The organism is Runella sp. MFBS21, assembly GCF_029433105.1.
In the GTDB taxonomy this organism is placed as follows: domain Bacteria; phylum Bacteroidota; class Bacteroidia; order Cytophagales; family Spirosomataceae; genus Runella.
On record NZ_JARNTW010000009.1, the window covers coordinates 115,343 to 173,013 of the forward strand.

Consider the following 57,671-nt stretch of genomic DNA (forward strand, 5'->3'; position numbering starts at 1 on the left):
AGCGCCCAGCGGTATGAGGTTCAAAATGCACATCCGCATGACCGTATAATTGGGCAAAATATTGCCGCCAAGTAAGGCCTTTTAAGGCCGCGACGATTGTTTGGTCTCGATAATACCCCGATCTAAAATCCCCTTTTTGGAACACTTTTGCCATTGCCACCTGGGCCAATTCTTTTCCATCTCCAAAAATTCCAAACTTAGCCCGTCCCCCCATTACATCTTTTCTGCCCAACAAACTGGCTTGTCGGCTTTCACATACTAAACGAAAGTCGTCTAGAATACTTTGGCGCGTCAGCGCAATAAAGTCGGTTGTAAGTTCGTTCTCTATCACGTTTCTTGATGAAAAATTAAGTTGTTATTCCTTATGGAAGTATAAATAAAACTAAAGAATCTTCAATTTGTTGTTTTGGCAAGTAAATATACGGCAAAACCTGCGAGGTTTCAAAATTCGAGTTTTTTCTGTTACTTTGTCATAAATATTTCATTAAAAACAACGTTTGGCAAAACTTTTGCTCTTACAATCATTGTTAGATAAGCAACCAACTTTTACAAAACTAAATTTTACAAAAACCATGAAAAAGTTTCTTTCACTTTTCGTAGCAATTTTAGTATTTAGTGCAGTTAGCTACGCGCAAAAAGGAGTAGTAAAGTTTGCCAAGAATGAGCATGATTTCGGAAAGATTGAACAAGGCAAACCGGTAACTCATATTTTTGAATTTACTAATACTGGTACTGATCCTATCGTGTTAGGAAATGTATCGGCCTCATGCGGCTGTACTACTCCTGAATGGACTCGCGAACCTGTGATGCCTGGCAAAAAAGGTAATGTCAAAGCTACTTTCAACGCTGGTGTTATGGGACCTTTTAATAAAACAGTGACAATCCCAAGCAATGGTGAAAATGGCACCGTATACCTCACTCTTAAAGGTGAAGTGATTGCTAACAAAGCTGCCGAAGCCCAAACAGCAGCTAAGAAAGGCGGTAAATAAACCACTGCTATGAACCTAAAAGCGGGATAGCTTTTGTTTTTAATCTTGCTTAGGAAATATTATTTATATAAAACCCAAAAAGGCTATGACTTGCAGTCATAGCCTTTTTTATTAGATTTGCGTTTGAGAAGAGGGTATGAAGTGGAGAGTCTGTGTATTGCTTTGCTTTCATATTCAATGCGCCAAGTCTCTTACATTATCACCCACAACGATGTTTAAAACCGTAATCATTTTAGCTTTAGTAGCTGTTTTTTCTTGTAACAACACCACTAATCAACAGCAATCTTCTGCCTTTCAAAAGTCCCACGTAGATTGTGTAACAGAGGCTTCGCTATCTTCAGAGCAAATCACTAAAGCACGAAATAGGATTGATGCAGATACCAAGTCGGCACGTCTTGATTCATTTTTTCAACGAAAATTTAAGCTAGAAAGGTTTAATGGAAACGTACTGATAGCACAGCAAGGTGTAGTACTGTATCGTAATTCGTGCGGATATGCTCAAGTAGAGAAAAAAGATACATTGTGTTCAGATTCTAAATTTCAATTGGCTTCTTTGTCAAAGACATTTACGGCTGTTGCGATTCTAAAACTTTATGAAGCGGGTAAGTTGAGCTTAGAAGATTCGATTCAGAAGTTTATTCCCCAATTCCCTTACTCGGGGATTCAGATCAAAACCCTACTTTCGCATCGCAGTGGATTACCTAATTATGCTTATGTACTAGCTGATAGCGTAAGAAAACGCAATCCATATCCTTCAAACGACGACATTGTGAGGTGGTATTGTGCTGTTAAGCCTAAGCTTTACAATATTCCCAATCGATATTTTAGCTATAGCAATACCAACTATGCTTTGTTGGCTACTATTGTCGAAAAGGTATCAGGGCAAACATTTGAGGATTTTTTAAAACAAAATTTGTTTAAGCCACTCGGCATGAAAAACACATGGCTTGCGACGAGCCAAAATGACTCGCTCAATATGTTTCGGACGGCTGGGTATCAGTATAATCGCCGTTTAGCCAAAGATAACTATGATGATGTAGTGGGCGACAAAGGGGTGTATTCTACCATGGATGATATATTACGCTGGTATACAGGGCTTAGTGGAGGGTGTGTGCTTAAGCCGCAGACGATGAAAGAGGCTTTTACCCCTCGTAGCTTTGAGCGACATGGAATCAAAAACTACGGTTATGGGTTTCGGATGCACGTAGATGAAGCAACTCGACAGCCAAAGTATATCTATCATACAGGCTGGTGGAAAGGCTACAACACCTTGATGTGGTTCAGTCCTAAAGACAAATTTGTGATTATCCTTTTGAGTAATCGTTATAACCGTAGCATCTATCAAATCAAACCTATCCTTGAGATTTTGGAAGGAAAAAGCAATGTAGAAGAAGGGATAGAAGATGAGTTGTTTTAGGGGCTTTATTATTTTACCAAAAACTGCACTCTACGATTACGTTGGCGGTTTTCTTCCGAATCGTTGGAGGCGAGAGGCTTACTGGCACCTTCTCCTCGGTGTTTGATGCGATTTTCTGGTACCTGTAGGTTTGTTAGAAAACTAGCTATTACTTTGGCTCTTTGTTCGGAAAGTGCTTGGTTGAGACGTGGGTCACCTACATTGTCGGTATGGCCAACGATTTCAATTTGGATAGCTGGATTTTGAAGCATGATATTAGCCAGTCTTGTAAGTTGTCTGTGTGACTCGGAGCGCAAGATGTAGCTACTTTGGTCAAAATACACATTGTCTTCTATCGTTACGGATTGTCCTGCTTTGATATTATCAAAGATTCTTTCATTGATGACAGCTCTAGCAGCACTTGTGGTAGTGTGGTTGAGAGAAAGAAGATAAAGATTGGTCAAAAACTCACCTCTCTGTGCCCAAGCCGAAGTTTCAATACTGAGGGTATTTTCTTCATAATTGGGATGATAGGCTTCGATTACGTAGGTTTTGCTAAGCGCTAATTTTACTTCTAAAACTCCCTTATAAAATTTTGCCGGAATTGCCCTACGGGTAGATTCCTCAAACACTTTTACCTTTAGCTGGGCAAGAGGACGTTGGGTCTGAGAATCAAAATACTTAAGCGTAAACAACTTGACAATATTAGGTACAGCATGGCCTGCCTTTAATTTTGCTTGAAAAGAAAAGACTTGCCCTATACGCATTTCTTCTGCATCAATTATACCTTTTTTGGAAGAATATCCAGCGGCAATGGCTTCGATTTGATAAATGTCTGGCTCGGTTATTTTGAATTTAATGGGCATAGCCGATGCCAAGGCAGTGATTTCGGAGGTTTGGTGAGTTGAGTTAGCTGTGATTCTAAACTTAGCGGAGATAGGCGTAGCAGAGGTAGAATCTATGGCTGAGAGACTTAAAAAATTTTCGGTAATGGGAGCTAGCTTCACCACTAGCTCGTTGTTTTCTTCTAAAGAAGGATGTGACTTTTCAAGTGCCCTTTGGTAAGGCATAAAGCCATCGGAGGTTACTTCTACTACATAATGATGCGCTGGATTGAGTGGAACAGAGGCACGCCCGTCGGGGGTATTTTTTAGAGAAACAATGGCGCGTTTGTCGCTTTTATCAACAATCCTAATTGTAGCTGCAATAGGTTTATTGGTGTTTTCGGCCAAAGTACTTACTTGAAGATAAACATCTGATTTTGATAGCCTGATAATGTGGGAGCTTCTCTCAGAAGATTGTTGAGTATCAATGTTAAGTTTTGTGGCATATTTTCGATAGCCATTGGCTATGACTGTAAGATGATAGGGGTGTGATTGTACCACTACAGTGGGCATAAACAAACGCTGCTCAGAGGTAGTGCTTCCAGAGTAGCTTTCTTTGATTTCGTCGGTTAGTTTAAAATCAGCAGGGATAGCTTGTCCAGTAAGAGCATCTACCGCTTGGAAGCTCAACTCTTGTTTGGGAATGGTTGTCAGAGCGATTTCGGTGGCGTGTCCTCCTTCTACTTTTAGCGTACCTCGGTAGGTTTCATAATCAGCCGCTTTGACTTCTATATCGTATACTACTGTAGGCTTGAGTTCGGCACGCCAGCTACCATTGATTGTAGGGTGCTTAGAAATAGCAACGGCTTGGCCAGTACGTGGGTCTTTTAAGGTCAGCACTACATTGGTCAAGACTGTTTTTTGGGTTTTATCAATCACCAAAATCGTATGACCTGTGGTTGTATTTTGGGAAACGGTAGAGACTTCACTTTTTAGAGGCTCTAGTTCGATCAGAAAAGGTGTGAGGGTATTGGATTGAGAAGGTTCGAATACGTGTGCTTGACGGTAGGTTTTGTATTCTTGAAAAGCTACTACTACTTGATATGGGAGATTGGGCTGTACCTGTACTACATACAAATCATTGACGACTTGCCCCGTCAGCTCGGTAGTGCTATTGGAAGGAAGTACTGATATAATCGGTACTAGTATCTTTTTGGTCTGCTTATCTCTGACTTCTATGCCTACACGAAATGGGGTTTGGCTAAATCCAAGAAGGCAGTTAACAAAAAAAAAGAAGGAAATAAAAGAAATAACTTTCATTGATAAATATAAATTGAGGGGCAAAGTTAGTCTACTTTACCTAAAAAAGAACCACCCCCGTCCAACTAACTAAGTCGAAGGATGAGGGTGGTATTAGGAGTAATGATTGGTTACATTACTTGTCTTCTTTGTTATCTTTAGATTTTTCTACTTTTTTAGAGACCAAAGCTCCATCTTTGAGGCGTTTAGAAACTTCGATGAATGGACCCGAAATAATCTCCTCGCCTTCTTTAAGGCCAGAAATAACTTCGATGTTTTCGAAATCACTGATACCTGTTTTTACTTCACGACTTACTGCCTTGCCTTTGTCATTTATGAAAACGAGCTCTTTGGCTTTATCCTCCTTTTTGGTTTTTTGATTTTCTTGGGTAGAAGAATTAGAGGCTTCGCCGTTGTTGGGAGTCTCAGTAGTTTCTTTTCCTCTCGTGGTAACGGCTGCAATAGGTACCGACAGCACATTTAGCTTACGCTCGGTGATGATTTCTACTGAGGCAGTCATACCGGGTTTGAAGGGGTATGATTTTTTGCCTTTTTTTAGCAACAAGTCGCGATAAGATGAGTTCAAAATTTTGATTTTTACTTCAAATTCAGTGACAGCATCGGTAGAGTTAGAGGCAGCAGCAGATGCACTCGTGGTAGCCATTCCGTTGGCAGTATTGGCGATTTCGGTCACTGAGCCTACAAATTTTCGATCTGCATAGGAGTCTACCTCAATCTCTACAGTATCTCCAAGGTTGACCCTTACGATGTCATTTTCGTTAACATTGACTCTGACTTCCATGTTGTTGAGATTGGCAATACGCATCATTTCGGTTCCAGCCATTTGGGATGTACCTACCACGCGGTCACCAAGCTCCACATTAAGTTTTGAAATAGTACCACTTTGGGGAGCATAGATGGTCGTTTTTCGAAGGTTTTCTGTGGCATCTCTTAGCGCTGCTTCTGAACTTTGTACATTGAATTTAGAGGCTTCTACCGAGGCTTTTCCTGCTTCTACGTTTTGCTGTGCAACTTTATAATCTGCTTCCACTCTTTGAAAATCCGCTTCTGACACCACTTTATCAGCCAGTAGCTTCTGATTGCGGTCGTAATCTGTTTTGGCACGAATCAATTGAGCGTTTGATTGGGCAAGACTTGCTTTGGCGCGTTCCACCTCAGCTTTGCTTGAGTTGACAGAAGCTTGGGCTCTTGCCACTAGGGCATCGTAGTTGTCGGGACGTATTTTGGCTAGCAATTGTCCTTTTACTACTGAGTCTCCTTCTTCTACGTATAAGCCAATAATTTCTCCTGATACGTCAGGGCTGATTTTGACTTCTACCTCAGGCTGTACGCGCCCTGAGGCACTGACACGCTCAATAATGTTTGTTTTTTTGACTTTAGCAAACTCTACTTCTGTAGGTTTGACTTTTCCTATCCAACCAGCTTGCTTGGCAATCAACAACCCTGCAATCAATACCACTACGATGCTGCCTAGTATCCACCATAAACGAGAAGAAGATTTCTTAGCCATATGAGTTAATAAAAAATGTGAATGACAAATTGAGTAAATAGTTGAATATAGCCTGACTTTGTTATTAAATCAGTACGCCATAAAAAGGGTGCTTATTATTCTAATGAAAGCGGCTTACTTTGATAAAAGTCAAGGATTTTGGTCCGAAATATGTAATCGTACTTGGCTTGAATGAGGCTAGCCCTAGCGCGGTCTACGTTGTTTTTGGCAATATTATAGTCAGCGGCATTGAGGGCGCCCGCATTGAGGCGTGCTTCGGCAGCTTTAAAAGAAAGCTCAAGGGTTCCTACTTGCCGAGCTGTAGCTTCATAGCGCTTGGCGGCATTGAGCATGTTGTAGTATGCCTGCTCAATAGTCTGTCGAACTTGATTCCTGACGATTTGTGATTGAAATTCCGCATTTTTTTGCTGGATTTGTGCCCCTGCTATCCGGTAGCGTACCTGATAGCCATTAAAAATAGGAACTCTCAATGACAATGAAAGAGAGGCGTTTCGATTAAAACCTAATTGATCAAAATAACCAAAACTTTGAATAGCACCACTAGGAACAGTAGTCCGGACGATGACCGGCAAAGTAACTCCTCCATAAGTGATGTATTGAGTTGTAGAAGGTATGTCACGTACTTGCGAAGCACCTCCATCTCCTACAAAACGTTGTCTGGGAGCGGCACTAGAAAAAGAAGAACTCAGCCCTCCTCCCAACGACAAAGAAGGTAATTTAGCACCTTTGGCAATATCAATTCCAGTTTTGGCACTTTCAATACGGAGATTTGCTGCTTCCATATCAGGTAGATACTTGATAGCGGCATTGTACACTTGCTCTAAGGTAGCATCATAAGGGGCTGATGTAGAAGGAAGTGGTAAATTGATGGGTTCTACTTCAATCACCTCACTACCATAGAGATTCATAAGTTGTTTGAGGGCAAGCTTTGATAACTCTATATTGTTTTGTGCATTTACAATAGAAAGTTCATCATTAGCAAGTTGAGATTGTATATCATAAAGGTTGATTTCGGGAAGGGATCCGGCTTTTACCAACTTCTCGGTACGTTCGAGCTGGAGGCGAGTAGTTTCTAACTGACGACGTGCAAATTCGAGCTGTTCTTGGTTGTTAAGAACTGAAAGATAATTTGTTGCAACATTCAAAATCAGTGTATTACGGCTCGATTCCAGTTCTTTTTGACTGGCTTGTAAGTTATACTGATTTTGTTTAATGGTATTTTTTTGTTGATATCCATTAAAAAGGTTGACGCCCGTGCTTAAGTTGAAGTTCGAAAAATTCACTGTTTGTTCCACGAATTGGTTCGTGAAAGGATCAATGTTACGTCCTGATTGTAACCCTTGCCCCCCGCTAAAGTTGAGCGTGGGGTACCGTTGCCATTTTGATTGGTCAAGGATGTTTTGATTATTCTGGATTTGAAGTTGACTTTGTTGCAGTTGCAAATTGTTTTGCAATGCAATCGTCACACATTGTTGAAGTGAATATTTTTGCTGAGCTTGGCTGTATAGGCTTAAACCAAGCGAGATGGCGAGTAACCAATTTTTCATCGCTGTCCTTTTGATTTTATCTTCAAGGTTACAAAACTAAATTTGCTACCTCTAAGAAAATTGGATAAACGGTGAAATAAGTTTATCAACGCTTCAAATTCAGCAATTTAAAACAATAATAATCAAGGCGCAGTTTTTTTGAATTCGATATCTCCAGCATTGGCAAGGGTGACAACGACACGGTCAATATCGCCCGTAGCATTGATTCTAAAATCAAATTTAGCTTGGTCAAAAGCACCTGTACCTTCAAAAACATCGTAGTGATAATGTTGTAGAGTAAAAGGTAAATTGTGAAATACGCCGATAAACTCTTCGTCACCGCGAGTTTCCAATACAAATGACCCATAAGCAGGATGTTCATACTTGCCCCGATAACTACTCAACTTCTGAGAAGGCTTAGTATCTGATTTGCGTTTGCTGGCATTTTCATCTTTGGTTTTTTGTTGTTTGGCTTTGGCTTCTGCTTGGGCTGTTTTGAGGCGGCTCGCCCAATCAATCACTGGAAGGTTGAGCCATTTATCAGCTATATAGTTGCAGATTGAGTTGACAAAATAATAGTCTACAGCACCCGTGTTTGTAAGTACTACTACGCCAAAATTTTGATTCGGGAAAAAGGTCATTTGCGAACGGAATCCTTCAATGGAACCATTGTGGCTCAATCTTAAAAAACCGCGATAAGTATTGATATTCCAGCCCATACCGTAGCTGGCATAGCCCAACTCACTAAAGGTGATTTCGGCAGGAGATACGATTATGTGGGGCGTATGGGTTTCTTTCAGGTTTGTTTCCGAGATAATTTGTTGATTTCCAAACTTCCCTTTCCCCAGTTGCATTAGGAGCCAATGAGACATATCAACTACATTGGATTTGATAGAGCCAGCAGGACCGATGGCATCTATATTACTTCCAAATCCCTGCTCCAGCCATTGGCCGTTGTTGTCTCGATACGAAAGAGAATAATCACTACTCTGAAAAAGTTCGGGATAAGCAAGTACAGTTTGTTTCATTTCAAGGGGAGAAAGGATTTTTTCTCTTAAAAAATTCTCCCAGCTTTTTCCTGAAATTCTTTCAATTAAGACCCCTGCCGTCATATACATCAAATTGTTGTATTGATATTGGGCATATACTGGTTTTGAAAGAGGCAAGTATTTGAGCCGCTGATACAGGCTTTGGCGGTCGAGGTTTGCATAGAGCCAAGTCCAATCGTGGCGTGGTAGGCCTGTGCGGTGTGATACCAAGTCGCGGGCAGTGATTATTCGAGTAGCGTATTCGTCATGAAGTTGAAAATCAGGTAAATAATCTTTGACAGGTTTGTTCCAATCTAATTTTCCTTCGTCTGCTAATATACCTAAAGCTGTCGCCGTAAATGATTTAGTACATGAAGCAATTGGGAAGAGCGTTTGAGCCGTAACGGGGAGGTTATTTTTTAAATCTTTAAATCCATATCCTTTGGTATAAAGGATTTTGCCGTCTTTGACAATCCCCACCGCTGCTCCTGGGACGCGCCATTCGATGAGCATTTGATTTACAAAATTATCGAACCCAACAAGCGGGTCAGTAGGAGGAGAGGCGACTTTTTTTTGGGCGTAACCAAAACTGATAATACAAATCAGTAAAATAGTTTGAACAAGCGGGCGCATACGGAGAGAGGGGGTGTTAGACCAACAAATATAGTTTTAAAGCATATAGTTTGATGTAACCTTGCTCCGAAAGTTCTTATTTTAGTGCATTATCGCTGTTTTTTTGATATTAGTAGACATTTTATCAATCAACCAATAAAAACGAATGGTAAGGAAGAGCGCCGAAAAGGTAAGGCCAGCAGATAAGGCAATCCATACTCCTTCTACATCCATTTTAAAAGTAAAAGCTAAGAGATAACTCAAAGGTAAAGCAATAACCCAATAGGCCACTAATGTAATACCTGTAGGAACATTGACATCAGTTAAGCCCCTTAATGTGCCTAAGCCTGTAGCTTGAATCCCGTCGGATAATTGGAAAAAGCCTGCATAAATCATCAAAGTAGAGGCAATGCTTGTGACGGCGAGGTTGTCTTTGAGATAAAGTGAAACCAAAAAATCATTGGCTGTCAAGAAAGTAATACAGCATACTCCCATAAATGCTGCCACAATCACAAATGCTGCTGTGCCTGCCTGCTTTACTTTGGAGAGGTTGTTTTGTCCCCATGCTTGGCCCACTCTGATAGCACCTGCGGCGGCAATGCCTGTAGCCATCATATAGGTGGTAGAGGCCAAATTAATGGCAATTTGGTGAGCGGCTAGTTGACTTTCGCCCAGCCATCCAATCAACACTACGGCAAGTGAAAAGGCTGCTACTTCAAAGAAAAATTGAAAACCTACTGGAATCGTAAGCTTGAAAATTCTTTTTATTAAGGGAGTAATATTTTGATTAGGAAAATGGAGGTAGATTTTGAAGTACTTACTTCTAAAAATATATCCTAAGATAACAATCGCCATATAAAGCCGTGAAAACAGAGTGCCTAAGGCTGCCCCATTAAGCCCCATTTTAGGAAAAATCCATACTCCTTTAATTAGTACCCAATTGATGAGGGCATTGAAAAACAACGCTGAAACGGTCACAAACATGGCTACTTTGGTATAAGAAAGCCCATCTGCTAGTTGCCGAGCGGCAACAAAAACTAACAACGGTAGAATAGAAATACTTAGGATGTAAATAAATGGTTTAGCGAGGCGTGTCACTTCGGGAGTTTGCCCAAAAAAGTCTAAACTTAACCCCAATCCTATTCCCACTATGCCAAGCAAAATACCCAGCATTATGCCTACGTTCATGCCTGCCCTGAATAAATTCCCAATTTCTTGCGTATTGTTTTGTCCTTTGGCTTGTGAAATAAGGCTTGATACAATTCCTAATCCCCCAAACCCAATACTAGAAACCAAAAAAGTAAGCGAAGTGGCTAACCCTGACGCTCCTAGAGGAACCGCCCCTAGAAAACGCCCTACCATCAGGTTGTCGGTAACTCCCATTAAAATGACTCCAAGCTGAGCAATAATAATAGGAATACTAAGCTTGACGGTTGCTAAAATTTCGCGACGCATGAACTACTGTTTTTGGAATGACTTACACAGGGGCAACCTAAGTTTTAGAAAAATAGTTTGACTACGGAATAATTTGTCATGGGAGGAAGCCAATAAAATAATAAAAGCGGTCAATCGACCGCTTTTATTAATGGAAGAAATCTTTCATCTTCTCAAAAAAACCTTTCTCATTTTTACCCGGCTTGGGTTGAAAATTAGGTGAGTTTCGAAGTTTTTCAAGCAAGGCTCGCTCGTCGTTATTGAGTTGCTTTGGTGTCCAGATATTAATATGTATCAATTGATCGCCTCTGCCGTAGCCGTTGAGTTCTTTGATTCCTTTTCCTTTAAGTCTTAATATTTTACCACCTTGTACACCCGCTTCAATAGGCACTCGCGCTTTACCGTCGAGGGTAGGAACTTCTACACTGGTACCCAGGGCCGCATCTACAAAATTAAGATGGAGGTCATACACTAGATTGTTGCCGTCGCGTTTGAGGTTTTCGTCCTCTTCTTCTTCTACCACAATCAGCAAGTCGCCTGCTACACCACCGCGAGGGGGCACATTGCCTTTGCCACTCATAGAGAGCTGCATGCCGTCGGCTACGCCACCGGGGATTTTGATGCTGATTACATCTTCTTCCAACACACGTCCTTCGCCTGCGCAGACTTCACAGCGCTCAGATACAATTTTACCTTCGCCATTACAAGTAGGACAGGTGCTAGTTGAGACCATTTGGCCGAGCATGGTACTTACTACTTTACGTACTTGCCCGTTACCATTACAAGTATGACAAGTTTTGAGGGAGGCTCCATTTTTAGAGCCATTTCCTCCGCAAGTGTTACAGCTTACGTATCTTTTTACTTTGATTTTCTTTTCTGCACCTTCGGCTACTTCGCGGAGGTCAAGTTTGAGTTTGATTCTCAAATCGGTACCTCGTCTGACGCGCCTTCCACCTCCACCGCCATTGCCAAAAATATCTCCAAAAGGCGAAGAATCACCAAATATGTCGCCAAATTGAGAGAAAATATCGTTGATGTCAAATCCTTGACCACCGCCAAAACCACCATTACCACCCATGCCAGCATGGCCAAATTGGTCGTAACGTTTGCGTTTTTCGGCATCGCTCAATACGCCATAGGCTTCGGCTGCTTCTTTAAATTTTTCTTCAGCCGAAGGGTCATCAGGGTTTTTGTCGGGGTGATATTTGATGGCTAGCTTACGATAAGCTTTCTTTATCTCATCGTCCGATGCTGATTTGCCGACGCCAAGGACTTCATAATAATCTCTTTTCTGTGCCATTGTTTTGTGGGTTAATCATCATAAATACTTTCTCAAGCATTCATAACATATCACAAAGTTAACTTCCTACTACGACTTTAGCGTAGCGGATTACTTTTTCATTTAAAAAATATCCTTTTTCGACTTCGTCAATTACTTTTCCTTTCAGGTCTTCACTTGGAGCTGGGAATTGGGTAATTGACTCATGCAAATCAGCATCAAATACTTCACCTTTAGAGGTCATGGGTTTGAGGCCTTTGCTTTCAAGCGTTTTTGAAAACTTATTGAAAATCAGACCCACGCCTTCTTTGAGAGGAGCGATGTCGGTAGTAGTTTCAAATGAGGCCATAGCACGTTCGAAATCATCCACTACGGGCAAAACAGCCTTCATCAGATCTTCATTAGCACTTGAAATTAATTCTAATTTCTCTTTGGCAGTGCGGCGACGGAAGTTTTCGAAGTCGGCGTACAAACGCAAATATTTATTTTTTAACTCTGTAATTTCTGCTTCTAATTTTTCTGTAACCTTTTCTTCGCCTTCTTGGGCTATCTCAGGAGCAGCATTAGCTGCCAATTCGTCTTCTATGGGTGTGTCTTCTTGAATGTGTTGGTTATCGGTTGTCATGACAAATCAATTCACAATGAAACATTTTTTCTTCTACAAAGTTCGTCAATTATTTTGCCAGTACCACCACAACTGACAGATTGGCAGAAACTCCCTTTTGAAGAAGTGGTAAAGAAGCCTTTTTGACGAAATTTTTATGAAAGAGATTGTAACTTTTTTGTGAATGTCCGTCTAATATAAATAGTGATAAATATGATTTTTAATGGTTTTTTTATGATGAAAAAAAATATACCTTCCCCTCGTCGCATCTATTCCAAACCAACCCTTCTGAAAATAGGGAAAGTTGCAAATCTTACAAAAAAGACTGGCAGTCAATTTGATATGTTGACTAGTACTAATTCTTTTACCCCCTGATTTTATGGCTTATAGTTGGATCAAAACAAATGGGTTTACACTTTAATATCCTGAAAATATATGAAAAAAATATACCTTTTTGTGCTATTCTTAGGTGTCTTATTTAAAGCTGCCTCCCAAGGTGGCGGGATTTTGCAGACCTTTGATGGAGCAGCAGCATTGCCGACAGGATGGAGCACTACAGCAACGTCTAATGCCCTAGTAGAAAATGCGTCTAATAGCAATGGGTATACTATTCCTACTACAAACCCTACGGTGAGTGCTTCTGGTACCAACAACTTATCAATGAGAAACTGCGGTAGCGCGACAGTGTCGATTACCACGGTAGCTTTTGACCTAACGGGCAAGAGCAATGTCATAGTGGGATTTGGTCGGCGGCGTACAAGTACTTTCGCCCCCACAGTATCGTTTTCGGTTAGTGTAGATGGCGGGACTACTTTTAGCACGTTAAACAGTGATGTGTCATCAGCGGCCAATACTACATGGGCTTTTTTGGGGCCGATTTCGGTTCCTACTGCGGCCAATCAAGCAAGTGTGATTTTTAGGTTTGATTATGTATCTACAAGCTCAACTTCCTGCACAGGAAGCTCGGCCAATTTTCGAATCGATGATTTTATTGTGGGTTGGAATGATGTATTTCCTGTAAAACTGACGTTTTTCAAAGCAGAAGCACGTAGCACAGGTGTAGAATTGTCATGGCAAACTTCGGAAGAAATAAGCAATCAACGTTTTGAGATTGAGCGTAGTCTTGATGCTAAATCCTTTGAAAAAATAGGCGCGATAGAAGGAAAAGGTACGATATCAATTGCCCAGAATTATTCTTTTTTGGATAGCAGTCCCCTACAAGGATTGAATTATTATCGATTAAAACAAGTGGATTTTGATGGCAAATACAGCTACAGTGTTATCAGAGATATACGCGCCAAAGGTGAAGAGTCTAGTTTTCGAGTATATCCCAATCCTGCCACGAATGAACTGAAAATAGAGGTGCCACAGCAGGAAGAAATAAGCTATGGAGAACTTCTCGACTTGACGGGCAGGATAGTGAAGCGTTATGGAGCAGGCTCAGACAAAGTCTCTATAGGTGACATCAGGCCGGGCGTCTATATCCTGAAGATTAAAACTCAAACGGGAGCTAGGTATCAGCAACGAATCATAAAAATAAATTAATGCATATTTGCGCATTTGACTCATGTCTGGAATCTGTGGTATTATTTATTTTGAGAAACAACCGCAGCCGCATGATCTCCTCAGCATGGTACTTTCTATGAAGCATCGCGCGAAAGATGGAGTTTTTGAAAAAACAACCGAAAATGCAGCAGTCGCTTATCTAAAACTTAATGTATCTGACTTATCAAAAATACAAACGGGACCTCTTGAAACGACAGAAGGGATACTGGTAGTGGCAGATGCTCGGCTTGATAATCGCGATACTTTGCTCAAAACCTTTTTTGAAGGAGACCTTCAAAAATTACGTGATTCAGTCAGCAATACAGCGCTCATTTTGGCTGCTTACGAATTTTGGGGAGAAGATTTACTTTTTCATTTGATTGGCGATTTTGCCTTTGTGATTTGGGACAAATCTCGGCAAAAAATCATTTGTGGACGAGACCACGTAGCTGCGCGTCCTTTGTATTATCATTATTTGGAGGGTGAATATTTTGCGTTTGCGTCTGAAGTTAAAGCCTTATTGACGTTGCCTAACGTTCAAATCAGGCCTTCATTCGAAAAAATACACGAATATGTCTCGTGGAAAGCGCATCGTCAACCTTATCAACCTACTTCTTTTTATGAAGGGATTAGTGCAGTACAGCCTGCGCATGTGTTGAGGGTTGAGGCTGAAAAATGTGATTCACGGCAGTGCTGGGATTTGGATTTGAAACGTTTTGAAAATTTGAGGGGTGATCAAGAATATTTTGATGTCTTTAGAGCTACTTTTTTTGAGGCTGTAAGATGCCGTATAGACAGTTACGGGCTATTAGCCGCGCATTTGAGTGGAGGGTTAGACTCTTCTTCTATTTGTACAGTGGTAAATTTGGTGTTTGGTCAACCGCTCTTGACGCAGTACTTCGATATCGGAGGGAATGCGGATGAAAAAGAATTTGTGGATGAAATGTTAGCAAATCACGATTATCATCATCAAAATATCCTTCCTACCATAGATTGGAACGAAGCAAGTCGGAATTTGTCTAATATACTAGGACATCCCAATTACTTCTTAGTACTACCAAGTTATATCGTTACATCATCTGAAGCCTTGGCTGCCTGTCAATGCACGCTTTTACTTACAGGACATGATGGTGATAGCGTAGTAGGATACGGACATGACTATCCTCTTTCTTTGTTGGAAACTCATCAAAAAAAAGAGTTTGTAGAGCTCATGCGAGAGTATGCCTTGGTAGCAGATTTTGGGTCACAAATCAAGGAGTGGAATGAGTGGTCTTTTCTTCAAAAGTATCGATTCCTTGTAAAGATTTATTTCAAACAGCATATCAAGAAAAAATGGTATAAGAAGCATTACGGACTAGCAATCTTGGAAATATTGCGTTGGAGTTTTACTTTGAAATTTGTTCCATTAGATGTTAATGCGCGTATCTTAAAGAAGAAAAATAGTTTTTCGCCAAATTCTGGCCCAAAAGAAATCAACACATCGTATGGTTTTTCTGAGGTTGAAAATCAATTAGTGGGGGATATTTTGCATGAAGCAATGCTTCAAAGCATTGAAGAATTTGAGCAAATTGGGGCTTGGTATGGCTATGAAGTAGTACATCCGTTTTATGACAAACGGCTGATAGAATTATGTTTAGCTATTCCTAATCGTCTCAAGTTTGACCGGGGCTATCGAAGAGGGCCACTCAGACATGCCATGGAAGATTTTTTGCCCGACAAAGTGAGACTACGTACCAGTAAAGTGACAATGAATGAGTCAGTAGAGAATCAATTAAACGCAGTAAGAACGGAAGTGGTGGAATTGCTCATAAAAGCTCAAAAGGGATTGCCTTCATTTTTTGACGAAGCACAAAGTCAGACCTTAACCCCTTATTTTGAAAAGGCAATTCAAGTGTTTTCAAATCCTGAATGTACGGGACTTGCACGATTTGTGCGAGAAGTAAACCTTGCCCAATGGTTGTTGTCTATCTAAAACCTCCTTGGTCGTAGAAAGTACGGCGGCGCGAAAGCTTCAAATCGCGCAAAAGGGCCGATTTGGCACGGATTTCAAAACTATAATTATTTGACCTAAATCCTGAACCTGCATACGGTGTCCAGTTAAATGACATTTCCCAGCAGTGTAGATCGCGCGTGATACCGATATTAGTAATAGAAGGCGCTTTGGCTACAATATCCAAACCTGTATCAAATACAAATTTCCATTTGGGCGTAAGACTAAAATCACCATTCATACGCAGAGTTTGGATTGTAGTTCCTGCTGATAGCCCTTGGCGCGAATAGTTGAAACTATAACTCATGCTCAATGTCCACGGGATATTGAAATCGATATAAGCATCAGGATTGGCATTGATCATTCGTTGTTGCTCTTCGGTATTGGGCGTATTTGCTTTTTTAGGTTTATCGGCTCCTTTAGGGGCAAACCTTTTGGAGAGAGCTACGTTGACATTGCTCAGGCGTGCCAAACCTTGATTTTGTGTGAAAGACCAACGATTGATTTTACGCCCTGTAGTACCATAAAGTTCATCTTTTACGTAAGCATAGGGATCAAAGTTGGCAGAAAGGTTGAAGTTCAAATCTTTAAAAATGCGAGCATTGGTATTGAAACTAATATCCGACATTTTTAAAGAGTCTGCCATCAGATTATAAGAGCCATTAAAGCTAAAGTTGTCGAGGATGTTTATTTTTTCAAATTGCTTACCACTTGAGTCGGATTTAGGGCGTACTTTGGCTTCAAAGAGGTTGTTGAGACTCCACGTAATGCCTGCGGCTGAAGTACCAGAAGTGGTAAGATTTCCTCCAATAGTTCGGTACCTATTAAGATACCTTACATCGCCGCGTTCGTTTACGGTAAGACGTTGGAGTAGGTTAGATTGGTCGGGCACATAGCTAAAGCTTGCTGAAGGAATGAGGGTATGACGAATTGCCTCCAGACGTTTACCTCCTACCCGAAACATCCCATAGATGCGAGTGTTCATACTTGCACTAAACGAGACATTATTGGCAAAATAAAAACCATTCAGGGTATCTACCCGAACTTGGTTATTACCTACATATTCATAATTGAATTTTTTGGTAAACGTTTCACCCGAAAGTGAAATACCTGGGGTAATATTGATGTATTTGAAAAGCTTGATGTTGGGTAAAGAAATAGGAAGTGAAAAGCGACCAGTGAATTGTGAGTTTTTAATAAATTCAGGAAGGTTTTGGGCATTAAGAGCATAGGTAGTAGGAGCCCCCGATTCGGGAGTAACTACGGTAGGAGCATTGGCTAGGGTAAACCCTAAACGAGAACTAGAAGTATCGGCATACACAATGGTATTGTTGGCAGTAATACCCCCACTAAAATCCAGACCCAATCGAAAACTCTCATACCAAGCACCCGTACCGCCTTTGAGGGCAAAGGGGGCAAGTTGGTTAATTCCAAAGTTGAAATCAATTCCCGCATCTATCGAACCAGGGTCTGTTTGCTTACCAGTAGAATCGACTTTAGAGCGGTCAGGAAAACGTTGATTCACGCGTACGCTAGTTCCCATACGGGCAAACTGCCCAAATTGCTTGGTATATTGAACCGACGAACTCGCTACGTTTTGGATATATTTCTGCGTATTAAACTCATTAAACTGATTGAAACTATTGCTACCTAGGTTGACCGAAGCACCAAAACTTGAAGTACCGCGTGGTACGGGCGAGTGAGTCCAGTTGAGACTAAAATCATTACGTGGTTGATTCAAGATTTTGATTTCATTGCCCTGAACATTGCGATTGAAGCGTAAGTTGAAATTTCCACTATAGCGATATTTTACGGCATAGGGCATCGCTACTCCAATCCCCCAACTCCCGCGTGAGTAAATCTGACCAGTGAGACTCAAATTGATTTTTTCACTAATGGCAAAATAATACCCGCCATCTCTCAAATAATATCCGCGTCCGTTGGGTTCTTCGCCATAAGTAGGCATCAAAATACCAGAGGTGCCTATTTCTTTTTTCTTAGGAACGGGGAAAAAACCAAAAGGCAACCCTACAAATGGAAGAGGTACATCTGAAACTACCAAATGGAATGGCCCCGAGATGACTTGTTTTTCGGGAATGACTTTGATTTTTTTTGCAGCAATGTGGAAGTGAGGCTGGGCAAGGTTACAGGTAGTATAAATCGAGCCGCGAATATACATGTTGTTTTCTTCGTCTTTTTTGACGGTCGTACCCCGTATGTTGCCGTCGCCTTGCTGCGTAACTACCCCCTTGATAAACCCTTTTTTACTTTTAAAATTATAGCGAATTTCTTTGGTATCGTATTTTTCTCCATTGTCCTGAAATATAGGCTGTCCAATCCACTTTCGAGAAGTCGAATCATAATTTCCCCGGGCAAATACTTCATTGGTTTTCCAATTCAGACGGATATAATCAGCCTCCAAAATGATAGCTCCATAAGTCACTTTGGCTGTGCCATAGAGGTGTACTTCCTGCTCGCCCGGGTCCATCACAGTAGAGTCTTGGGCGCTATATTGTACGGTATTTTTGAGGTCGCTTTCTGCTTCTAGTGTATCAGATTTGGTACTGTCAGAAGGTATAGGAAGTACCGAAGGAATAGTGGGAGTCGCTCGTTTGATAGAGTCCAAACGAACGGGGTTCGTAATCTTACGAGGAGTTAATGTTTGGGCGAAAGACCCAAAATGGACTCCTAACACAAGAAGCCAAAGTAGCCATTTCGCGGCTTTTTCAAGAACTTTTAATTTTTTCAAAGACAATTTTACCAGCGCTTTATTTGCAAAAGTAAATCATTACGCGTTTGGAAATGCTGAAAGTTTGTTAAAAGTTATTAAATGATAAGTGCTTAAAAGAATGAAGGGTTTGATAATCAGCTCGATGATGGGAGTTGTTTCGAAATCATATCGCTAAAACAGAAGAAGAGATAGCAAAGAAAAACATCAGTAAAAATCACATAAAAGCAACTTAAAAGGTAACATTCTCTTTAATCGGTTCTTCTATATGAAATATCTTTTTGCTTGTTTGGTATCCATTTTTTTGGTTGCTACTGGTTTCAATGTGAAAAATAAATTTATCCATGAGCCTCCAACACACCCAAATATCCTCTGGATTACGTGCGAAGACATGAGCTTTCATTTGGGATGCTATGGAAGTAAGCTAGCCAAAACTCCTCATTTAGACGAACTAGCCGCTAATGGCACTCGATATACCCGTGCGTTTACTACAGCGGGGGTGTGTGCTCCGAGCCGTTCGGCTATCATTACGGGCATGTATCAGCAGTCGATTGGTACTCAAAATATGCGCACTTTGGCAGCTTCGGCGGCGGCTAAAGATGCTTATCCTTCTGGTTTTAAAGGCTACTCGGCAGTAATCCCAGAAGAAGTCAAATGCTTTTCGGAGTACTTACGGGGGAGGGGTTATTATTGTACCAACAATTCCAAGGAAGATTATCAGTTTGTAGCGCCTCCTACTGCTTGGGATGAGAGCAACAACAAAGCCCATTGGCGAAATCGTCCCGACAAAAACCAACCTTTTTTTGCCATATTTAATTTTACTATCACGCACGAGTCACAAGTGTGGGTAAGAGCCAAAGAACCACTTTTAGTAAAACCCGAAGAAGTCGAGATTCCGCCCTATTATCCTGATACCCCAGAAGTACGTTTGGATATAGCGCGACATTTGTCTAATGTAATGGTGATGGACCAACAAGCGGGCAACATTCTTGAACAGTTGAAAGAAGACGGTTTGGAACAAAATACGATTGTTTTCTTCTTTTCAGACCACGGCGACGGGCTGCCGTTTGTCAAACGTGAAGTGCTTGATAGAGGTTTACGAGTCCCTTTTATTATCAAAAATCCTTTTGATAATAACAAAAATGTGGTTGACAATCAGATGATTAGTTTTGTGGATTTAGCACCTACTATGTTGTCGTTGGCAAATATTCCTGTGCCAAAGTATATGCAAGGGCAGGCGTTTTTGGGAAGACAAAAAGCAAAAAGCCCTCGACAATTTGTATTTGCCGCTCGCGACCGCATGGATTCGGAATACGAGCGAGTTCGTACGGTAAGAGACGACCGCTACCGATATGTAAGGAATTATATGCCACAAAAGCCTCATTATCAGAATATAGGCTATCGACTTCAGCAGCCTTCGATGCAGTCGATTCTTAAACTCAAAGAAGAAGGAAAGCTTAATGCGACTCAGATGCAGTGGTTTAGACCTACCAAGGCAGTGGAAGAATTGTATGATTGTGACAAAGACCCTTTTGAGTTTAACAACTTAGCCGAAAATCCTGCTTATCAGCCACAACTGACAAAACTCCGTAAAATATATAATGACTGGATTCAGAAAGTAGGAGATACGGCCCAAGAACCTGAAATGGACATGGTGAAGCGATGGTGGGGAGGCAAAGACGAACCTCCATTGACTCAAACGCCACAGATACTTCTCAAATCTTCTAAAATTGCTTTATCTTGCGCGACCAAAGGCGCTTCTATTGGTTATAAAAAACACTGGAAAGAGCCTAGTTGGAAGGTATATACTCAGCCTATAAGTGTCACTTCGAGCGATTCGCTCTACGTGATTGCGCATCGGATAGGTTATACCAAAAGCAATATTGTAACCCAAAAATTTTAGTAGGTCACTAACCAATCTCATTATTCAAAACCCACGTTCCAAAACTAAACTACTATGTCAAAAACTCAAGTAGCTGTGGTAGGGCTAGGCTTTATTGGCCCCGCACACATCGAGGCACTCCGCCGATTACCAGATGTAGAAGTGGCCGGAATTGCTGATTTTTCGGCCGAAATCGCCCAAGCAAGAGCCCAAACGCTCGGCACCAACGCCTATGATTCGTTTGATGACTTGCTACGCGACGATTCTATTGAGTGCGTTCATATCTGTACGCCCAACTTCCTACACTACGAACAGTCTAAAAAAGCATTGTTGGCGGGCAAGCACGTAGTGTGCGAAAAACCTTTGGCTACCAACACCGCCGAGGCCGAAGAGCTTGTTGAGCTAGCTGATAAGCTAGGGTTGGTCAATGCGGTACACTTCAATTTGCGCTATTATCCTTTGATTCGTCAAATGAAAACCATGCGTGAAAAAGGTGAACTAGGCGAAGTATATTCAGTCCAAGGAAGCTATTTGCAAGATTGGCTTTTCTTACCTACTGACTACAACTGGCGCTTGGAGCCGTCGCAATCGGGTGATTCGCGTGCCGTGGCCGACATTGGCTCTCACTTGTTTGACTTGATTGAGTACATCACGGGCTTGCACATCACGGAAGTAATGGCCGATTTCAATACGGTTCACAAAACCCGTATGAAGCCTAAAAAAGCAATCGCTACCTATTCGGGCAAGCTTCTCCAAGCTTCTGACTATGAAGAAGTACCTATTACTACCGAAGATTATGCCTCTATTTTGTACCGTTTCGAAAACGGTAACAAAGGAGTAGCTACTGTAAGTCAGGTATCGGCAGGGCGTAAAAACCGCGCTACGCTCGAAATCAGTGGCTCAAACCAAACTTTCAATTGGTGTTCTGAAGCCCCCAACGAAATGTGGATTGGCCGTCGCGACGGATTTAATCAGTCACTCATCCGCGACCCAGCATTGGTACATGAAGACGCGCGTGCGTTGATTACCTTCCCAGGTGGTCACAATGAGGGCTTCCCCGATACTTCAAAGCAATTGTTTAAAGAAGTGTACGCTGCTATTCGCAACGGCAAACCCGAAAAGCCCAATTATCCCACTTTTGCGGATGGATTGCGCGAGCTAAAATTGTGCGACAAAATTGTACAAAGTAGCCGCGAGCAGCGTTGGGTTCAAGTTTAGTAACTGACAATCAGTAAGCATACTGGACAAAACGATAATATTTTCGTAACTTTGTGGCGAATTTGTTATCGATTCAAATCGTACTTCCACCATTTAAAGGTCTAGAAATAGCGCTTAAAAATCAGGTGAAAGTACGATTTTTCTTATTTTGTTTAGTCCCAATTAACCCCAAAGCTCATGGAGCGGATTAAGATTGCGATTTTGGATATGTACGACGGCTATGCCAACGAAGGCATGCGTTGTATCAAAGCCTTGGTGGGTCAGTTTTTGGCGCAAGAAGGAATAGTAGGAACTTATGATGTTTTTGATGTCAGACAAAAAAATGAGGTTCCTGATTTAAGTTATGATATTTTTATCTCTTCGGGCGGGCCAGGCAATCCAGTACCTTCAGGGGAGCCTTGGGAGAAACCATTTTTTATGCTTCTTGATCAGATTTGGCAGTATAATCGACAGCCTCATCGTCCGCAAAAAAAACACTTAATGTTGATTTGTCATTCCTTCCAAATGGCCTGTATTCATTGGGAAATAGGACTGGTTTGTAAACGACGTAAAACATCCTTTGGGATTTTTCCGATGCACAAAACCCACTTTGGACTTCAAGAGCCTATTTTTAAAGAACTTCCAGACCCTTTTTATGCAGTAGATTCAAGGGATTTTCAAGTCATCAAAACCGACCCAAAACAATTGGAACGTTTGGGGGCTAAAGTACTTTGTATTGAAAAAGAACGCTTACATATAGACTTAGAACGTGCCGTAATGGCGGTGCGGTTTTCGCGGGAGATTTTTGGAACACAGTTTCATCCTGAAGCGGATGCGGAAGGGATGCTGCGGCACTTTCAAAAAGATGAAAAGCGGGAAGGTATCATCAAAAACTACGGAGAGGCCAAATACAACAGCATGGTTGATTCTTTGCAGGACCCTGAAAAAATTATGCGTACAGAGGCGGCGATTATTCCCACTTTTCTTGGACGTGCTGCCGAGCAATTGATGAGTGCAGTGGCAGTAGTATCATAGCATATTTTTTACGTATTTGGGACATTAATTGAAAAACTCCTTTTTCGTCAACACAAAAGTTCTAATAACCTATGATTTCGACATATCGGCAAAACTACAACGCAGCTTTTAGCGAAGAAAAATACCATGAATTTGTAGAAGCTATCAAGGTTAATTGGCCTGAACAACTGGATTTTCGCGTAGCCGAAACACCGGTGTTTGTGCCAGCGGCTCTTAAAAACAAACTTATTGAAGCTTGTGAGTCATTTGTCGATGTAATCGTTGGACCACATTTTAAGGTCAAAACTCAACATTCCATTCCTTTGGGGCAAAATGTACCCCACGAAAACGACCATGCTTCGTTTTTGGCAATCGATTTTGCCATATGTAAGGATACTGATGGAGAACTAATACCACAACTTATTGAGTTGCAAGGATTTCCTTCGATTTTTGGATTTCAGAGCTATGTGACAGAAAAGTTTCGTGAGTATTTTCCCATTCCGGCCGAGTTTAGTAATTATTTCAGTGGCGTTACTACCCAAGCCGAATATATCGCCAAGCTGAAAGAGGTGATTGTGGCAGACGAAAATCCTGAAAATGTGATTTTGCTAGAAATATATCCTGAGCAGCAAAAAACACGTATAGATTTTACAGTTACTGAGGCTTTTTTGGGGGTAAAAGCGGTGTGTTATACCAAAATAAAGAAAAAGGATCGTAAACTATATTATGAAAAAGACGGTCGTGAGCTTGAAATCAAGCGTATTTATAATCGTTTGATTTTTGATGACTTGACCAATTTTCCTGACCTTCAGACCGATTTTAATCTTACCGACGACCTAGATGTAACATGGGTAGGGCATCCCAACTGGTTTTTTCGTATCAGTAAATATACGCTTCCCTATCTAAAGAGCCCTTACGTGCCAGAAACCCGTTTTTTGAGCGAATATGGTGATGAGTTTCCCGCAGATTTAGAAAACTATGTACTCAAACCGCTTTTTTCATTTGCGGGAAGTGGCGTAAAAATCCACGTAGAATTACAAGATTTAAAAGAAATCTGTGATCCAGAAAATTGGATTTTGCAAAGAAAAGTAAATTATGAGCCAGTCATTCAAGCGCCAGATGGGCTTGTAAAATGCGAAATCAGAATGCTCTACGTATGGAAAGACAATGCATCTCGTCCTGAGTTGTTGACGAGTTTAAGTCGGTTGAGTAGAGGTGAAATGATTGGAGTGCGTTTCAACAAAGATTTTACTTGGGTGGGAGGGACTACCTGCTTCTACGAACCCTAGCGTAAAATGGTGTACTGGTATTCCCCATTTTTTGGGTACGCTAGAAAATAGTGTAATTTTGAGTTTATTACCTTGATTTTTATATTTTTGTATAAAGATTTGGTTATCTACACTAAAATTTTGCTTTGTATTTTGAGACATTTTTGCGAAAAAACAGAAAAATACCGAAAAAAAGGTGATTTTTCGTATCACCCTATCTGCCATTTTTGTACTTCCTGTATTTGGGAAGATCCTATCTTCACAAATTTATCCCCCTACAAAATTTTTCGAGCTGAACGGGGAGGCACACTGTCTAGCTAAATACTTTTTAGGAACCAAGGCTATTGTGTAAGAAGAAACCCAATCTTTTAACGGATATATAGGGGGAAGGTTATCGCATTTCATTTTTTACTTTTTATATTTTATCAACTTCTAACAAATCAAGTATGAGACAATTTCTACGTATGAGCCTATTGGTGATGGCGTGTATGTCTGGTCTTGCTCTGAGAGCACAAGACATGGTAGTGACAGGCAAAGTCATGACCGCTGAGGATGGAACAGGTATGCCGGGGGTATCTATTTCGGTAAAAGGTACCACTCGTGGTGCTAATACCGATGCAGAAGGAAACTATCGGGTGTCTGTTCCTAACAACGCTACTTTAGTGTTTAGTTTTGTAGGGTTTACTTCTATTGAAGAAAAAGTGGGAGCGCGCTCGGTGATTAATGTTCAGATGAGTGTAGATACCAAAACTTTGAGCGAAATTGTGGTGACAGGTTATGGTTCACAAATCAAGCGAGACTTGACGGGAAATATCGCCCAAGTAAAGTCCAAGGATATTGAAAATATGCCTACGCCTAGTGTGGATGCCGCTTTGCAAGGAAAAGCCGCAGGGGTATTTGTCAATTCTGGTAGCGGAAAACTCGGGCAAGGAATCACAGTACGCGTGCGTGGAAACTCTTCCATCAGTGCGAGCAGTCAGCCCCTTTATGTAGTAGATGGTATCCCCGTAACAAGTGGTGATCAATCCAACTATGGAGGTGACACTAACCCTCTCGCCGATATTAATCCAAACGATATTGAGTCGATTGAGATTTTGAAAGATGCTTCGGCAGCGGCAATTTATGGAGCTCGGGCTGCTAATGGCGTTGTGCTTATTTCAACCAAACGTGGTAAAGCAGGCAAAACCAACGTTTCGTTTAACTATCAGGCGGGAGTGGCGCAAGCTACGCGTCGTTTGCCTTTCTTAAATACCGAACAGTATGAGAAATTTTATCGTCAAGCTGCGGGCTATGTAGATGGGTTAGACGGTGTAAGTCCTGAAGATCCTGATTCTCAAACTCAATATTTGTTTGGGCCGGGCGGGTTTTTGGAATATTACAGCTATGGTACTTACGGAACTCCCAAACAAACTGATAACAACTGGCAAGAGAAAGCTTTCCAAAAAGGACCCATGCAACAGATTGACCTTCAATTGAGCGGAGGAAATGAAAAAACTAAATTTTTTATGTCGGGCCAATACTTGAGCCAAACGGGTACTATTATCGGCAACAAACTTGAGCGTATTTCGGGGCGTTTGAACTTAGATCACCAAGCGACCAATTGGCTCAATGTAGGACTTATGATGAGTTTGGCTCGCACTGACAACTGGCGTTTGCCTGATGACAATGCCTTCTCAAATCCTTTGCAGATGGCTGCTTTGACACCTTTTACGCCTTTTATTGATCCTAATACCAATTTGCCCGCAGGAGCGCCTCCTGGTGATGTAAACATCCCGCTTTATTACAATCCTATTTTGAGCATTGATTACGCAGATTTTGTACAGACTTCTTATCGTAATCTCACCAATACTTATGCACAAATAAATCTGATGCCAGGGCTTAAGTTTCGTAGCGAATGGGGACTTGATTTGTTGAATATGAACGAAGAAGCCTATTTCCAAAGCCAAACGGTACGTAATCAGAGTCGGGCTTCTAATGGAATCGGTGCCAATTATGGGACTTTTGTGACCAATTATAACGCCAATAATTTCTTTAACTATCTAAAGGATTTTGGAAAGCATAGTATTGATGCTACTTTGGGAATGTCGTATCAACAATCTCAAACCAAGCGTAATTATGTAGAAGGTACTCAGTTCCCTTCTGATTCATATCGCAAAATTGCGAGTGCAGCCGTCAAATCTGATGGAACTAGTACCGAAACCAATTATCGCTTCTTATCTTATTTCACGCGGGTCAACTATCGCTTCAACGACCGCTATTTGCTAGGGGCAAGTGCGCGGGTAGAAGGGTCATCGCGTTTTGGTAAAAATTCTCGTTATGGATTTTTCCCTGCTGTATCCGCTGGTTGGGTGATTTCGGAAGAAAATTTCTTGAAAAATAATAACCTCATTAGTTTCCTCAAACTACGTGCAAGTTATGGGTTGACTGGTAATGCCGAGATTGGTGATTTTCCACAATTGGGTCTTTTTCAGGGAGATGCGGGCTATGTAGGTGCCCCCGGACAACGACCTGCACAAATTGCTAACCCTGATTTGAAATGGGAAAGTAGTCGTCAGGTAGATATAGGAATTGATTTTGGTATTTTCAACAACCGTATTAACGGAGAAATCGATTACTATGTAAAAAATACCACTGATTTACTCTTGGAAGTAAATGTGCCAGGTACGACGGGTTTTGCACGTCAATTCAAAAATCTAGGTGCGCTTGAAAACAAAGGCTTGGAATTTGTATTGAATACCCAAAATACAGTTGGTAAATTCAAATGGAATACATCCTTCAACATTGCTACCAATGCCAATAAAGTAACCAACGTGCAAGGACAAATTATCGAAGGAGGGGTGAGAAGCATGAACCGTGTAATGGAAGGGCAACCTATCGGGGTGTTTTTTACGCGTGAGTATGCAGGAGTTGACCCTAACAATGGAGACGCTTTGTTTTATAAAAATACCAAAAATCCTGACGGTAGCATAGATCGTAGCACAGTTACCAACAGCGGCTATAACTCAACCGAACGTGTGGTTGTAGGAAATCCCAATCCGAAATTTATTGGAGGTATTACCAACACCCTTTCTTATGGAGGGATTGATTTCAGTATTTTCTTTAATGGAGTAGCTGGCAACGATGTCAATTTTTATGGAGTAGGACAGTACTCATCAGCCAACGGTATTTACGAAGATAACCAAACTACCGACCAATTGAAAGCTTGGACTCCCGAAAATCGCAACACCGATGTGCCACAAGCACGTTATTTAATCACGAATGGTAGTCAGCCTTCAAGCCGTTATATATTTGATGGTTCTTATTTGCGGTTGCGTACGCTTAGTCTTGGGTATACCATTCCTAAAAACTTGACTGAACGTTTGAAAATCGACCGTGTGCGGGTTTATTTCTCAGCAATGAACCTTGCTACTTTTACCAAATATAAAGGTTGGGATCCTGAAGTAAACTCTGATACGTTTACGAGCAATTTTGCGCAAGGCAATGATTTTTATACGCCGCCACAACCTCGTACTATTTTATTTGGCGTCAACATTGGGTTTTAATCAACATCACCTTAAAAGACATTGAATTCATTATGAAAAAAATATTCATTCCATACATCATAGGAGCATTGGTAATGTTTGACAGTTGTCAGTCGCGTTTGGATGTTTCTCCTACTCAAACGATTGACCAAGCTGCAGCACTCAGTGCTTCTAAAGACGTAGAAGCGGCACTTATCGGTGCTTACGATGGCTTGCAGGGGGCTAATACCAACGGTGATACTTACGCTGGAGGATACCAATATACTTCTGAGTTGTTGGCGGCAGTTACTAATGAGGTTCGTTTTGGGGGAACATTTGCGAACTTACAAGAGCTTTTTAGAAAAGAAATTACAACCATTAATGTGACGGCTGAGGGACTTTGGATGCGTTCTTATTTAACTATCAATCGTACTAATAATGTATTGGCAAATATCGACAAGGTAACAGACGCCAAAAAAAGTGCGGTTGAAGGTGCAGCACGCTTTATCAGAGGGTCAGTATATTTTGAGCTTGTCCGTTTATATGCTAAACAATGGGGGGATGGTAATAATACCACTAATCTGGGTGTTCCTCTAGTATTTAATCCTACTACCATTGTTACAGATGCTGATAAAATTCCGCGTAGCACAGTAGCTCAGGTATATACGCAAGCGATTGAAGACTTGACCAAAGCCGAAGAGCTCTTGCCTGCTACAAATGGGGCTTATGCTACTAAAGGTGCTGCGGCTGCGATTTTGGCTCGTTTATATTTGCAGCAAGGCAACTATGCGGCTGCTAGAGATGCTGCTAACAGAGTGATTGCTTCAAATCGTTATCGTTTGGTAACACCTTTTGGGATGGCTTTTAATACGAAACTTAACAATAATGGAGGCACTCCCGCAGAGTATGTTTTTTCTATTCAAGTCAATGACCAAGATGGTTTTAATGGAATGAATACCTTTTTTGGAGCTACTGTAGGCTCTATTCCAGGAACGGCTGGGCGGGGCGATATTCGTATCCAACCTGACCACATTGCGTTGTATGAAGCAGGAGATGCTCGCGGAGAATTTTTTATCAAACCTACCGCCAATACCTTTACTTATAAATTTCTCGACCGCTTTGGGCATGTGCCTGTGGTTCGTTTAGCAGAAATGATTCTGACGCGTGCCGAAGCCAATTTCCGATTGGGTACTGCGGTAGGAGCTACGCCTGTAGAAGATATCAATACTATCAGAAACCGTGCAGGGCTTCCTAGCGTGACAAGCGTTACTTTGGCATCTATTCTTAAAGAACGCAAACTAGAACTAGCGTTTGAAGGACACGCGCTTCATGATATTAAGCGTACAGGAGGAACCGTAGGAGCTTTACCTTTTAATTCGCCTAAGCTTATTTTACCAATTCCACAACGCGAAATGGATGTAAACAAGCAATTGGTTCAAAATGAAGGATACTAAATCATAGTAGTATAATCATCACTAAAACCCTGCTTACTTCGGTGAGCAGGGTTTTTTTGTGGATATTTGCAGCTATTATCAACTATTTTGAAGTAAATATGTCAGATTTCCTTTCGCATCGTCAGCAGCTTTTTTACAATCATCTTGCCCAAACCTCCGATTTTCCTTTGGCTTTAGAAATCGAAAAAGCCGAGGGTATTTATTTATATGGAAAAGAAGGACAAAAGTATATAGATATGATTTCGGGGATTGCTGTAAGCAATGTGGGGCATCGGCATCCCAACGTGCTGGAGGCAATTCAGCAGCAATTGGATAAGTACTTGCATCTAATGGTATATGGCGAATACATCGAAACACCCCAAGTGAGATTGGCACAAACGCTCGTTAAAACTTTAGAAGTAAAAGATAACAATAATGTCCCCACACTTGATAATGTATATTTTACCAATTCGGGCGCAGAAGCGGTAGAAGGAGCCATGAAATTGGCCAAAAGATACACCCGCCGCCACGAAATCATCTCTTGCTACAATGCTTATCATGGCTCTACGCAGGGGGCCTTGAGCTTGGCAGGAGCGGAGTTTTTTAAGCGTAATTTTCGCCCTTTGTTACCAGATATTAAACACATAACGCACGGACGGATAGAAGATTTAGAGAAAATCACTAAGCATACGGCAGCGGTTGTTATCGAAGTGATTTCGGGCGAAGCAGGGGTGAGAGTGCCGACGCGTGAGTATCATCAAGCATTAAGACAAAGATGTAATGAAACAGGGACGCTGTTGATTTTTGACGAAATTCAGACGGGGTTTGGGCGAACAGGAAGTTTTTGGGCTTTTGAGCAATACGGCGTGCGCCCTGATGTATTGCTTTGTGCGAAGGGAATGGGGGGAGGAATGCCGATTGGGGCATTTATCGCTTCCCAAGAAGTAATGTCGGTTTTTAAAAACAACCCCATTCTAGGCCATATTACCACTTTTGGGGGGCATCCTGTAAGCTGTGCGGCTTCTTTGGCTACTTTGGAAGTGATATGGGAAGGAATGGGATATGACGGTAATGACGATACGTTGACGGTAAAAGAAAAAGGTAAGTTGATTAAGAAGACGCTCCTTCATCCTAAAATCAGAGAAGTACGAGGAGAAGGCTTAATGTTAGCTGTCGACTTTGAGTCTTTTGACGCCTTAAAACCCATTATTGACCGAGCGATTGAAAAGGGGGTAATTACGGATTGGTTTTTGTTTTGTGACAACTCGATGCGATTGACTCCGCCACTCATTATTTCAGAATCACAAATTCTCACGGCCTGTAATGTAATTTTAGAAGCAATTGATTGACAAATTTTGATACCTTTGCAGCGTTTATTGAAATCACCTACCAGTATTTATTGACGGACTGGAAGTCCGTAACACAAACCAAATGGACACCAAATTTTTCGGCGTAGGCGTAGCGCTAGTCACTCCTTTTGACGCCAATCATGATATTGATTTCTCGGCCCTTAAAGCACTACTTGATTTTGTGAGTGAAGGAGGGGTAAATTATCTGGTGGTTCAGGGTACCACCGGCGAAACTTCTACGACTACTTCGCAAGAGAAGTTGGATTTGTTGAACTTTGTGAAAGAAAATAACCCCAAAAAGCTCCCTCTCGTGTATGGTTTAGGGGGTAATAATACGCGTGCCGTATTAGAAACTATCAGAAGTACAGACCTTACCGGAGTAGATGCGATTTTGTCGGTATGTCCTTATTATAATAAACCTTCTCAAAAAGGACTAATTGCGCACTTTACGGCGATTGCGGATGCAAGTCCAGTGCCTGTGTTTTTGTATAATGTACCCGGACGTACAGTGGTCAATATGAAGGTTGAAACTATCGCTGAATTGGCAAAACATCCAAATATTATCGGAATCAAGGATGCGTGTGGCAATTTTGATCAATACATGGAATTGGCGAAGGTTTGTCCTGCTGATTTTTTACTGATTTCGGGCGACGACAATCACGTCTCTCCTATGATTAGTGTGGGTTGGAAAGGAGTTATATCGGTAATAGCTAATGCGTTTCCCAAAGAATTTACAGAAATGACTTGGCATGCGCTTGAAGGTCGGACTGATGAAGCTATGGCGATTCAAGGGAAGTTCTTGGATATGGATGCTCCATTGTATGCAGAATCAAATCCAGTAGGTATTAAAAAATGCCTCGAAATCAAAGGGATTTGTGGGGTAGAAGTACGTTTGCCCTTGGTGAAAGCATCAGATGAATTGGGGGCTACGCTAGAAAAGATTATGAAAAAGGAAGGCTTTATTTAAGGGGCAAGGCATACAAGAAAATAGATATTGAGTTAATAAAAAAGGTGTTTCTGACGAGAAACACCTTTTTTGTTGGGAGTAAATCTTAACTAAGGAAGCATAAAAACGGCATTTGAAAATAACAGTTTTCCATTGTACCAAAATCCACGGAAAAGAGGGTTGTTGGCCATATATACTATTTTGCCACGACCTACCTCCTCTACGCCGTAAAGTAAGGTATTTTGCAGTTTTTCTTTGACATTGCTACCTGTAAAGCCAGCAACATAGCTATCTTTTTCTTTTTTGAGGTATCCTACGTTCCAGCCATCTTTGAGAAAATCGTAGTTGTAGACGTTGTTGATAAGGGCGAAGTAATAATCCGGAAACCCAAATGCGAGTGGATGAGTATTGTCCAATTTGATTTTATAAATGCTCCCAGGACTCTCGTCTGAGACCGATTCTCTTTCGCGGTTAGCGTACACTTTCAAAGAGTCTGCGGCGGTTTTTTTGTCCGTTTTTTTAGTATCTTCTTTCTTACGTTTAAGACCAAAACCATCTTTGTCGGCCAAGAAATTGGTGGCAGTTTCCATCAAAATAAGTTTACCTCCGCCGCGAAGCCAATCACGCAAGGCAGGAAACTGATTTTCCCTCAACAAATTGCTACCAAAGGCCGTGGGGATAATAAGGACATCTAGCTTAGAGAAAGGAATACCTCCACTAAAACGGCTGTTTGGATCAAGTAAGGTAATGGGGTATTTGAGTTCTTGGTCAAAGAAATACCATACTTCGCCCACGCTTGTCATCGAAGTACCATCGCCGGCGATGAGTCCAATGCGTGGAGTCGCTTTGATATTAAAAACATAATCTGACCCAAAATCGGAGCCTTTGCTAGCTGCGCCACTGGCTGTAGCAACCAAAGGCACCCCCAATTTACTAGCCTCTTGTTGGATGATTTTGTCGAAGGCGTCGCCGAGAGATTCGTTTCCTGCTCTAGTGACGATAAGTGTACCTTGGGCGTAAGATTTACCGTCGATTTCAAAAGGTTTTTCGGCAGCGCGAGCACGGATTTTATTTTTTAGAATCGCCGCCAAAAACTTAGCATCTTCGGCTGATTTCCAGGGGAGTATGTATGCATAAGGCTTATTGATGGTAATAGGAGCTACGGGAGTAGCTTTGGGAGAGGTAGTACTAGGAGTTAGCTTTTCTTTGGTCGCGTAGGTTTTGGCACCAAAAGCTAAGGGCACACACCATGAGGTAATATCATAAGTGACCGAATCTTCCAACATAGGTTTGATTTCAAACAAAATCTTCAATAAGTTGGATTTAGGTTGATAGGCGCTAATCACCAAATCACCAGCCTCGGTTTTGAAAGGTTCGTCTTTTTGGGTAAGATAATTGAAACCCGTCAATGATTTGGTGTCAGAAGCATAACCATATCGGATTTGATTTCTGTCGAGAAGTTCTTTTAAGGCCTTTACCCGCCCTTCATCACCAGTGGTTTTTATGACATACGATTTGTATGGCCCTACAGGATTGTTTTGATTTCGATCATAAAACTTAATAAACTCATCCACAACCTTAGTAGAACGGTCGGCGATAGCCTCCATTGTTGCAATACTTGCGGCAGATACGTGGGCTACACGGTCGGTAAGGCGTAGTGTATCTCCTTCGTCGGTACGCTCATAGGCAAGTCCGGCGATGCCACCGCCACCTTGTTCGTAAGTCATCGCAATGGCTCCGTTGTAAGTAGGCCAAGTATCGCCATAGCTAGGATAAAGCAAATCAAAACGCTCACGTGTATAGTATAGCCAATTGTTACGGTCAAAATATTTTTTGTTGTAAGTACCTACTACTTCTTGCATTTCGCGTTGCCAAGGAGTGATATCTTCGTGATAAGGCTTGGCAGAAGGGGCAAAATAATAAGGACTGTTGGGACCCATTTCGTGAAAATCAGCGTGAACGTGAGGCATCCATTTATGATATTCGGCTACTAGCTGCCGCATCACTTCTTGGGTTTGCCATGCCCAGTCGCGATTGGGGTCAAAGAGATAATGATTGTAGCGTCCGCCCGGCCAAGGCTCTCCATGTTCCCAAGCTGAAGTGTTGGCATTGGGCGAAACTCCAATTTTTTGATTATACCAGTTTACATAGCGGTCGTGTCCGTCGGGATTGAGACAAGGAGCCAAAATCACGATAGCGTTTTTTAAGATTTTGTCGGCTACGGCTCCCCCTGCTAGCAATTCATGCAATACTTTAGGAAAAGCGGCGGAGTTGGTGGCTTCATTGCCGTGTACGTTGTAGCTCATCCAAATGACGGAAGGGCGGGTTTTGGTAGTAGGGGCGCCACTCATCAGACCGATACTTTTGAGGTGGTCGGTACGGATTTGTTCCAGATTACGCATGTTTTCTTCGGAACTAACCACCAACATCATCAAAGGGCGTTTTTCAAAAGTAGTACCGTAGCTCATCAATTTTACTTTGGTGGGTACTTGTTGGGCAGCATGCTCGGCGTATTGGTACAGGCGATGCGTAGGTACTAGTTGCTCACCTGGAGAAAACCCAAAAAATTGACTCGGAGATTGAAGTTGCGCAAAAGACTGGAAAGCAAGGAGTAGTCCAAGAAAGACGAAAGTAAAGTTTCTCATTTGGTTTGGTTTGAAGATAAACAGACTATTGCTGATGTTATGTAGGAACAAATATAGACAAAGTTATTTTGAAAGTAGTGGATAAATTTAGACGTAAACACCATAGAAAACGACGTATAATTGCTTTTAAAAAAAACTAACTTCAATAGATTCATGAAATCTCGTCGTGATTTTTTACTTGAACTTGGCGGCTCGGCCTTTAGCCTGCCTATATTATCTTCTTTGACAAGCAATGATGCTGATGCTACTATTGCTGACAAACAGCTTAAAGTGGTATTGGTAGGACTAGGCAGCTATGCCGAACGCGTAGCTACGGCTATGAAAGATTGCAAGAAGGCAAAGCTAGTGGGAGGTGTAACTGGAACTCCTTCCAAAATCGATACGTGGTCGAGTAAATTTGGAGTAGACAAAGCCAATTTTTACAGTTATAAAGATTTTGAAAAACTTAAAGATAACCCTGACGTAGATGCTGTATACATCACCTTACCCAATTCCATGCACCACGAATACGTGATAAGAGCAGCTAAAATGGGGAAACACGTGATTTGTGAAAAACCGATGAGCGTGAGTGTCAAGCAAGCAGAAGAAATGATAGCTGCTTGCAAAAAAGCAGGGGTAAAACTTTACATAGGATATAGGATGCATTTTGAGCCTTACACTCGTGAACTTATACGGATGCGAAAAGCAGGGGAGTTGGGCAAAATCATGCACGTAAATGCTTATTTTGGATTTAAAAGTGGTGACCCTAATCAGTGGCGTCTCAAAAAAGCACTAGCTGGAGGTGGAGCACTAATGGATGTCGGTATTTATTGTATCAATGCAGCTCGCTATGCTACGGGCGAAGAGCCCGTGTGGATTTCGGCTGAAGAAGCCAAGACAGACCCAGTAAAGTTTAAGGAGGTCGATGAAACAATTACGTGGCAAATGGGCTTCCCTAGTGGTGTGATTGCTTCTTGTGCTACTACTTACAACTTCAATAATTTTGAGCGACTCTATGTAGTAGGTGACAAAGGATTTGTAGAATTAAGCCCTGCTTATGGATATGGGCCTATCAAAGGCCGTACCCACAAAGGCGAAATGAGTTGGGATACCTCAAAGATGCATCAAACTTGGCAAATGGATGGGCTGGCAGATTGTATTTTGAATGGAAAGCCAGATCCCAATGTAACGGGTGAAGAGGGATTGAAAGATATGAAAATCATAGACGCTATCTATAAGTCCATTGCAGCGGGCGGAAAAAAAATAATGCTTTAGCAGTTAGTGAGTTATCTACAAAAAAACGGAGAGGGCCTATCCCTCTCCGCTTTTTTAATGGTTTTCTAAAACTGCCGTATTTTCAGGCTGGATTTTTTCGGGAAAACCAGAAGGGGTGAGCATGGGTTCTTCCATTTCGTGATCAAAACTATCAGGTTGGATTTCTACATTTTCCACAGCCTTCTCGTCATCTCCACTGATTCTTCTTCTACGCCTTTTGGGGCGATTTTGAGACTGTGTCCGGTCTTGAAGCCATTGTCTTTGGTAAGATAAAGTCTCGGCAGTGGATAAAGGAATAAAATTTTTGGAATAAGAGCTTCTTTGACCTACGTTTTCTTGATTGCTTTTCATAATGCTGATTTGTTTTATAGGGGTTGGACAAGACTATACGTCGAAAACTTTGTTCCAAAACACTTTTGAAGGATTTGAGGAAAAATAACAACATCTCATTTCCCTATTTGAGGAAAGGGTGGGGCAGCGTAGAAGTGCTTTTGGGTTGATTTGGGGAATGGCATAGGTTTTTTGATGAAAATATCCCAAAGAGTAAAAAAATAGTTTTGGTACGTATTTTTTTAACAAATCAGTAGTATGAACATCATGAAAAACACACCGTCGCTCTTTGGAGGTCATCCAGAGCTAGTAAAAAGCGTTCATCGCCGTTCGTTCTTAAAATGGGCAGGTGGAACAGCCGCTGTCACGACTCTCGTTTTGACGGGCTGTAAGGAAGATGAAACCACGCCAGTGGTAGGGGAGGTAAATCTTGGCACAGGTGATTTTGCCGTGCTGAATTATGCCTATGCGTTAGAACAGCTTGAGGCTGCGTTTTATACCAGAGTGATAGAATCGCAGTTTTCAGGAATTACAGCTGATGAAATTGCTTTATTGACTGACATTCGTGACCACGAGGTAGCACATCGGGAGTTTTTTAAAGCAGCTTTAGGTAGCAATGCTATCGGAGGACTAGACGTTGATTTTAGTTCAATCAATTTTGGTAGTAGAGAAAGTGTACTCAATACTGCCAAAACATTTGAAGATTTGGGAGTAGCAGCCTACAATGGCGCTGGAAGATTTATCACTTCACCTGATTATCTTACTTTGGCTGGAAAGATTGTATCGGTAGAGGCACGTCATGCTGCCTATATCCGTGATTTGTTGAGCAATGGTACTTTTGCCGACAACACTGTGGTAGACAGCAACGGCTTGGAAATGTCTAAAGACCCCGCAGCCGTATTGCAGGCAGCAGCCCCTTTTATAAAAAATACTATCAACGCCAGCGCATTGGCATAAAACTCTTTGAACGCCATGGATTTCTTAAAAATATTGAATCTCCTTGAAGAGCGCGATCCCGAAATGAGCGACCGCCTCAATACCCGTCGTCAAGCATTAAAGGATTTTGCCAATTTAGGTAAAAAACTCTCGATGGCAGCAGTACCAGTAGCGATGGGAAGCATGTTTCAAAAAGCATACGGCCAATCTACCGCCACAGTAGTAGATGTACTTAATTATGCTTTGACGTTGGAGTATTTGGAGTATCGTTTCTACGAAAAAGCTTTAGCTAGTACAGGGTTGATTCCGACGGGTGCGCCCAATGGGGCTATCACTACGATTATGAATCATGAAAAAGCGCACGTTGATTTTCTAAAACAAGCCATTACTAGCGCGGGTGGTACGCCAGTTGCTGAGCCTACTTTCGATTTTTCAGGAGGTCAAGGGACGGGGAACGGGCCTTTTGCAAGTGCATTTTCTAATTATCAATTGTTTTTGGCCGTAGCGCAAGCACTTGAAGATACAGGGGTAAGAGCTTACAAAGGACAGGCGGGCAATCTTGTGAAGCAAAATGCCGTCCTTACCGCAGCACTCAATATCCATTCGGTAGAGGCTCGCCACGCTTCTCATATCCGTCAAATGCGTAAAGCAAACGGGGCTAGTGTAAAGCCTTGGATTACAGGAAAAGAAAGTGGGATTGACAACTCAGTGGTGCAGGCTATCTATAATGGTGAAGAAAATACTACCCAAGGAGAGGTAAATATTACAAGCCTAGGAAGTATTTCGGCCAATGTCGCCTCCGAAGCATTTGATGAACCACTTACCAAAGAGCAAGTGCTCGCAGTGGCTACTTTATTTTTAGCATCTTAGTGTTGACTATAGATTAGTTGACTGATTAACTAAAAAGAGGCTATTTCAACTGAAATAGCCTCTTTTTAGTTAAAGAAAATGAGTATACCAAAGAGATAAGATGCTTTGGTATGTATCTTTGCTATACGACGCTGTGAAAAACTCTTATCCTCGGTAAGGGTTGTTACTATAGGCCAATGTGGACTTCTAACAGAGGAGTATTGGCCTATTTTTTATTATTTTCTTAAGTCAATAGTATAAGTGATACCAAGACTATTCTCAACGCCTTTCATTGTTCCATTCAGTGCTTTAGCTCCGTCCCATGTCGCATCTATCGAGTAGGTTGTGCCAGATGTTTTAGGCTTTAGCGTAAGCGTATAAATAAGCCCTAGCCCGTTGCCGGTTACATCACCTTCTACTTTGCTACTTCCACTTAGGAGTGTATAAGTGCCAGTGACTGGATTGGTCGCATTCGTCAAATTTATTTGGAGTGTTTTGGAATTAGACGCATTCGCTTTGTCTACTGCTGTGCCTTGATAGTTTCCTTCAGCGGTAGTTTCTTCTTTGAGCTTACTACAATTTGCGAGGCTTATAAGTAAGCCTCCTGCTAATAATGAAGTGATAATTTTTTTCATTGTTATAATTTTTTACAAAATTGTAAGGCGGGGTTTCTTTGCGGAATAGTTGCTTCTAACTATTTCGGTTTCTGGAGGTAATCTACACTTTTGGGTTATCAAACATTACACATTCAGAAACTTATGAAAACACAAATTTTAATAAGCGGATTATTGCTGATGTCGACTTTGGCTAAAGCCCAAGAATTGATAAACCGAACTTTAGTAAAATTCAATGTATCAGGGGCGGTGTTTCAAAATTACACAGTTCAGTATGAGAGAATTTTGACAAAAAATAGCTCAATTACTTTTACGGCGGGTACCTCTCAAAATGCTCCTTTGCCTTTCAAACAAGCTTTATTAGATAGGTTTAGCGACAATGCCGACGCGGTGAGGGCTATCAATACTACTCTTTTTACCAAATATATTGGCACCTTCGAGTATAGATTTTATTTGGCGGGACATGCTCCCACAGGGTGGTATATTGCTCCCTTTGTACGTTATATCAACATGACTATCAACCAAGATTATACTTACACCGACTTAAAGGGAGTATTGCATCGTCCCAATTTGAAGGCACAGTTTAATGCGGGAGGGGCGGGTGTTTTGCTAGGTTATCAATGGATGTTAGGAAAGCGTATTGGGGTAGACTTATGGTTGTTGGGACCCTTTTATGGCACCAATGTCAAAGCCGATTTTGTAGGATACGACCCTCTTTGGCAAAGCCTAACGACCGAAGATATTCAAAATATAAAAAGAGATATTACAAGTACTAAGCTGCCTGGATATACGGCTACCGACCGCATCAACTTGCCCGTGATAGAAGCCCTCCTAGAAGGACCTTATTATGGTGTAAGAGCATTGGGACTTGCCTTATCATATCGGTTTTGAGAAACAACAAAATAGGGGGCTTTTAAATAAGCCCCTGTTCTTGGGCAAAGTGTAATAAACCGATAGGGGTGTCAATTCCTGTCTTACGGGCGATATTTCGGCGATGAGCGTTGATGGTAAATTCGCTTACTGAGAGTTGAGTGCTTATTTGTTTAGTAGTAAGTCCTTGCACAATTAAGATTATGATTTCGATTTCGCGGGGAGTGAGTTGGTATCTATGATTGAAATCATCCGAAAGCGTTTCGTGAGAAGGTGTAGGGGTTTTGAGATTGGGAAACCATTTTTGCCCCTCCATCACTGCTACCACTGCCGCTTTGAGTTGTACTGACGAAGATGTTTTGAGTAAATACCCCGCTGCGCCGAGTCCTTGAACTTCCTTTACAAAAGCGGGATGATCATAGCTGGTAAATACAATGACACGCACTTCTGGAAAATCCCGACGAATAATTTTTAAGGCACTAAAGCCGTCTATTTTGGGCATATTGAGATCGAGCAGCAAGACATCAACGCGATGTTTGTGTAAAAAATCAATGACTTGGTGACCGTTGTTGACAGGAGGTAGTAATTCTAAATGAGGTACCTCTCTCAATACCGCTAGTAAGCCATCGATAAGCAGAGGGTGGTCGTCGGCAAGCAATAGACGCATAAGATTGAGAGTCAAGGATAGAGTGATTGACAAATATCTCGTTCTTAATCGAATCCAAAAATCGTTAGTAGTAACTATTCGGGGCGGGGAACTAAATGCTCAATGACGACCAAAGTCCCTCCATTAGGGGCGTTTTGTATCTCTATTTTGCCTCCCAGATATTTTACTTTAGCTCGGATAGAGCTCAAACCTTTACCTTCGCTAAGAGGAAAAGGCTTGAGACCTACGCCATTGTCTTCGACCATGACAGACAAGGTGTGGTTGGGCTGCTCTACTACTTCTACAAATGCTTCAGTGGCCTGAGCGTGTTTGAGGGTATTCTGGATAAGTTCTTGGATGATTTTAAAAACATCATGAAGAAAAGAAATAGAGTAATGAGGGTTTCCTTCGATGCCTATCACAAGGGTATCAAGATGTAATTTGCCAGAGAGGTTGACAGTATCAGCCAAATCTTGGACGGCATGAGCAAATCCGTACCTTTCTATAAGTAAGGGGGTGAGTCGGTGACTGATATTCCGAATCGTAGTACTCACATTGCCCAAGACTTCGTAGGCTTTGGTAAGCTTTGGCTCGCTATGAACATCGGTGAGACCTTTTTCTAATACCGAAGACACATTGAGAGAGACAAGTGCCAAAGATGAATTGACTTCATCGTGGAGCTGATCGGCTACTTTACGACGTTCGTTTTCTTCGGCTTCCATGATTCCTTTGATGAGGTCAATATGGCGTTGATTTTTTAATTGTTCTAGCTCGGCTTGTTTGAGTTCTAAAGCTTGACGATTTCTAATTTGACGGTTGCGTAGATAAAGCATCAAAAAAACAATAGCCAACAAAGCCGTGCCTGTGATAGCACCGTACAAAAGGCGTTCGCGTTTGATTTGCAGTTCACGGGCATTTTTTTCTTTATTTAGTCTCACCACTTGTTGTTCTTTTTCTCTCAAACCCACTTTTGCCAATACTTGCTGAATAGCTCTATAACGGTTAAGATTGGTAAGCGAATCTTTGATGGTGTAGTAGGTTTGCAGATGTTGGAGATGTTGAGGTAATAGCCCTCGCGCTTTCTCCAACTCTGCCAAATATTGATAATAATAAAGCCCAGTGGCCGAATAAGGTCGGTTATGTGCCAATGTATCAAAGGTTTGTAATATGTTTTTGGCTTTTTCAAAAGCACCCGTAAGAGTAAGAGCATGGGCATAATATAGAGGAGGAGGCATAAAATAAAACGCTGCTGTGCTGCCTTTTTCGAGTGCTTGCTGATGATAGGCAAGTGCCGATTGAGGGCGTTTTTCGTGCTCTGCTACCAGCCCTGCCGCCGTAAAATAATTTGGAAAAGGAATGTCTTTCTCCGGGAGTTGAAGTAAGGCTTGGGTCTGTTTTAAATAATTTTTAGCTTCTTTATATTGGCCTATCGTCGCTTTTGTAAAAGCCATTTGAGTCGTAAAAAAAGGCGTTTGAGTAGGAATAAGATTGGGCTTAATGACGACTTCATTTAATAAATCCGCAAATTGATTGGCGTTGAAGTTGTCGGCCAAAATGAGATTTTGCTGGAGCATATAAAAGTAAAGTGTGGGGATAGGGTTCCTAAACCAAAAATTACTTCTTTCATAAAATCTTGGTCGCCGCGCCAAGGAGGAATCTTTGGCTAGCTCTAGCAATGCTTCTGCTTCTGCTACTTGTTGGGCGGGGTTTTCATCCAGGAAATTGGCAACAAAATTATAACGAGCCGTAAACTCGGCATTTTTATCGTTGAGCCCTTCGGTTAGCTTAATGGCCTGACGGTAAAAATTTTCGCGAGATTTAACATCATTGGGCGGAATGTGATAGGCAGCGTGTAGTGTATAAAAAAAGGCGAGATTTTCGCGGTCATTAGCTGCCTTGGCACTTGCTTCTCCGAGGGCTAAGTATTTGGCTGATGAGTCGGCTTTTTCCCAATGATTGTATAAAAATACAAGCCCTACCAAGGCTTCTCGATATTGTTCTGAATTCAAAGGCGCGTTTCGAAGGGTTTTTTGATAAAGAATTTCTGATTCATCAAATACCCCAAACGACTCCTTAGCCCGTGCCCAAGCCATGAGCAACATATGAGCCCATTTCCATTGGCCTGCTGCTTGTATTTTAGGAACATAGTCTTTGAGCCAAGCATAGCTTAGATTTAAATTGCTTTTTCCCGTATCCTGAATGAGGTCACACGCTTTCCGAAATGATTGTTCAGTAAGAGGTTGTTTTTGGAGGTTGCTCCATGTCGTTTGTGCTTCGGTATCGGGGGGGGCTTGGGCAATGGTGTGATAAAAACTTAAAAATATACCCAACAAAAGAAGCTTCAGTTGTTTCATGACTTGTCAACGTTGTATAAAGTAAAAGTACTAAATATTTTTGCTTATATAATTGGGGAGTTTTGAGACTTCAAGCTCTTTATGTGGTATAAAAACAATTGGTTATGAATCGTCGCTCTTTTATCCAAAATACCGCAGCTGGCGCAGCTGTCACCCTTTTTTCTCCTTATGGCATTGCTGCCCCTCGAGCTAGCAAGTACCGCACTGCCCTGATTGGTACAGGATGGTGGGGGATGAATATTTTGAGAGTAGCTATGGCGGCTGGCCAATCCAAAGTGGTAGCAATGTGTGATGTGGATCAAAATCAAATGGAAAAAGCTACTGCGGAAGTCGAAAAACTCAGTGGCGATAAGCCCAAGCAGTATCGGGATTTTCGAGAGCTTTTGTCAAAAGAAAAACCTGAGATTGTGATTGTGGCTACCCCTGACCATTGGCATCCGTTGATTTGTATTGCTGCCGTAGAAGCAGGGGCGCATGTGTATGTCGAAAAGCCCATTAGCCATACTATCAACGAGGGAAAGGCAATGGTGGCGGCAGCGCGCAAGCATGGAAAAATAGTACAAGTAGGAACTCACCGAAGGGTTTCACCTCATAATATCTCAGGGCGGGATTTTATTCGTTCGGGCAAAGTGGGCAAAATTGGTATGGTACGCACTTTTGTAAACTACGGAGGTGGACCTGGACAAGTTACGCCCGATGCTGAAACCCCCAAAGGGTTGGATTGGGATATGTGGTGTGGGCCTGCGCCTTTGCGTCCTTTCAACCCCAAAATTCACCCACGGGGTTTTCGTCAATACTTAGACTATGCCAACGGTCAACTAGGCGATTGGGGGATTCACTGGCTCGACCAATTGCTGTGGGTAATGGAAGAAAAGTATCCCCGGAAAGTATTTTCGACGGGTGGGCGAGCCATTCGTACCGACAATACCGACGCGCCTGACCATCAGGTAGTAGCCTATGAATTTGAGAATTTTACAGCTACTTGGGAGCATCGGCAGTTTGCGGGCAATAACGCCGAAAAAACCCACCCCCAACAAGCGGTAGGTTGTTATTTTTATGGTACCGAAGGTACTTTTCATATGGGGTGGCTCGACGGTTGGACCTTCTATCCGGTAGATTCCAAAAAGCCCGTTATTCATGAAGATGCCAAGCTTGATATGCCCGACCAGCAAAATATCGCTAATCTTTGGAGTGATTTTTTGACTTCTATCGAAAAAAACAAGCCCTCAGTATGTGATATTGAAATCGGCTACCGCTCTACCAATATGGCTTTGCTAGGGATGCTTTCGATGAAAGCAGGAAGAAGCGTAGAATGGGACGGCGAAAAAGGTATGATCAAAAATGACCCTGAGGCTAATAAATTACTAGAAAGACCTTACCGCAAAGGGTGGGAATATCCGAGAGCGTAGTGGAGGTAAAGCAATAATCTGTCCTCTTCATTTATGGGAGAGTAGGCCTATTACTTTTGGGTAGATGCCGAAGTAATAGGCTGCTCTCCCGTTTCTTTTCCGGTATACCATAAATACCTCAGTTTTCTTTGTGGTATATTTGAACATTTGCGTTTGAGCTATGATACGATGCTTGTTTCGAGTTTTAGTAGGTTGTTTATTGCCTTTTTCTTTATTGGGGCAGTCGGTGCTTCGGCTAGATGGGCGTGATGACTATGCTCTTGAAGGATTTGTACGGTACTATAAAGATACCGTTTGGCTGGAGCCTTCACAGGTGTTTGATAAAATAAAGCAAGGGCATGGTATCATGCTGCCCAAGTCCTATTTTGGTGAGAAGGCTTTGAACAAAATTCACTGGTTGCATTTTCGAGTTCAAAACGACTCTATTAGCCGAACGGTTGTATTCAGATTTAAACGTCATGACTTGCATCATTTTCAGGCTTTTAAGAAAACCTCCAATTATCTAGATACCTTAGCCTTTACGGGAGATGCGTATCCCTTTATGCAGCGCCCTATTTTGGTAAGTGATTTTTGTTTTTCCCTTTCTGTTGGTCCTAATGAAGCAGTGGAAATCCTTATTTTGTTGGAAAAACGCTGGGAAGAACTCAATGCCGAATTTAGTCTCCAATCAGAACAGAAGTTTTATTATGATGTTCGGCAAGATTACTTACTTATCTTTTTTTATGTAGGGGCTATTTTTTTTATGTTAATTTTTAATGTTTTTCTGTGGCTCAACCTTAAAGATAAAATTCACCTCTATTATATCCTTAATTTACTGTGTAATGCTACTTTGGTATTCAATGCTTTTGGCTTAGGTTTTGAATATCTCTGGCCTGATTTTACCTATCAACAGTCTATCATCAATAGTATATTAGCGATTTTAGGGTCAGCGACTAATCTTCTCTTTCTTTCACAATTTTTGGGACTTAAGGGCAATAGCTCGTTTTTTAAACCCATTCAATATTTCGGTTGGTTTTTGGCCATATGGGCAGGACTAAGTCTACCCTTTTTATTTATTAAAATAATTCATTATCCTGGATGGCTGATAGTGGCTTATCGATATATATTACTATGGATTATCGGAATTGCTGCTGTATTAATAATTTTAGTGATTTGGGAACAATTCAAAAAATCCAATCCTCTCGTAAAAATTTATGCAGTATCTATTTCTTTTTTTATAGTGGGCGCTATTCTTTATGTATTATCGGTGGTATCTGAAATCCCTTGGCTGCGTTCATCTGATTTTGTGATGCTAGGCAATTTATTGGAGGTAGTGACTTTGACTCTAGGACTAACCGTGCGATATAATTCATATAAGGAGCATAATGCCAAATTAGCTCTTCAGCTCTCTGAAACCCAAAATGCAATTGCCAAGCAGATTATTCAGACTCAAGAAGCCGAACGCCAACGCCTCGCCCAAGATTTGCACGATGACCTAGGAGGTACACTGTCAGCGTTAAAATGGAGAGTAGCGGTTGATGCCCCTCAGTCTGAAGTACTTGATTTAATTGATAAATCTATCGAAGACCTTCGTAGTGTTTCAAGAAATTTGCTTCCTCCTGAGTTGGCAAAAGAGGGGCTATCGCGTGCAATTCGCTTCACAATAGAACGCCTCCAAAATGCGTCAAAAATTGAATTTACCTACATCGTTTTTGGTCAGGAGTTTCGTTTCCCTCAAGAATATGAGCTAAATTTATATCGAATCATAGCCGAACTACTCAATAACGTAGTCAAGCATTCAAAAGCCACAAAAGCCGTTGTTCAAATGATTTTTCATGTGGACTATTTACATGTGTCGGTAGAAGACAATGGAACAGGTATCAAAACCGAACAAAATACTTGGGGAATAGGACTGAAAAATATATCTTCAAGAGTTGAATTTTTGAAAGCTCATTTGTTTATTGATTCTAGTCGTGATAGAGGGACGACTATTATTGTAGAACTATCTTATCCCGCTGTAAGTGCATAAATGCAAACTAAAATACTGATTGTTGACGATCACACCCTTTTCAATGAAGGTATTCGCCAATTGTTGCAAGAGGATTACCATATCATTGGGCAAGTGTATGATGGCAAAAATGTATTACATGAAATACAATCTAAAAATCCTGATGTTGTATTACTCGATATTAATTTGCCTACTATCAATGGTTTAGATTTGGCTAAAAATCTAAAATATTCTTTCCCCGCCCTTAAAATAATTTTTCTTTCAATGTACAGCGAACCACGTTTTGTAGAACAAGCAAAGCAGCTTAATATCGACGGTTATCTGCTGAAGCATTCTACAAAAAGAGAGCTGATAATAGGGATTCAAAAAGTACTAGAGGGTAGTCAGTATTTTGATTCTAAACTTCAAGATTTACGCTCCAATCTTCATCACGATGATTATTTTGTGAAAACGTATTCACTTACGCCTCGCGAGGTAGAAATAATTAAAATGATTAAACGAGGAATCTCAAATCCCCAAATTGCTGAAGAGCTTTTTATTGCGGAAGAAACAGTCAAATCTCACCGAAAAAATATTTATTATAAACTGGGTGTTAAAAACGTGGTCGAATTGGTAGAATTTGCCAATAAAAATGGGTTGTAAAAAATTAAGAGCCAAGGCCCAGCTAGTTGGGTCTTGGCTCTTACACTAAACGCCTTAAAATTAGTTCCGGGGAGGCTCAATATTTAATCATAAATGCATAGACAGCAGGGGCAGGGTATAGACAGCAGGGGCAAGCCCTGCCGCTACTTTAATACGGGGGGAACATAAAACTTCCAATCTGATTTATAATCACGACTCAGTTTCTTGTTGGTCATAATCGCCCGCACCATATCCACGGGCATGGAGTTTTGCTGCATGATGGCATCATGAAACTGCTTATAGGTCATTTTTTTAGTGTCCACTAATTCTTTTTTGAGGGCATAAAATTGGAACGCGCCTGTCATATACGCAAGCTGATAAAGCGGAGGATACCCGCCCACAAAAGACCGCCGTACTTCTCCTTCGGCATTGGCACGTTCATGACCTACGCGGTCTACCAAAAAGTCGATGCATTGCTGAGGTGTCCATTGACCTAAGTGGTAGTTGAGCGAAAATATAATACGAGCGCAGCGGTGCATACGCCAAAACAACATCCCCACGCGGTCTTCGGGCGATTGGGGAAAGTTCATATCCCACAAAATCATCTCCCAATACAATGCCCAGCCTTCGGTCCAGAATGGCGTACGGAAGCGGCGATAGGTTTTGTAACGGTTGTTCATAAACCCTTGGAGATGATGCCCTGCAATGAGTTCATGATGCACCGTAGCGCGCGAAAAATGAGGGTTGTTGCCGCGCATACTCATCAATTTGTCTTCGTGCGACATAGCCTCGGTAGGGTATGAAATCAAGATGGTTTCGCCTCCTAAAAAGAAAGGGCTAAATTTTTGACGCTCAGCCGACATCATGGCCATACGCCATGTCTCCTCGGCGATAGGCGGAATAGTAATTAAGTCTTTTTGTTTCAAAAAAGATACCGATTCATTATAGAGCCTCAAAATCATTTCGGGTTGTTTGCCGACTGGCACCATCGAATTTTTGACCTTTTCTTGGGCTTTTTTCCAATCATCGCCAAATCCCATTTCGCGCGAAGCCTTAAGTAGCTCGCGGTCGCACCAGGCAAATTCTTTGTTGGCGATTTCGATGAGTTGTTCGGGGGTATAAGAAATAAACTCAAATTCCAATTGACGAATGAGCTCGGCTCGCCCTACGGCCACTCCGTCGATGCCACTACCGTCGTCTTTTTTGGGAGCAACCACTTTGGCTTTTTTAGTAAAAAGACTAGCGTAAGAAGCGAGCAACGTATCTACTTTTTTGTAAGGCTCTGGTACCCACCATGTAAAGTTGGGGTCATAAGAGTTATAAAATTCAAACACACTTCTAAGAGCAGATTTGAGACCTGTAGCGGTACCGGCGGCTCTTTCGGCCAGTGCAGGCTCAATTTTGTCTAATTTTTCGACCACTTTACGTGCTTCCCAAATCTCTTTACTGAGCGCATTTAGCTCACTAGCGATTTGTTCTCCACTCACCGAAGCTCCTCTACGTCTGGTTTTTTCGAGCGCATAGATTTGATTGGCAAATGGAAACCAAGCTTGGGTTTGGGCTACTTCTTTGGCTTCAGTGGCAAGTTCTTCCAAATCCACCTTCAAATTACGCTGAAACAATACATAATCTACTTGGCTATCGACGGGCATTTTGTCGAAATCCATTTTCTGTAATTGTTGTAGATAATCATTGCTAAGTTGCTCTAGTCTTTGGCGGCGTTCGGGTGAATTTTCAATTACATAAAAACGCGTCAAACTGCCACGGTCGGCGGCGTAGTTGGTCATCAGATGATGTACATCGCTGGTTTGTCGATAGAGCGAATTAATGGGAGCGGGCTGGGCAAAAGCAGTAGTAAAACACAAAAAAGCTAATACCACGCTCGCCAACAAAGGTTTAGGTGAGAGCATAAGATAACGTTTAGTTTGGTAATGAAAAAAGGTGTTTATGACGAAAATTTAGGGAGATACTATACTTTAGCAAAAATAGCCAAATGTCCCGATTTTTTCTAAAAGAAAAGACCTATTGCTTGAATCGCTTATATAGAAGCAAGGTCGAAAGGGGAGGGGAGAGAGCCTCAGAAAGTAACATGCTTCCTAAGGCTCATAATGGTACTATTTGATATATCTAAAATCCTCATCTCCTTTGAGTTGAATAAGGACTTCGTACATGAGATTGATTACGTTTTGCACATCATCTTTGTGAACGGTTTCGACGGTAGTGTGCATGTATTTGAGAGGTAGTGAAATCAACGCCGAGGCTACTCCCTCGGTAGCATACGCAAAGGCATCAGTGTCGGTTCCAGTGGAGCGACTTACAGCTTGGCGTTGAAACGGAATCTTTTTCTCTTCCGCAATCCCGATAATCATATCCAAGACGTTGTTTTGCACCGCTGGGCCATAGCATAGCACTGGGCCGTGACCGCATTTTAAGTCACCTTGTTCTTTCTTTTTGTAGAGGGGCGATTGGGTGTCGTGTGTTACATCCGTACAAATCGCCAAATCGGGCTTCAAACGGCGCACTATCATCTCTGCTCCTCTGAGACCGATTTCTTCTTGCACCGAGTTGACAATGTAAAGAGTAAAGGGGAGATTGATACCGTTTTCGTCCAAACGGCGTGCCACTTCGGCTATCATGTATCCGCCCATTCGATTGTCGAGGGCGCGTCCTACATAGTAGCGGTTGTTCATTTCAAAAAGCCCATCCACAAAAGTGACCACTGTCCCCACATGAATGCCCATTTCGAGCACTTCTTGTTTGTTGCTTGCGCCTACGTCGATGGTCAAATCTTGAACTTTGGGAGAAGTATCTTTGGCTAGCTCGCGAACGTGAATCGCCGGCCATCCAAATACGCCTTTGACTACGCCTTTTTTGGTATGAAGGTTGACCCGCATTGATGGCGCAATGACCGCATCGGAGCCACCGTTACGAATCACATAGATATAGCCATCGTCTGAAATGTAATTGACAAACCACGAAATTTCGTCTGAGTGAGCTTCAATCACTACTTTATAAGGTTTGCCTTCATTGATAACTCCCACGGCTGTGCCGTAGGTATCCACAAAATAATCGTCGATGTAGGGTTTTAAGTAATCTAGCCAAATTTGCTGACCAGAGGCTTCAAAACCAGTAGGGGAGGCATTGTTGAGATAGGTGTACAAAAATTCGTTGCTCTTGTCTGACATAAATTCCTAATGCTTTATTGGTTGTCGGTAAAATACTCACTTTAATGATAACGCAAAGTTAGCAATCCACCCGAAACCTGTTTATCAATGACGAATTTTGTGGTATTTCTATTGATTTTTTCTTTGAAAGAACCAAACTCCTTCTACTTTTTTGACGAGCTTGTAGTGCTGATTGATGTAGGCTCGAATGAGCGGAAAGTGAGTATAGCGGGTTTTGCCATTTTGGGGCAAATACGCAGTAGTAGCCTCGGCTACCATAGCATCCAAAAACAAAATGGGTCGATTTTCTTCCAAATCTTTGATAAACTGCTGCTGACGATAAGCTTGCAAAGGACTTTCAGTATACACCCAATACGTATGTGGAAGACGGTTACCAGCGGCTTTGTGTGTATAAACAAAAAAGCGGTCGGCATATCCCCAAATCGTCATTTTTTCGTCTTTGGGGCATAAAGTTTCTATTGTTTTTGTAATAGCCACATCGGTAGCAGGTAAGGTCGGGATAGGGGTTTGTGGAAAGAAAAAAATGTTTTTTATTCCTTCAAGACTTATTAATAAGATGCCTGTGATGTAAGCTTTACGAAAGGTATTGGCGGGGAGATACAAAGAGAGTAAGGAGACCGCTATAACGGCTGGAACGTAAAAAAGCAATAAATAATGGTCAAAAGGATTGCCAGCTTGCAGTACTGCATATAGAGTGACCACTGCTAATACAAGGGATAACCATACAACTGAAGGGGGAACAGGTGAAGCGGTTTTTTTGAACGAACGTAAAAACGGGATTCCCCCTATCAAAATAAGTAATAGCTGCACTCCCCAAAAAATCCGGGTAGAAGCAGGACGAAAGATGGCTTTTCCAATGGTAAGAGGACTAAAACGTGTACTAATTTCTAAATCAGAGTGGACGGTTGAAAAAGAATAATAGTAGTAATTCCAAAAATAATCGTTCCAGAAAGTTTCGATGTGATCATAATGATAATAAATGCCATTCACAATTACCAAAGGTAAAATCCCTCCTACGATAAGGGCTAGCAAACTCCGCCATTGGGATTTGAGAATCAGCTCCCAAGCAGCGTAAGCCGCTAGAATAAGCCCCATCGGCACGATTTGGATTTTGGCAAAGGGCATCCAGCCAAGCCATAGTCCAAAAACAAGAAAAAGCCAGCTATGGGAGGTTTTGTTTTGGAGTTTGACCACCGCCCAAAAACCTACGGCAAGCATCAAAATGCATATATGTTCGGAGTTGTAAGTCATGAATCCTAGCCATAAGTGGGTAGCTTGGAAGATGACCAAAGGAGCCGTAAAAAGAAAAGATTTGGCGGCCGAAAACCAATGCCGAAACGTCAAAAAAACAAAAATCAAAGTGCCTACCCACAGCAAAACGCCGATACCGTCGGCCATGGCCCATGTGACCCTAATGCCGAGCATTTCTACTAATGCCAAAGGCAGTACCGTCAGCGGACGACTATCGCAAAAGTTGAGAATTGTCCACCAAGGGCGGGGAGATTGTGCCGTACTGATAGCCGAGCTTATCCATGTACTTGTATCTACGTCCAACTCCGTCGGGACTTGAAAGTACCACCTGACCCCAATTACCATAAAAAGTGAACCTATAAAAGCCCAATTCCAAGGTGTATCAGTTGTCATGGAGTTAATCATGATTATTGGGAAGACATTACCGTGAAGATAGAACTGCCAAAAGGTCCACGTCCTAAAACCATTTCTTCTAGCTTGACCAACCAATAAAGCGGTTCGTTAATAAAAGCGGGCGGTACAGCTACATCAGACGATTGTTTGGAAAAATCAACTTTGCCTTGTTTGATTTGATAACGCTGCCACGCTCTCACTGTCATGATAAGAGGTGCTAAAGCAAAACTCCAATAGGTAGCGTATTTCAGCTGCAACTGTGCTTTTTGGGCGAGGCGCTCCATATCTTCTTTTACAAATCTTTTTTGTCCACCTACTACTATGTCGTGGATACCTGCAAAAGCTTGGTGGGCGTTGTTGTTGGTAATAAAAATACCTCCCGGCTTGAGTTTTTCTTTAAAAGAACTGAGGATACTGATGATAGTGGCATCGTCAAAATACGTAAATACATCGTTGCAGACAATGACATCAAACTTTTTGGCAGGTTGATAATCAGCTACTTTGGTAAGGTCAAAATGCACCACTTTTAAACCCCTCGACTGCGAAAATTGCACGCCATCTTCAGAAAAATCAAAACCTTCGATGTGGGTGAAACCTTTGTCTTTGAGGTGGGCAAGCATTCCGCCCGTGCCGCAGCCAGCATCCAAAATATCGATACCTTTCTGATTAGGGAAATGATTGTTGATAATGCGACTCACTTTTTGATGCAAAATACGATACCACCAAAGTTGCCGCTCGGCATTAAACATCCTTTCGTATTCGTCGTATTTGCCTATCATAATTAGTAAAAATAAAGTCTTTAAAATAAAGTTGATGAAGAGTAATTGGCGACATTCAGGGCTTGGTCTGTGAAACCTTAAATTTTTCGATGTATTGGGGTAAGCCGCTCTGTACCATGAAAATTCGTCCGATATATTCGCCTACTATTCCTAGGCTTGTCAGAATAGCTCCGCCAAAAAAAATCAGTATAATCAGGTTTGAATTAAGAAAAAAGAATTTGGAATGAATCGCAAAAAGGGCGATATCTATCAAACTAATCAATACCGAAAGTCCTATAGAAAACAAACCCACGCCCGTCAGAATACGCAAAGGTTTGAGGGAGTAGCCAAACAAGATAGTCATAAACAAAGAGGTAAGTTTGCGAAGTGTGTATCCTGACTCTCCCTCTTGGCGTTTGTTATGAAATACTTCTACGCGTCCTATGTGCCGAGTGACCCTAAATATCAAACCATCTATGTAAGGATAAGGCCCTTTGTATTTGATGATTTCTTTGACAACGGGCTTGGAAATAAGCTTAAAACTTGATAGATACAAATCGGAAGGTTTTTCTAATAACCATGTAGTGATCCGATTGACGAGCCAGCTGCCAAAATTTCTAAAAGGAGAATGTTTTTTTTGGGGATAATAAGAATACACAACATCGAAATTGCCTTCTTGAGCGGTTTGTACCAGTTTCAGAATTTCGGAAGGAGGATTTTGAAAATCATCATCAATCATGACAGCATAGTCTCCTTCGGCGTGATTGAGGCCGCACATGACGGCGTTGAACTCACCAAAATTGCGACGGAGGGTGATGAATTTGACATTGGCAAATCGTTGTGCAAGCTCATTACATACACTTTCAGATTGGTCTCTACTTCCGTCGTTGACCAAAATAATTTCTAAATCGCTTTCTTCTAAAGTCTGTAGTACGTGCTCAACCAAACTGCCGATTGTTTGTTCGCTATTATATACTGGAATAATAATCGACAGGCGCATAGATTTGAGACACAGATTGGTTAACGGTTTTGACTATATAGGCAGCTTCGTCGTTGCTTAGAGAGGGATTTAGAGGGAGACTTACCACTTCATTATGAATTTTCTCCGTCAGAGGCAACGATAGATGATTGTAGGCTTCGTAGGCTTTTTGTTTGTGAGGAGGTACAGGATAATGAACCGTCGCCTGAATACCATTGTCCATCAGAAAATCTATGAACTGTTCTCTTTTAGGGTGACGTATCACAAACAAATGCCAAGCGTCTTCGGAGAGGGTATCAATATTTGGTAGAGTAATTGAATGATTTTGAATCCCCTTGACAAAGACCCTTGCCAATTCGCGGCGGCGTTTATTTTCTGTATCTAAGTATTTGATTTTTACATTCAACACTGCGGCTTGTATTTCATCAAGGCGGCTATTGGTACCGATATCGTCGTTGTAGTATTTAATAGTAGAGCCGTAGTTTCGTAAGCTACAAAGCTTGCGGGCAAGTATAGGGTCATTGGTAGTGATAGCACCTGCATCGCCGAGAGCGCCTAAGTTTTTGGTAGGATAAAAACTAAAAGCAGCGGCATCCGAAAGGTCGCCTGCTTTTCGACCTTGATAGGTGGCACCATGTGCTTGGGCGGCATCTTCTACTACTTTGAGGTTGTATTTTTGCGCGATTTCCCAGATTGGCATCATATCACAGCATTTGCCATATAAGTGTACGGCCATGATAGCTTTGGTACGAGGCGTGATTTTTTTTTCTATTTCGTTAGGGTCAATATTGAGGGTATCAGGATTGGGCTCTATCCAGATAGGTTTAAGTCCTAAGCTAGTTACTGACAAAATAGAGGCTATATAAGTATTGGCAGGGACTATTACCTCACTATTTTTAGGGAAATCAAACGCTTTGAAAATCAGTTCTAAAGCATTAAGACCATTGGCGACCCCTACACAGTGATTTACGCCACAGTAAGCGGCCCAGTTTTGCTCAAAAGTAGCGACCTCTTTTCCCAGCACATACCACCCTGATCTAGCCACTCTCTGAATAGCCTCCTCAATTTGTGCTTGATAAGGTTGATTTACACGTTGAAGGTCTAGATGTGGTATCATGGTTTTTCAGTGATGTAATCGTTTTTATCATAATACTGGTTTGAGAGTACTAGTAAAATGGCATCTTTTGAAAACTGATCCATAATATGCCAATCACCTGGTTGCAAAATCAAGCATTGAGTAGGTTGATTCAGCAAAAATGTATGTTCGGTCTTATCTGTAGTTGTAACTGTAATGCGGCAACTTCCCGAAACAGGAATAAGGGCGTTCCAAGTAGTAGAGTGACCATGCTTGGCGCGTTCTTGCTCGGGCGGAACACCATAGATGTAAAAGGCACGCTTAATATCGCCGGGTAAGATTTTTTCAAATACGGTAAGTTTTCCTTCGGCGGCGCCGTAGGTGTTGAGTTCAATCAATTGGGGCATAATGGGTAAAGAAACGGAATTAAAGGTGCTGTTAGGCTTTTGACCGTAAATAAACGTATTTTTTTCAAAAAACCCGTTCTGTATGCCTTTTTTTTGAAAAGCTTAAACGAAAAGTAATAGAGTTTATTATAAAACCAAAGTGTAATAAAACAAAAAACCCCGTCAGAAACGGGGTTTTTTAGTGCTATGTATTCCAAAAATCAGATTTTAACAGCTTTGACAGTCTTAATGATGCGAGCTGCCACTTTGTAAGGATCAGCCGCTGAGTTTGGACGGCGGTCTTCTAACCATCCTTTCCAGCCCTTTTGTACGGCTGCAATAGGAATGCGGATAGATGCTCCACGGTCAGAAACTCCATATGAGAACTGGTCGATAGATTGTGTTTCGTGTTTTCCGGTCAAACGGAGGTGGTTGTCAGCGCCATATACTGCAATGTGTTCAGCTACCACTGGAGCAAAAGCTTGACAAATTTTGTCGTAAGCTTCTTTGTTACCAGCTGTGCGAAGTACAGTATTTGAGAAGTTGGCGTGCATACCTGAGCCATTCCAGTCGGTAGCTCCAAGAGGCTTACAATGCCAGTTGATACCTACGCCGTATTTTTCGCCGATGCGCTCCAACATATAGCGAGCAATCCAGATTTGGTCGCCCGCTTCTTGAGCTCCTTTAGAGAAAATTTGGAATTCCCACTGACCTGCAGCTACCTCAGCATTGATACCTTCTACGTTAAGGCCAGCTTGTAGACAATACTCAAGGTGTTCTTCGATAATATCACGTCCAAAGGCATTTTTTGCACCTACTGAGCAGTAGTATGGACCTTGGGGAGCAGGGTAGCCATTGGCAGGGAAGCCAAGGGGTTTATTAGTTTCAAGGTTCCACAAGAAGTATTCTTGTTCAAAACCAAACCAAAAATCATTGTCATCATCATCAATAGTAGCACGGCCATTAGACTCATGAGGAGTACCATCTGAATTTAAGACTTCGCACATCACCAAGTAAGCAGGAGTTCCCAATTTAGAACGCTCTGGATCTGAAACGATATATACTGGTTTCAATAAACAGTCTGAAGACCCGCCTGGTGCTTGCTCAGTTGATGAACCATCAAATGACCACATGTCGCAATCTTCCAATTTCCCAGAGAAGTTGTTCTCAATTTTGGTCTTACTACGCAAACTTTGGGTGGGCTTGTAGCCGTCTAACCAGATGTATTCCAATTTAGCCTTTGCCATTGACAGTATAATTTTAGGTGGTTGAATAAATCTTTTGTAGTTGTTGTACTTTTTACGGATTCAAAATTAAGGTCTTTTTATGGAATCACCAAATAAAATTTTATATTTTTTAACATTAACCATTTTTTATACAACAAATTGGCTGTTTATTATATAAATATGATAATTTTTTGTACTAATTCAAGATGTATTGAAATTTGTGAGCTTTTGGATTAAAAAGGTAAAATATGGAGAAAGTAATATTAAAAATAATAGTAAAACTAGTTATGAATAGTGAACTAAGCAAAAGTTGGATTATTATAAATTGCCGCGAATGCGTATAAAATGTAGTATATTTCTAGGAAGTCAGTTTTATAATCATAAAAAAAGGCAGTTCTCTAGTGAGATACTGCCTAAATGAATAGAATGAAAATCTAAATAATTAGCTCAAAGAAGTAGCGAAGAGTAGTTTGGGCAACAGCATAGCCATCATAGACTTGCTCACTTATTTGGCTTTTCGCTCAATTTCCCGAAGATTCTCCATTTTTTTGTTGCGCAAAAATCCATTGATGTCTTCGAGGTGTTCTTTTACACGCTGATTCCCAAATTCAAAGACTTTTTCGGCCAGCCCGTCAAGGAAGTCGCGGTCGTGCGAAATCAAGATGATAGTACCGTCAAAAGCCTTGAGCGCATCTTTTAAAATATCTTTGGTTTTGAGGTCGAGGTGGTTGGTAGGCTCATCCAAAATAAGTAGGTTGACGGGTTCGAGCAGCAGTTTAATCATTGCCAAACGCGTACGTTCGCCACCCGATAGTACATTTACTTTTTTGTTGATGCTTTCACCGCTAAACATAAACGCCCCCAAAATATCCTTGATTTTGGTACGAATCTCGCCCACGGCGATGTTGTCGATGGTTTGAAAAACACTTAGTTCGCCGTCTAGGAGTGAAGCTTGGTTTTGGGCAAAATACCCAATCATCGAATTATGACCGAGTTTCATGCCGCCTTGATAATCGATTTCGCCCATGATGGCTTTGACAAGCGTCGATTTTCCTTCACCGTTTTTACCCACAAAAGCCACTTTTTGGCCGCGTTCGATAGTGATACTCACGTCTTTGAACACCAAGTGGTCGCCATATGACTTGCTCAGTTGTTCCACAATCACGGGATAATTGCCCGAACGAGGCGCTGGTGGGAATTTCAGATTCAGGGCCGAAGTATCCACTTCATCTACTTCTACGATTTCCAGTTTCTCCAGCATTTTGACCCGCGATTGCACCTGCAACGTCTTCGAATAAGTACCCTTGAAACGTTCGATAAATTCGGTCGTTTCGGCAATCATTTTTTGTTGGTCGTTGTACTGCTTTTGCTGCTGCTCAAGGCGCTCTTTGCGGAGCTGTAAATAATGGGAATAGTTTACCTTATAATCATAGATACGCCCCATGGTGATTTCGATGGTGCGGTTGGTGATATTGTCCACAAAAGCGCGGTCGTGGGAGATAACAATCACCGACTTGGCGGTATTGACCAAAAACTCTTCAAGCCACTGAATTGATTCAATGTCGAGGTGGTTGGTAGGCTCATCGAGCAAAATCAAGTCTGGAGTTTTCAGGAGAATCTTGGCTAGCTCAATCCGCATCCGCCAGCCTCCGCTAAACTCACTGGTTTTGCGGGCAAAATCGGTTCGCAAAAAGCCCAATCCCAGCAGTGTTTTTTCTACTTCTGCATCGTAGTTGACTTCTTCGTTGGAGTAAAACTTTTCGCTTAGTTCTGATACCCGCTCGATAATCGCCATGTATTCGTCCGATTCGTAGTCGGTACGGGTTTCGAGCTGATGATTGAGGGCATCAAGTTCGGTTTTCATCTCCTGGGCTTCAGCAAAAGCCTTGGAGGTTTCCTCAAATACCGTCGAATCATCTTTGGTCAGCAAATGCTGTGGAAGGTACGCAATGACGGCATCATTGGGAGCGGAGATTTTGCCACGTGTGGGCTTGTCGGCACCGGCGATGATTTTGAGCAAGGTGGATTTTCCTGCGCCATTTTTGCCCATAAGGGCGATTCTATCTTTTTCGTTGATGTTGAAAGTGACATCGCTAAACAGCGCCCTTCCCCCAAACTCTACGGTTACGTTATCTACAGAAATCATTAAGCAAGGTTATAATGAAGTGCAAAGATAAGGGGAAGGAGGGGCAATAATATCTATTATAATAATGATTTTTATTGAAAAACGGGATTTTTCCCCTACAATTAGGGGGGAAATACTCTAGTTGAAATATTTTTTGTTTAAGATATTTGTACTTCTATTTAAATAGAATATCTTTCAATTTATTAATCTAAATCTCTTTACTCTTATGGAATTAAACCTAATACAGTTAATCGAAGATTTACAAGAGGCTAAGCATTTACTTGCTCATTCATTTGTCGAAAATGAACGTTTGCAGGGAAGTATTGACGAAAGTATAGCTATTCTTCAAGAATTAGATTTGTTTTACTTTAGCTCTAAGCAAAAAGCTAGATCTATCGACATTG

General features: G+C 41.6%; 43 protein-coding genes (2 of these 43 running past the window's edge). 20 read left to right on the forward strand and 23 right to left on the reverse strand.

The features are described from left to right. Nucleotides 1–331, reverse strand: the start of a protein-coding gene (locus P1X15_RS18210) for a thiamine pyrophosphate-dependent enzyme (protein ID WP_277339564.1). The gene continues 2,078 nt to the left of window position 1, outside the view; only the first 331 of its 2,409 coding nucleotides appear in the window; the start codon lies at nt 329–331; its stop codon lies beyond the left edge, outside the window. A 241-nt stretch (nt 332–572) separates the two neighbouring features. Here P1X15_RS18210 and P1X15_RS18215 point away from each other — a divergent pair, with 241 nt between their 5' ends. Beyond that, nucleotides 573–989: a DUF1573 domain-containing protein gene (locus P1X15_RS18215; protein WP_028668522.1), complete on the forward strand. Its 417-nt coding sequence runs from the start codon at nt 573–575 to the stop codon at nt 987–989. Between the two features lie 211 nt (nt 990–1,200). After that, complete coding sequence (locus P1X15_RS18220) at nt 1,201–2,406, forward strand: serine hydrolase (protein WP_277339565.1); 1,206 nt, start codon at nt 1,201–1,203, stop codon at nt 2,404–2,406. 8 nt (nt 2,407–2,414) lie between these two features. On the opposite strand, the gene P1X15_RS18225 is transcribed toward P1X15_RS18220, so the two are convergent. The 7 genes from P1X15_RS18225 to P1X15_RS18255 form a co-directional block, all read right to left on the reverse strand. Beyond that, a complete protein-coding gene (locus P1X15_RS18225) occupies nt 2,415–4,529 on the reverse strand; it encodes an OmpA family protein (RefSeq protein WP_277339566.1) in 2,115 nt (704 codons plus the stop codon). 115 nt (nt 4,530–4,644) lie between these two features. Beyond that, the gene (locus tag P1X15_RS18230) at nt 4,645–6,039 is read right to left on the reverse strand and encodes an efflux RND transporter periplasmic adaptor subunit (protein WP_277339567.1); all 1,395 of its coding nucleotides are present in this window, start codon (nt 6,037–6,039) and stop codon (nt 4,645–4,647) included. Nucleotides 6,040–6,134: 95 nt separating this feature from the next. Then, the gene (locus tag P1X15_RS18235) at nt 6,135–7,586 is read right to left on the reverse strand and encodes a TolC family protein (RefSeq protein ID WP_277339568.1); all 1,452 of its coding nucleotides are present in this window, start codon (nt 7,584–7,586) and stop codon (nt 6,135–6,137) included. A gap of 122 nt (nt 7,587–7,708) precedes the next feature. After that, nucleotides 7,709–9,226, reverse strand: coding sequence for a serine hydrolase (locus P1X15_RS18240; RefSeq protein ID WP_277339569.1), 1,518 nt, complete (start codon nt 9,224–9,226; stop codon nt 7,709–7,711). Between the two features lie 81 nt (nt 9,227–9,307). Then, complete coding sequence (locus P1X15_RS18245; protein ID WP_277339570.1) at nt 9,308–10,660, reverse strand: MATE family efflux transporter; 1,353 nt, start codon at nt 10,658–10,660, stop codon at nt 9,308–9,310. Nucleotides 10,661–10,787: 127 nt separating this feature from the next. Continuing rightward, nucleotides 10,788–11,939 (reverse strand): molecular chaperone DnaJ, encoded by a 1,152-nt coding sequence (gene dnaJ / locus P1X15_RS18250; protein WP_277339571.1) that lies wholly within the window; start codon nt 11,937–11,939, stop codon nt 10,788–10,790. A gap of 58 nt (nt 11,940–11,997) precedes the next feature. After that, nucleotides 11,998–12,543: a nucleotide exchange factor GrpE gene (locus P1X15_RS18255; RefSeq protein WP_277339572.1), complete on the reverse strand. Its 546-nt coding sequence runs from the start codon at nt 12,541–12,543 to the stop codon at nt 11,998–12,000. Nucleotides 12,544–12,957: 414 nt separating this feature from the next. Here P1X15_RS18255 and P1X15_RS18260 point away from each other — a divergent pair, with 414 nt between their 5' ends. Then, nucleotides 12,958–14,067, forward strand: coding sequence for a T9SS type A sorting domain-containing protein (locus P1X15_RS18260; RefSeq protein ID WP_277339573.1), 1,110 nt, complete (start codon nt 12,958–12,960; stop codon nt 14,065–14,067). A 22-nt stretch (nt 14,068–14,089) separates the two neighbouring features. Beyond that, on the forward strand, nt 14,090–16,039 hold the full coding sequence (locus P1X15_RS18265; RefSeq protein ID WP_277339574.1) for an asparagine synthase-related protein: 1,950 nt from the start codon (nt 14,090–14,092) through the stop codon (nt 16,037–16,039). On the opposite strand, the gene P1X15_RS18270 is transcribed toward P1X15_RS18265, so the two are convergent. Continuing rightward, on the reverse strand, nt 16,032–18,806 hold the full coding sequence (locus P1X15_RS18270; RefSeq protein WP_277339575.1) for a putative LPS assembly protein LptD: 2,775 nt from the start codon (nt 18,804–18,806) through the stop codon (nt 16,032–16,034). The two genes, P1X15_RS18265 and P1X15_RS18270, sit on opposite strands and share 8 nt — an antisense overlap. A gap of 247 nt (nt 18,807–19,053) precedes the next feature. Between P1X15_RS18270 and P1X15_RS18275 the strand changes: the two genes are divergently transcribed. From P1X15_RS18275 to dapA, 8 genes are all read left to right on the forward strand, one after another. Next, nucleotides 19,054–20,688: a sulfatase-like hydrolase/transferase gene (locus P1X15_RS18275; RefSeq protein ID WP_277339576.1), complete on the forward strand. Its 1,635-nt coding sequence runs from the start codon at nt 19,054–19,056 to the stop codon at nt 20,686–20,688. A gap of 54 nt (nt 20,689–20,742) precedes the next feature. Beyond that, complete coding sequence (locus tag P1X15_RS18280; RefSeq protein ID WP_277339577.1) at nt 20,743–21,885, forward strand: Gfo/Idh/MocA family protein; 1,143 nt, start codon at nt 20,743–20,745, stop codon at nt 21,883–21,885. Between the two features lie 177 nt (nt 21,886–22,062). Further along, complete coding sequence (locus tag P1X15_RS18285) at nt 22,063–22,899, forward strand: type 1 glutamine amidotransferase (protein ID WP_277339578.1); 837 nt, start codon at nt 22,063–22,065, stop codon at nt 22,897–22,899. Between the two features lie 71 nt (nt 22,900–22,970). Beyond that, nucleotides 22,971–24,167 carry a hypothetical protein gene (locus P1X15_RS18290; protein ID WP_277339579.1) on the forward strand — a complete coding sequence of 399 codons (1,197 nt, stop codon included), beginning with the start codon at nt 22,971–22,973 and terminating at the stop codon, nt 24,165–24,167. 425 nt (nt 24,168–24,592) lie between these two features. After that, nucleotides 24,593–27,688, forward strand: coding sequence for a TonB-dependent receptor (locus tag P1X15_RS18295; protein ID WP_277339580.1), 3,096 nt, complete (start codon nt 24,593–24,595; stop codon nt 27,686–27,688). A gap of 32 nt (nt 27,689–27,720) precedes the next feature. Beyond that, entirely contained in the window at nt 27,721–29,100 is a 1,380-nt protein-coding gene (locus tag P1X15_RS18300) for a RagB/SusD family nutrient uptake outer membrane protein (protein WP_277339581.1), read from the forward strand. A gap of 98 nt (nt 29,101–29,198) precedes the next feature. Then, a complete protein-coding gene (locus P1X15_RS18305; protein WP_277339582.1) occupies nt 29,199–30,428 on the forward strand; it encodes an aspartate aminotransferase family protein in 1,230 nt (409 codons plus the stop codon). 82 nt (nt 30,429–30,510) lie between these two features. Continuing rightward, a complete protein-coding gene (gene dapA / locus P1X15_RS18310) occupies nt 30,511–31,395 on the forward strand; it encodes a 4-hydroxy-tetrahydrodipicolinate synthase (protein WP_277339583.1) in 885 nt (294 codons plus the stop codon). 89 nt (nt 31,396–31,484) lie between these two features. On the opposite strand, the gene P1X15_RS18315 is transcribed toward dapA, so the two are convergent. Beyond that, nucleotides 31,485–34,019 carry a M14 family metallopeptidase gene (locus P1X15_RS18315; RefSeq protein WP_277339584.1) on the reverse strand — a complete coding sequence of 845 codons (2,535 nt, stop codon included), beginning with the start codon at nt 34,017–34,019 and terminating at the stop codon, nt 31,485–31,487. Nucleotides 34,020–34,172: 153 nt separating this feature from the next. Between P1X15_RS18315 and P1X15_RS18320 the strand changes: the two genes are divergently transcribed. Further along, nucleotides 34,173–35,273, forward strand: a complete 1,101-nt coding sequence (locus P1X15_RS18320; RefSeq protein WP_277339585.1) for a Gfo/Idh/MocA family protein — start codon at nt 34,173–34,175, stop codon at nt 35,271–35,273. A 54-nt stretch (nt 35,274–35,327) separates the two neighbouring features. Here P1X15_RS18320 and P1X15_RS18325 read toward each other — a convergent pair whose 3' ends face one another. Next, on the reverse strand, nt 35,328–35,624 hold the full coding sequence (locus tag P1X15_RS18325; protein ID WP_277339586.1) for a hypothetical protein: 297 nt from the start codon (nt 35,622–35,624) through the stop codon (nt 35,328–35,330). A gap of 237 nt (nt 35,625–35,861) precedes the next feature. Here P1X15_RS18325 and P1X15_RS18330 point away from each other — a divergent pair, with 237 nt between their 5' ends. Both P1X15_RS18330 and P1X15_RS18335 read left to right on the forward strand, forming a co-directional pair. Continuing rightward, complete coding sequence (locus P1X15_RS18330) at nt 35,862–36,560, forward strand: ferritin-like domain-containing protein (RefSeq protein WP_277339587.1); 699 nt, start codon at nt 35,862–35,864, stop codon at nt 36,558–36,560. A gap of 15 nt (nt 36,561–36,575) precedes the next feature. Further along, entirely contained in the window at nt 36,576–37,409 is an 834-nt protein-coding gene (locus tag P1X15_RS18335) for a ferritin-like domain-containing protein (protein WP_277339588.1), read from the forward strand. 215 nt (nt 37,410–37,624) lie between these two features. Here P1X15_RS18335 and P1X15_RS18340 read toward each other — a convergent pair whose 3' ends face one another. Next, nucleotides 37,625–38,023 (reverse strand): hypothetical protein, encoded by a 399-nt coding sequence (locus tag P1X15_RS18340; protein ID WP_277339589.1) that lies wholly within the window; start codon nt 38,021–38,023, stop codon nt 37,625–37,627. Nucleotides 38,024–38,146: 123 nt separating this feature from the next. On the opposite strand from P1X15_RS18340, the gene P1X15_RS18345 reads away from it, so the two are divergent. Then, nucleotides 38,147–38,893 carry a DUF3575 domain-containing protein gene (locus P1X15_RS18345; protein ID WP_277339590.1) on the forward strand — a complete coding sequence of 249 codons (747 nt, stop codon included), beginning with the start codon at nt 38,147–38,149 and terminating at the stop codon, nt 38,891–38,893. Between the two features lie 22 nt (nt 38,894–38,915). Here the strand turns inward: P1X15_RS18345 and P1X15_RS18350 are convergent, their stop codons facing one another. Beyond that, a complete protein-coding gene (locus tag P1X15_RS18350; RefSeq protein ID WP_277339591.1) occupies nt 38,916–39,554 on the reverse strand; it encodes a response regulator transcription factor in 639 nt (212 codons plus the stop codon). A gap of 59 nt (nt 39,555–39,613) precedes the next feature. Then, a complete protein-coding gene (locus P1X15_RS18355; RefSeq protein WP_277339592.1) occupies nt 39,614–41,872 on the reverse strand; it encodes a sensor histidine kinase in 2,259 nt (752 codons plus the stop codon). A 104-nt stretch (nt 41,873–41,976) separates the two neighbouring features. On the opposite strand from P1X15_RS18355, the gene P1X15_RS18360 reads away from it, so the two are divergent. From P1X15_RS18360 to P1X15_RS18370, 3 genes are all read left to right on the forward strand, one after another. After that, on the forward strand, nt 41,977–43,281 hold the full coding sequence (locus P1X15_RS18360; RefSeq protein WP_277339593.1) for a Gfo/Idh/MocA family protein: 1,305 nt from the start codon (nt 41,977–41,979) through the stop codon (nt 43,279–43,281). Nucleotides 43,282–43,441: 160 nt separating this feature from the next. Next, nucleotides 43,442–45,289 (forward strand): 7TM diverse intracellular signaling domain-containing protein, encoded by a 1,848-nt coding sequence (locus P1X15_RS18365; RefSeq protein WP_277339594.1) that lies wholly within the window; start codon nt 43,442–43,444, stop codon nt 45,287–45,289. Then, a complete protein-coding gene (locus tag P1X15_RS18370) occupies nt 45,290–45,910 on the forward strand; it encodes a response regulator transcription factor (RefSeq protein ID WP_277339595.1) in 621 nt (206 codons plus the stop codon). It begins immediately after the preceding gene. A gap of 143 nt (nt 45,911–46,053) precedes the next feature. Here P1X15_RS18370 and P1X15_RS18375 read toward each other — a convergent pair whose 3' ends face one another. From P1X15_RS18375 to P1X15_RS18415, 9 genes are all read right to left on the reverse strand, one after another. Continuing rightward, nucleotides 46,054–47,799: a DUF885 family protein gene (locus P1X15_RS18375; protein WP_277339596.1), complete on the reverse strand. Its 1,746-nt coding sequence runs from the start codon at nt 47,797–47,799 to the stop codon at nt 46,054–46,056. Nucleotides 47,800–48,003: 204 nt separating this feature from the next. Beyond that, nucleotides 48,004–49,074 carry a M42 family metallopeptidase gene (locus tag P1X15_RS18380; protein WP_028668550.1) on the reverse strand — a complete coding sequence of 357 codons (1,071 nt, stop codon included), beginning with the start codon at nt 49,072–49,074 and terminating at the stop codon, nt 48,004–48,006. A gap of 108 nt (nt 49,075–49,182) precedes the next feature. Then, nucleotides 49,183–50,730, reverse strand: coding sequence for a hypothetical protein (locus P1X15_RS18385; protein WP_277339597.1), 1,548 nt, complete (start codon nt 50,728–50,730; stop codon nt 49,183–49,185). 2 nt (nt 50,731–50,732) lie between these two features. Next, nucleotides 50,733–51,497: a class I SAM-dependent methyltransferase gene (locus P1X15_RS18390; RefSeq protein WP_277339598.1), complete on the reverse strand. Its 765-nt coding sequence runs from the start codon at nt 51,495–51,497 to the stop codon at nt 50,733–50,735. Between the two features lie 55 nt (nt 51,498–51,552). Continuing rightward, a complete protein-coding gene (locus tag P1X15_RS18395; protein ID WP_277339599.1) occupies nt 51,553–52,476 on the reverse strand; it encodes a glycosyltransferase family 2 protein in 924 nt (307 codons plus the stop codon). After that, complete coding sequence (locus P1X15_RS18400; protein WP_277339600.1) at nt 52,445–53,572, reverse strand: DegT/DnrJ/EryC1/StrS aminotransferase family protein; 1,128 nt, start codon at nt 53,570–53,572, stop codon at nt 52,445–52,447. Before P1X15_RS18400 ends, P1X15_RS18395 begins: the two co-directional genes overlap by 32 nt. Beyond that, nucleotides 53,569–53,937 carry an FdtA/QdtA family cupin domain-containing protein gene (locus P1X15_RS18405; RefSeq protein WP_277339601.1) on the reverse strand — a complete coding sequence of 123 codons (369 nt, stop codon included), beginning with the start codon at nt 53,935–53,937 and terminating at the stop codon, nt 53,569–53,571. Before P1X15_RS18405 ends, P1X15_RS18400 begins: the two co-directional genes overlap by 4 nt. 200 nt (nt 53,938–54,137) lie before the next feature. Next, on the reverse strand, nt 54,138–55,163 hold the full coding sequence (locus P1X15_RS18410) for a glutamine synthetase beta-grasp domain-containing protein (RefSeq protein ID WP_277339602.1): 1,026 nt from the start codon (nt 55,161–55,163) through the stop codon (nt 54,138–54,140). A 484-nt stretch (nt 55,164–55,647) separates the two neighbouring features. After that, nucleotides 55,648–57,288 carry an ABC-F family ATP-binding cassette domain-containing protein gene (locus P1X15_RS18415; RefSeq protein ID WP_277339603.1) on the reverse strand — a complete coding sequence of 547 codons (1,641 nt, stop codon included), beginning with the start codon at nt 57,286–57,288 and terminating at the stop codon, nt 55,648–55,650. Between the two features lie 205 nt (nt 57,289–57,493). Between P1X15_RS18415 and P1X15_RS18420 the strand changes: the two genes are divergently transcribed. After that, nucleotides 57,494–57,671: the beginning of a hypothetical protein gene (locus P1X15_RS18420; RefSeq protein ID WP_277339604.1), read on the forward strand. Its footprint extends 317 nt past the window's final position; 178 of the gene's 495 nt are visible here — the first part of the coding sequence; its start codon is at nt 57,494–57,496; its stop codon lies off the right edge, out of view.

Bases quoted from the DNA above. Each gene is read 5' to 3' on its own strand.
- P1X15_RS18405 (WP_277339601.1), bottom strand. From the start codon at position 53,937: ATGCCCCAATTGATTGAACTCAACACCTACGGCGCCGCCGAAGGAAAA.
- P1X15_RS18300 (WP_277339581.1), top strand. From the start codon at position 27,721: ATGAAAAAAATATTCATTCCATACATCATAGGAGCATTGGTAATGTTT.
- P1X15_RS18265 (WP_277339574.1), top strand. From the start codon at position 14,090: ATGTCTGGAATCTGTGGTATTATTTATTTTGAGAAACAACCGCAGCCG.
- P1X15_RS18395 (WP_277339599.1), bottom strand. From the start codon at position 52,476: ATGCGCCTGTCGATTATTATTCCAGTATATAATAGCGAACAAACAATC.
- P1X15_RS18330 (WP_277339587.1), top strand. From the start codon at position 35,862: ATGAACATCATGAAAAACACACCGTCGCTCTTTGGAGGTCATCCAGAG.
- P1X15_RS18235 (WP_277339568.1), bottom strand. From the start codon at position 7,586: ATGAAAAATTGGTTACTCGCCATCTCGCTTGGTTTAAGCCTATACAGC.
- P1X15_RS18305 (WP_277339582.1), top strand. From the start codon at position 29,199: ATGTCAGATTTCCTTTCGCATCGTCAGCAGCTTTTTTACAATCATCTT.
- P1X15_RS18355 (WP_277339592.1), bottom strand. From the start codon at position 41,872: ATGAAACAACTGAAGCTTCTTTTGTTGGGTATATTTTTAAGTTTTTAT.
- P1X15_RS18400 (WP_277339600.1), bottom strand. From the start codon at position 53,572: ATGATACCACATCTAGACCTTCAACGTGTAAATCAACCTTATCAAGCA.
- P1X15_RS18380 (WP_028668550.1), bottom strand. From the start codon at position 49,074: ATGTCAGACAAGAGCAACGAATTTTTGTACACCTATCTCAACAATGCC.
- P1X15_RS18340 (WP_277339589.1), bottom strand. From the start codon at position 38,023: ATGAAAAAAATTATCACTTCATTATTAGCAGGAGGCTTACTTATAAGC.
- P1X15_RS18285 (WP_277339578.1), top strand. From the start codon at position 22,063: ATGGAGCGGATTAAGATTGCGATTTTGGATATGTACGACGGCTATGCC.
- P1X15_RS18410 (WP_277339602.1), bottom strand. From the start codon at position 55,163: ATGGCAAAGGCTAAATTGGAATACATCTGGTTAGACGGCTACAAGCCC.
- P1X15_RS18215 (WP_028668522.1), top strand. From the start codon at position 573: ATGAAAAAGTTTCTTTCACTTTTCGTAGCAATTTTAGTATTTAGTGCA.
- P1X15_RS18225 (WP_277339566.1), bottom strand. From the start codon at position 4,529: ATGAAAGTTATTTCTTTTATTTCCTTCTTTTTTTTTGTTAACTGCCTT.
- P1X15_RS18390 (WP_277339598.1), bottom strand. From the start codon at position 51,497: ATGATAGGCAAATACGACGAATACGAAAGGATGTTTAATGCCGAGCGG.
- P1X15_RS18230 (WP_277339567.1), bottom strand. From the start codon at position 6,039: ATGGCTAAGAAATCTTCTTCTCGTTTATGGTGGATACTAGGCAGCATC.
- P1X15_RS18375 (WP_277339596.1), bottom strand. From the start codon at position 47,799: ATGCTCTCACCTAAACCTTTGTTGGCGAGCGTGGTATTAGCTTTTTTG.
- dnaJ (WP_277339571.1), bottom strand. From the start codon at position 11,939: ATGGCACAGAAAAGAGATTATTATGAAGTCCTTGGCGTCGGCAAATCA.
- P1X15_RS18360 (WP_277339593.1), top strand. From the start codon at position 41,977: ATGAATCGTCGCTCTTTTATCCAAAATACCGCAGCTGGCGCAGCTGTC.
- P1X15_RS18245 (WP_277339570.1), bottom strand. From the start codon at position 10,660: ATGCGTCGCGAAATTTTAGCAACCGTCAAGCTTAGTATTCCTATTATT.
- P1X15_RS18280 (WP_277339577.1), top strand. From the start codon at position 20,743: ATGTCAAAAACTCAAGTAGCTGTGGTAGGGCTAGGCTTTATTGGCCCC.
- P1X15_RS18365 (WP_277339594.1), top strand. From the start codon at position 43,442: ATGATACGATGCTTGTTTCGAGTTTTAGTAGGTTGTTTATTGCCTTTT.
- P1X15_RS18325 (WP_277339586.1), bottom strand. From the start codon at position 35,624: ATGAAAAGCAATCAAGAAAACGTAGGTCAAAGAAGCTCTTATTCCAAA.
- dapA (WP_277339583.1), top strand. From the start codon at position 30,511: ATGGACACCAAATTTTTCGGCGTAGGCGTAGCGCTAGTCACTCCTTTT.
- P1X15_RS18370 (WP_277339595.1), top strand. From the start codon at position 45,290: ATGCAAACTAAAATACTGATTGTTGACGATCACACCCTTTTCAATGAA.
- P1X15_RS18385 (WP_277339597.1), bottom strand. From the start codon at position 50,730: ATGATTAACTCCATGACAACTGATACACCTTGGAATTGGGCTTTTATA.
- P1X15_RS18415 (WP_277339603.1), bottom strand. From the start codon at position 57,288: ATGATTTCTGTAGATAACGTAACCGTAGAGTTTGGGGGAAGGGCGCTG.
- P1X15_RS18335 (WP_277339588.1), top strand. From the start codon at position 36,576: ATGGATTTCTTAAAAATATTGAATCTCCTTGAAGAGCGCGATCCCGAA.
- P1X15_RS18315 (WP_277339584.1), bottom strand. From the start codon at position 34,019: ATGAGAAACTTTACTTTCGTCTTTCTTGGACTACTCCTTGCTTTCCAG.
- P1X15_RS18220 (WP_277339565.1), top strand. From the start codon at position 1,201: ATGTTTAAAACCGTAATCATTTTAGCTTTAGTAGCTGTTTTTTCTTGT.
- P1X15_RS18295 (WP_277339580.1), top strand. From the start codon at position 24,593: ATGAGACAATTTCTACGTATGAGCCTATTGGTGATGGCGTGTATGTCT.
- P1X15_RS18240 (WP_277339569.1), bottom strand. From the start codon at position 9,226: ATGCGCCCGCTTGTTCAAACTATTTTACTGATTTGTATTATCAGTTTT.
- P1X15_RS18345 (WP_277339590.1), top strand. From the start codon at position 38,147: ATGAAAACACAAATTTTAATAAGCGGATTATTGCTGATGTCGACTTTG.
- P1X15_RS18320 (WP_277339585.1), top strand. From the start codon at position 34,173: ATGAAATCTCGTCGTGATTTTTTACTTGAACTTGGCGGCTCGGCCTTT.
- P1X15_RS18275 (WP_277339576.1), top strand. From the start codon at position 19,054: ATGAAATATCTTTTTGCTTGTTTGGTATCCATTTTTTTGGTTGCTACT.
- P1X15_RS18255 (WP_277339572.1), bottom strand. From the start codon at position 12,543: ATGACAACCGATAACCAACACATTCAAGAAGACACACCCATAGAAGAC.
- P1X15_RS18290 (WP_277339579.1), top strand. From the start codon at position 22,971: ATGATTTCGACATATCGGCAAAACTACAACGCAGCTTTTAGCGAAGAA.
- P1X15_RS18260 (WP_277339573.1), top strand. From the start codon at position 12,958: ATGAAAAAAATATACCTTTTTGTGCTATTCTTAGGTGTCTTATTTAAA.